Below are 55,685 nucleotides of genomic sequence, written 5' to 3' on the forward strand. Positions count from 1 at the left end.
CTCAAGAACCAAACAGCCGACTGGGAAACCCCAGTCGGCTAACAGCCATGCCAGAAAACAACACGGCCAAACAACCCCGGCTGAAAAATCAACCCAGGCTAATCCACCCCCGGAGTTGACAAACTATATAGGAACACCCCCCTCAAAAACTAAAACACCGCCCCAGCCCCGATGGTGTTTCGGGAGGGGCGGTGTTTCGCGTAAGTACGAAGCGTATTAACGCTTGGAGTACTGAGGTGCGCGACGTGCCTTGTGGAGACCAGCCTTCTTGCGCTCGACTGCACGAGCGTCACGGGTGAGGAAGCCAGCCTTCTTCAGGGCTGCGCGGTCAGCTGGGTTGTAAGCGTTCAGCGCGCGAGCGATCGCGAGGCGGAATGCGCCAGCCTGGCCGGTTGGGCCACCACCGGTGAGGTTTGCGTGGATGTCGAACTGGCCTTCGCGGTCGATCAGGACCAGTGGGGCCTTGATCAGCTGCTGGTGCAGCTTGTTCGGGAAGTAGTCTTCCAGGGAGCGGCCGTTGCACTTGAACTCGCCGGTGCCTGGCACCATGCGGACGCGGACGATGGCGCGCTTACGACGACCGACGGTCTGGATTGGGCCGTCCATCTCGATAGGAGCAGCAACAGCTGCTTCTTCGGTAGCCTCTGGGGCTACGATGTCGCCGATGGTGTTGGTGAACTCTTCGGTAGCAGCGGTTGCAGCAGCGATGTCTGCAGCGTCAGCCTGAAGATCCTGGTTCTCGGTTACGTTCTGTTCAGTCATTACTGTGCCACCTGCTTGATTTCGAAGGTCTCAGGCTTCTGAGCAGCGTATGGGTGCTCGGAACCTGCGAAGACGTGCAGCTTCTTTACGGAAGCGCGGGTCAACTTGTTGTGCGGCATCATGCCCTGGATTGCCTCGAAGACAACGCGCTCTGGGTGCAGTTCCATAGAACGGCCCAGGGAAAGGGTCGTCAGACCACCTGGGTAGCCAGAGTGGCGGTAACGGAACTCGGTGTCGCGCTTGTTCGCGGAGATGTGCACCTTGTCAGCGTTGATGACGATGACGTGGTCACCGCAGTCAACGTTTGGTGCGAAGTATGGCTTACGCTTGCCGCGGAGCAGGTCAGCAGCGGTAACTGCGAGGCGCCCCAGAACCACATCAGTAGCGTCAATGACGTACCACTTGCGGGTTACGTCACCGCTCTTTGGGTGAAAAGTAGACAAAATGACTCCTTATAAGTCTGTCTAGGAACTGCCAGCCAAGACGCGTGCGCTCAAGATCCGATTCGGCGGCCGGTGGAGACCCGAACGGCTGCTGCCCCTTGGGGCTGCACACACAGACAACCAATCCTAAAACATGAGTGCCTAAAAGTGAAAATCGCGCCGGCGCCACCCGCACTCGCCTTCCACAACGAGTAGTGTGCGGGTGGCGCCTGCGCGAACAGCAGACCCCGGTTGATGGTTGGTAGTAGGTTTAGCCCCAGCTTGCTGCGGCCATGCGGTTGATGTCGCTCATGCGGTCGTTTCCTTCGCGGACGGTCTTGGAGATCGTCGCGAGGATGGTGTTGAGCTCGTTCGCGGCGCGATCCCACTTAGCCTGAGCTTCGTTGTAGGCCGTCGCGGAGTCACCTTCCCAGGATGTCACCATGGGCTGGAGTTGGGACTTGAGGCCGTCGAGAAGCGAGTTGATGCGGCCGGAGGTGGCGTTGATGTCGGCTGCTGCGTTTTCGATTTCGCCGAATTGGTACTTGATCATGCTTTCCATGGTTTCCCCCTGTTGTTGTTAGAGCGCGAGGCCTTGGGCTTCGATGTTGTTGAATGCGCTGGCGTTTTCGGCTTCCATGCCGTCGAAGTTTTTCGCGTTGTGGCGGATGTTGTCGGCGATGGCTTGGAGTGCTTCGTGCAGTTCGCGTGCCGAGGTGTTCCAGCGCTCCATCAGGCTGTCGAAGCTGACTTGTGCGTTGCCGGCCCAGCTGCCGCGGAGACCGTCGACGACGCCGCGCAGCCTGGTCAGTTCCCCTTGTACTTCATTGTTGGTGCCATCGACGCGCCCGGCGGCGGCGACCATGACATCAGCTTCAGTCCTGAACAGTTGAGTCATTTCTGTGATTCCCCCGTATGAATGGTGTGTAGTGTGGGGCCAATTTTTTTGCCCTCATTATGTTTAGACTCCGCGAGCGCCCGAAAAGGTTCCATTCTTTTTAAAAAAGTTTTTAGCTCAGGCCCAAGCTCTCTACTGCCATGGTGCAAGCTGCTTTTTGCGCGATGGTGGGTTCTCCCTTGCTGTGGCAACCGACGCTGAATTGTTGCCCAGCGGTAACCCACACGACCCAGGCCACGGTGCTGCCGTCTCCTGGGGTTTCGAGGTATTCGACGGTGGGGTCGTTGGGGCGCAGGTTCCGCGTTACTCTTTCTTCGAGTGTCGGGTCACTGGCCACCATACTGGATATTTCGGTGCGGATGGCGCCTGCGTCGACGCCGTAGGTGTTATCGACAGCAATGAGGATTCTCATGTTGGGGTCTTCCCCTGTGGCAACAAGGATGCCGTCTTCCCGGGGCCCGATGCGAAACCCCGGCGGCAAGGTAAGCCGGACGCGTTCGTATTCCATCACCACCCCATGGGAAGGCGTGGGCGAAGCGGTAGCCACGGGGTTTTCCGCCCGCGCGGTGGTGTGTGGCTGGCTATCAATCCCCCACCAGCTCAACACTAAAACGGTAATGATCACCAGCGCGACGGCGACATGGAACAGGCTCACTGTGGGTAGCGCTGCTTTACGACGTCCCTTGGTTGGTCTCCGGATCGCCGGCGGCGCCTGGTGGTCTGTTTCGACTTCGTCAGCGTTGTAGGCTGCCACGGATTTGTTCAGGAGTGTGCGGGTGAGGACTTCGACGGCCCGGTCTGGCCCGGTGATCGCGACTTCAATGTCGGGCCAGACCCCGTCGGCCATGACTTTCAGCTGGTCAACGACGGCTGCTACCGCCCACCCCGCCAGGATCCCGGAGCAGGGCAGGTCGTATCGGTGTATTTGTTCCTCTGCTTCGAAGATGGTGGCGTTCTCCAGCACCGTCACCGTGATGAGTTTCATGGTTCTTCCTTAGGTTTGCGCTACGTGGCATGCCCCAATCGTGGTGCCGGCGACGTGCCACACACCGCGGCCTGGGATTTGCTTGGTTGGTTTGATGCCGAAGATGCGGCCTTCGTCGGGGTCGGCGTCGAGAAGCAGCACGCTGGGCGAGTTGTCTTTGACGGTTGCGAAGAACGGAGTGTACAGCGCGCGCCCAATACCGCCTGATTTCCTAGCAACGACAATGTGCAACCCAATGTCACGGGCGTGCGGGATGAGCGGAATGAGCGGCTGCAGTGCGCCTTCCGCAAGCAGGTCATGGTCGTCGACAAGCAGGTAAATCTCCGGCCCTGACCACCACGACCGGGCGCGCAGGTCGGCAGCGGTAACGTCAGCGCCCGGCAGTCGGCCCTTGAGCGTGGTGGCGGCGCTGGCGACTGCCTGGCTGATGGCGTCCGTGGTGGCGCCGTAGGCTGCGACCATGTCTGCGGGGAAGGCGTCGAGGTGGCTGCGGCGCGGGTCAATGACCACCAAGCGCGCGGCCTCCCGCCCGAGCTTGACGACGCCACTGCCCACCGTCCTCATGAACCCCGTCTTTCCGGAACCTTGCCCGCCAATGCACAGCACATGCGGCGAAGATTCCGGGTCCCACCCGAGCGCACCAAGACTGGGGCCACCCACCCCGAAGGGGATGCCCGGGCAGTGCCCCACCTCGGCCGCTGCCAAGGACACGGGCAGTTCCTTGAGACGCGGCACCGGAGGCAGGTTCTTGCTACGCGCCGCCATGATGACATGCCCGACATCCTGGTTGGTGGAATACGCCACCAGGATCGACTCGCCCTCATTGCTCAGCCCTCTGCCCGGCTTGTCCGAGAGCTTTTGTTGCGCTTTGCGGTCAATCACTGAATCCATCGGCTCGCCGAGCTTGAGCTCTATCCGGGTGCCCAGCAAGTCTCGGATCGCGGGGCGAATCAGGTTCCATCGCGGTGTACTGAGCAACAAATGGACCCGCGCCGCCAAACCATCAGATGCGATGGCGACAAACGAGTCATAGAGTTCCTCAAAATCGCTGCTCACCACGTGCCAACCGTCCACCACGAGGAACGTGTGGCCCGGCTGCGGATCATCGATGAAGCTCCGTACTTCATCCACTACACGTCGTACCTTCTCGGGATCATTTTTGTGCGCGACCCCAGCAACGTGAGGCATGGCCGCCATTGCGCCCAACTCCGTGCCCGCTAAGTCGAGGATGTAGCACCGCAGATCAGCAGTGTGATGGGTGGCAGCAAGTGACAACACGATGCTGCGCAGCGCCGTCGTCTTGCCGGAACGCGGACCACCGCACACCACGGCATGCCCGGCGCCGCCGCTTAGATCCGCCACGAAAGGGTCCTGCCGTTGGTGGAACGGCCGGTCCACCATACCGATGGCGGCCCGGCATATCCCCAGCTCATCAGCCACCCCGGCCAACGGCAGCTGGTCCGGCAGTGGAGGCAACCACATTTGGTGGGCATGCCACCGCACCTGCTGGCCCGCAGCCACGATCACCTTAATCAACGCGCCCAGCACCGTCCGAGAAGAATCCAACTGGTATTGGGCCTCCTCCGGTTCCGCGATATCAGCTGCACTGCAAAACAGTTGCACGCCCAATTGGTCAGTGCCGGTTCCCACCACGCGGACGGGAACCGGTCCGGACACATAACTCGCTTGGAACCTAGTGACATCATTGGCATCAGACTTAATGAACCCAGCGCCCGGCGTCGCCGGAAGATGGTACGCATCCACCACGCCCAACACCTGGCGGGACTCCGACGCCGAAAACGTCTTGAGCCCAATGCGGTAGGAAAGGTGCGAATCCAAGCCCCGCAGCCGACCTTCTTCCAGCCGCTGGCTGGCCAGCAACAGATGCATATGCAAAGATCTGCCCAGTCGGCCGACCGCCACAAAGAGATCCGCAAAATCCGGGTGCTGGCCCAGCAGCTCAGAGAACTCATCCAGCACGATCACCAACGCAGGAAGGGGCGGAAGATGCGGATGGGTGCTCTCCCGAGCAGCCTGGTACTCGCCTACATTGGCGAAATTCCCCGCTTGCCGCAGCACCTCTTGCCTGCGTGTCAGCTCTCCGCTGATTGCCTCATGCATGCGCTCCACCAGGCTCGATTCATCCGCCAAGTTGGTAATCACCGCGGAGGTGTGGGGCAAATCGTCTAGTCCTAAAAAAGTAGCGCCGCCCTTGAAATCGACCAGCACAAAATTGAGTTCCTCCGGCGAGTGAGTGAGCGCCAAGGACACCACGAATGTTTTCAGCGCTTCGGACTTGCCGCTGCCAGTCGCCCCGATGCACAGCCCATGAGGCCCCACCCCGCCGTGTGCGGATTCCTTAATGTCCAGGTACAGGGGCGCACCTGATTCGGTGACTCCGATCGGTACGTTCAACCGTTGCTGCGCGCTCTTGCACGGCCGCCACAGCTGTTCCGGGCGTAATTCTTCCAGGTCAGCGATGCCGTGTAGACCTAAGAAATCGAGGGAGCGGGTCGCGGTAGCTGCGGGGCGTCGATAAGCGGTGAGCGTGCGGGCGCAGTGCAGCGCCGCAGCCTCACTGAGAACGTCTGCCGCGCCGATATCCTCCAGCCCGCCTTCCGTGTGCACCGTCAGCGTGCGCACTGAATCCGCGCCAACCGTCAGCCACAGCCCCTCAGTGATGGCCCGCTCTCCCACCTCGCTGTGCTCGTGGTGACCGAGCGCAACGATGGTCGTCCACTGCGGATTATCCAGCTCAGTACTAATGTCGGCGGTGTCGTCTGCTATCAGAATCCGAAAGCGGGCGGACTGTGGCTCCCGCGCATGGGGCAACCACTTTGTCCAGGCCAGCGAGTCTCCACGTGCCTCAATCCCGACGCACTCCGGCCCGTGATGAAACGCCAACTGGATAATCAGCGCACGGGCCAGCTCGCCCGCCATCGGCCCAGCCACCCCGAGGTAACGAAACGCCTGCAGCTGCACAGCCACCGGCATGTGCGGCACTGATCCCACCGAGCGAACCGTATGCCGCAACGACACCGCACACACCGGGTCCAGGTCCTCTGGAGCGCCAGAATCCGGCACCACCACTGGGGTACATAACGCAGTGGTTCCCAGCCCCAACCGGACTTCCAGCGCATCAGGATCATCGGGATTGCGCTCCCACAACCGCCGGGTTCCCACCATTGCCCCAAGCAACGCCGGGTCCGGATGTTTGTGCACCTCCGCGGCTCGCTGCGCTGAGGCATTACGGACCGCGGAATCCCGCACCGCACTCAAATGCCGCAGGTAGGCACGGCGAGTTTCATCAATATCGTCGCCCGGTGGGGAGCCGAACATGGTGGCCATGCTCATCAGCATCATGACGGGAAACATGAGCATCATCGGGTGAGCCTGCCCGCCCGCCGTGATCATCAGTGCGAGCATTCCGCCGACGGCCACGAGCATGATCACTGGCATAAGTATGCGCACCAATGGCATGGGCTGTGGTTTTGACGCCGGAGGGATTTTCTCCGTGTGGATGGATCCGCTTGGTACGGGTGGCGCGGGTTCACGCTCCGCCATACTGATCGGCGCAATCACGTATTCTGGTTCGAATTCCAGCTGGTCATGAAGTGGTTCGAGCGACGTCGATGTCATTATTCCCCCAGGTTGAGTGTTTGATTCCACGAGCTTCCCCCGAAGCTTCGAGTGGACACGGCGCCAAGTTTAGGCCATGCTGAGCGTATCCGCAGTCACAGTTGTGGCGCTGGTGCACCAAGGGGGTTGATGCACCAAGGCTTTCGGTTTCGCAATGGGGGTTTGTTTTGACCGCACCGCATCATCTGACCACGTCACTTCGCATTACTTGCCGGTTCGAGGTGGGCGAGTTGTCCTCGGCGCCGCCGAAGTCAGTGGACGTGACCGTTCCGGCCTCGTCATCGCTGGAGGAAGCCCTCCCGGAACTTACGGAACTCGCCGGAGCACCCATGATCTCTGTTCCGTGGCTGACACGCACGGTGGCTGGCACCCCGGTAGACATGTCCGTGCCACTTCCCCACGCTGGAGTCACACACGGTGATGTCCTGGTGTTTTCCCCATGGGAGGACATCGATCCGCCGCTACGTACCGACGCCGCCGAAGCCCTTACTGACCTTGACCTGTCCTTTTCCGCCCACGGTCTCGCCGCGTCCACGGCGCTGCTAGGGCTAGTCAGCTTGGGTTTTCTCTCACTGACGGCCGCACTTCCCACTGTCACGAATTCCGCGTTGTTGCTGCTTTTGCTGGTTCTCGCTGGGTGCGTGGCGGCGTGGCTGCGAACTGCTGCGCCAGAGGAAAATCTGTCGGCTGGAATGTTTGCTCTCGCCCTCCCGTTAGCTTCTGGGACTACGGTGTGGACATTGGTAGCGGGCAGCATGGGGCCAAGCGATCCAGCACACGTGGGATGGCTTGCCATCGCTTCGGTGGTGGCGGCACTGGTCACCGCGTTGTTTCTGTGGTGGGTGACAAGACCAGGGCTGTCACTTGTGGTATTGCTGTTCACGGCTGCCGCGATCGTGGTGGTGGCTTCCGGTGTCCTCATTGTCTCGGGGAGCACGCTGTCCGCTGCGGCGGTTGCCGTGGCGGTGTGTTTCGCGGTGCTGTTGGCGTCGCCTCAGCTTGCGACCGTGGTGGCCGGGTTGAAGGTTCCAGCGCTCCCGGCTGCCGGGCAGGATTTGCGGGTGGCTGATCAGGCCGTCGATAAGCCTGTGGAGCGGGCGTGGCGTGCGACCAGGGTGCTGGACGGGGTGTGTTTAGGTGCTGGGGCGGTGGCGGCGTTGGCGCTGCTGTATCTGGGGTGGCGCACCCCCAGCCCTGGATTTGTGTGCGGTTTTGCGCTGGCAAGCAGCATTGCGGTGGCCTTGCACGCGACGAGGCACCGCAGCACGCCAGCGATGTGGGGCCTGTGGTTGTGGTTCCTCGCTGGGCTGGGAGCGGTGGTCTTTTCCGGGCCGGCGGCCGGGCCGGGTGGGGCAGTCGTGGCGGTGGTGGCGATGATGCTTGGGCTCACCGCACCACTGTGGGCGCACCGGATCCGGGGGCTGTCGCCAACGGTATTCAACTGGCTGGAGCGTGGGGAGACGCTTGCCCTGGCGGCAGTGTTTCCGCTGGCAGCCCACCTCGCCGGGCTTTTCGACGCCATTAGAGGCCTCGGCTAATGCGCACCCTAGTACTACTTTGTATTTTCGCTGTTCTGGCGGGTACCCCTGCTCCTGTTGCGTTAGCAGCCGAACCGGAATGCCCCGCCCCGATCCCGGCGCAGGCCCCTCACGGTTCCCCTCCCGCGGAACTTCTGCTCGCCCACCGGTTCGCCACCGGCGCAGGGGTGAAGGTGGCGGTGATCGATACCGGTGTGGCTACCCATCCCCGCCTCGGCCAGGTCGCGGACGGTGGGGACCTCATCGGCACTGGCGAAAGCGGCGGGGCGTTTCACGACTGCGACGGCCACGGCACCATCGTCGCCGGGATCATCGCCGCCCGCCCCGCACCGCAGCATGACGACGCCCTCCTCGGCATCGCACCCGACGCAGAGATCATCGCGATCCGCCAATCCAGCAGCGTGCTGCGCTCCCCTGCCCGACCAGAAGAGTCAACGGGGACCATCGCTACCTTGGCAGATGCGTTGCACCGCGCCATCGACATGGACGCTCACGTGATCAATGTGTCCCTCGCTTCCTGCGTCCCCGCGCACCTCGCAGGTTCCCTCGACACCCGCGTGCTCGACGAAGCCCTCCTCCGCGCCGAGCACAGTGGCGCCGTGGTCATCGCAGCTGCCGGAAACATCGGCACCGCCTGCCCAGCAGGATCCATATCCTACCCAGCGCATTCTCCCACCGTCATCGCTGTATCAGCGTCCGAAACAAGCCACGACCTGGCACAATACTCACTCCCCACCAGTGGCACACCATACTCAGCCCCCGGTAGAGTTCCGGTGGGACTAAGCCCGCACGGCGAAGGCTTCGCCACCGGCATGCACCACCAAGCCCAGCAACAACCATTCCTGGGCACCAGCTTCGCCGCCCCAGTGGTGTCTGGCGTGGCGGCACTCCTCACCCAGCGCTATCCCGAGGACACGCCCGCCCAGCTGCGCGCCAGAATCACAGCCAGCGCCTCACCTGGAACAGGACACATCTCATCCACCACCGCCCTTACTGTTATTGTGGGCGAGGCCTACCACCAGCAAGTATCACTAACGCAGCCAGCGGAACCCGACATGCGCATTCAGCAGCGCGCGCTCACGTTTCTACTCATCACCGCCATCGGGCTCGCGAGCCTCGGGATCCTACTGGCAGCGTGGCGCAAAATGATGTGAAGGGCTGGGTTTTTTGAAGTCCTATGACGATAGTGAAATGACGATGATCCCTGGATACCAGCCTTTTTCATTAAGCTGACCTCGAAGCATCGTCAATCCAACATCGTCAAAACCCCTGAAACACCCGGAACACCCCTTCACCCGCACACTTCCCCGAAAGGGCCCCTACCCTTGTGGCTTCAGGGCAGCAGTGTGAGATAGTTCCGCGCCGCGCGGAAGTAACGCGAGTATTGGCCAGGGTGCGGTTTGGGGATCAACGACGCCGAGCGCCGTAGCATCCGCCGGGGTGGCTACCGTGTGGGTTACTCCGTAATCAGTGACTAGCACGATCCCATTACCAGTATCGACACCGATGGCGCCGATGCTTGGGCCCGAAAAGCGTGTTGCAGTTGCTTGACCTGCGAGTGAGATACCGTGTGGCGCAGGTTCGCCTAGCCCGACTCGGCCGTCTGCGCGTACCCAGACGTGTGTTGGTGTTTGCCATTGCACCGTGGCAAGGGGAAGTTCGGCGACAACGCGCACGGCGTCAGGGTACTCGGGCAATGTATGAGACGGAACGGGGCGTTGCACAACCCCAAGGTCGCTGGCGATCTGGGCTTGGAGGCCGGTGAGGGGTACGAGCCCGTCGTGGCGCAGCAGCCAATATTCGGTGCCGGTTGCGATGATGTCGCCGATTACTTCTCGGTAGGGAGGTAGCTCTGTCACGGCAGACAGCAGTTGGGCTGGTGGTCGCCACATGGGTGTGTCAATGGTGATTCCGAGGCGTCTGCGGATACTGCGGCCGAGTGGGGTGTCGTCTGGCGGTAGCTCGGCTCGACCGGCCGTGGTGATGACCCAGGTTCTTCCGTCGGCGTGGGCGAGGAGGCCCTGGGCGTCGGTAAGCGGGGCGGGGGCGGTGCCTGCGACAACGGTGACGTCGCTGCCGCTGTGCACCGCTGACCAGGTGTGGGCGGGCTGCGGGTGCGGTGCGATCACGCCCGGCGCGCCGAGGATTCCGATGGGAGCGCCCCGCTGCTGCCCGTCAAGCACTGCGGCCGACGCCTTCGTCGCAGCTTCCGGCTTACCGACGACCAACCTCGCCGAAGCCTCATTCGCCACCGGGTGGAGCGCTGTTCCGCTGTCACTGGGCAGCCGGACGTACAGCGCACCACTTTCGGTGCGAATGATGGGCGCGTCCCCAGGATCCACCGCTGGAGCGAACAGTGCGAGTGCGCCGGAGCCTGCAGCGATGATGGCCACTCCGACGAGACCAAAGAGAGCGGCGCGTTTCCGGGCACCTAGTGGGTCGGAGATCATCCTGGTGTCGCCGAGAACCACGCCATGTTCTACTCGCCGGACCAGGAATTTGTGTCCGCTAATTTGTGCTTTGGTGGTGGACGAAATTACTCCGCTCACGGCCTTCCCCCCTTTTATGTGACCGATTGCTTCGTGTTCACACCTTACCGGGGGACTGTGGCACTCGCAGTGCTACTGGGATGGTGGTGCCGGCGGTTTGTCTTGTTGTTCGGCGGCTACAGAGTCCCCGGTTTTCACACCGTCGGCATCGAGTCCTTTGAGTTTGTCGCGTTCCACAAGCCATTCGAAGTGGGAGTCGCGGCCGCGGTGCGGGATGGTTGGCCTATGGATGTAGGGGTCGTTGTAGTCTGCCCAGCTTGTGTTCTTCCCGGCTTCGCCCTTGGTGCGCAGTGGTGGCAGTTTCTCAGGGGAGTTGCCCGGCTCGCGAAGTTTCAGGATCTCTTCGTCAGTAAACGCGGCGTTGACGGCGTAGATGATCACGTGGTGGTCCTTGTACACCGGGGTGACGCCTGGGGTGTTGATCAGGCCGGTTTCGAAGTCTGGGCGAGGTGCCTGGAACCACCAGAAGTTTGGTGGGGAGATGTAGATGTATTTTACGTTCAGTTCGCGAGCAGCCACATCAACACGGTTCGCTTCTTCAGGCACGTCGAAGTTGCCTTGGCCGAGTCGCATCGGGTGCCAGAACAGGCTGTTGGTGTTGGACTCGATGGTGGTGTTCGGCCACAGGTAGTGCTTGTAGAACGCCGGCAGCCGGTTGTAGGCGTACATCCAGCCGCTGCCTTCGTCGGGGTTAGAGAAGATCGTGCCGTCGTAGGCGTGTGGTTGCTTGGCCAGCCAATCGAAAGCCTTGAGGTCCAGCTCGTTGACCAGGCGGCCGTCGCGGGCGGAGTTGATGGCCCAAGCACTGCCGCGCTCCATACCGGTGCGGACGGTGTCCTGGATGACATACGCTGCACCACCGCCAACCAGGACCGCCAGAGCACTGGTGACCGCGGTGTACTTCTTTAGTGGGCCGCCGGTGAGCAGGCGAATACCCACGGCAATAGCAACCGCTGCGAATGCCACGGTGAACATCGCTACCGGCATGACCAGGCGGTGCCCGGTGTTGTAGTGCAGCGCGCCGATCATCTCAAAGTATTTGCCCCACGTGTTGCCAAATGGGCGCAGTGAGTTAACGGTAAAGCACACACTGAGGAACCAGAACACCGGGGCCCAGAGGTTACGACGCCACAGCACGAGCACCGCTGCGCCCGCGCCAGCGATCCACACCCACGGGGACACATTCAGCTCGAAGGAAACAGCGTGCCGGGTGTTCATGAAGATCGCAGTCTTCCAGGCCTCCACCAGGCTCAAGTCCTCGGTGGCGGTGAATGCCTTCACTTCCTCTGATTGCTCCGCGCCGATGAGGATCTGTGGCAGCAGCGCCACCACTCCAACCAGGCCGGTAACGCCGAGCAATGCGACGTCGCGAAGCCTCCAGCCAATATGTCCCTTCACACTGGCGGGCTTACGCGCAGGCACCCACAGCAGGTACAGCAGCCACCACAGCGCCAACCCGAGTACCACGATCGTCGCAGCGGAAGGGTGCATCTGCACCATTCCAATGAACGCGAGCGCAGCGAGGAAACTGCGGATCGGGCTGTAAGGCACCGTCATGAACAGGGCCAACACGATGCCACTTGTCGCGACCGCCGCCACATAAGGCCAGGCCCCCACGTAGAGGCCAATCCAGTGGAGGACCGGGAAGCCACCAACAATCAGTGGGGCCAACGCAGCGGCGATTTGCGCTGTGATCCCCCGGCGCCCGATCAGACGCCAGGCAATCAGCCCCACAGAGATCGGGAACGCCACAGCTGGAATGACGATGCCGGTGAGATTCGTCGCTGCGATCGGTGAGATGTTCGCCAGCTCTGCCAGCAGAGCCGCCCCTGCGTGCCATGCCGTCGGGTAGTACATCTTTGCCAGGGTCTCAGTGTTTTGCAGCTCGCCCATGCGGGTCGGCGAAACGATACCCGTTTCCACCGCGTAGCGCACCACGCTGGCATGCCAGTGCACATCCCAGCCCTGGAAAATGCTATCCATCTTCCCAGCGGCATATCCGAGTAGCTGCAGCGACCTGTGCAAAATGTACGCAATGCCACCGGCCATACCGAGGCCCGGCAGTATCCAGGTGGGATCCAGGAGGGTTCCGGTGCGCCAGTCACGCCGCGGTGCAGGCTGCGTGTCCCCACCTTCGGTGGTGAGGCGGGCGGCGCGGCGACGTCGGTAAGCAAAAAATGCGCCGTTCCACACCAACGCCAACAGCGCGAGACCAGCGGTAAACAGCGCCACCGACTTCGCGTTAAACGTAATGGTGGTGAGACCAAACGCCCAGGCCGCCAGCCCATAAATGCCGAAGGTCGCTGGGAGTGACGCCGCAACAGCCCACTGGCCACGCGCACCCGATAGCCACGCAACAATCAAGCCTGGAACGGTGAACACCGCAACTGCTATCGCTGCTGTGCTGACCATACCCATTAACCCACCTTCACATTTTGCGCCGTTTTGACCTCAGTAATCTTAGGCCATGTCGGGGGTAATTCCCGGCAAGGGCGCGCTGTCACAGGTCACGGAAGAGTCCGCAGCCCGCGTGTCGCCTCCGCCCGCGCCTGCAAATCACTATCCGCCGGGTAGTCCACCCCCACCAACGACAACCCATGCGCCGGCGCCACAGGCACTTCGGAACAACGCTTGTCCATCGTGAGCAGCCCCGCGACAAACCCAGTATCGCGGCGTCCCTCGCCCACTGTCAGGCACGTGCCCACCAGCGAACGCACCATCGACCAGCAAAACGCGTCTGCACTCACATGGGCTTCGTACAACAGTGGCTCCTCCGCAGTGGAAACATCATGCCACTGGAATACTTCCAAGTCCCGCACCGTCGTCGCATTCGGCTTCGCTCTACACAGCGCCGCAAAATCATGCAACCCCACCAGAACATCAGCCGCTGCCTGCATCTTCGCCAGATCCACCGGCTTTGGCCAATGCGCCGTGTCACGAGCCCGGGTCGGCAACGCCCCAGCGGGATCAGCGCTCACCCGATACACGTAGTGACGGCGCAGCGCCGAAAACCTGGCATCGAATTCCTCTGGGACAACACCACACCTCTGAACGCGAATGTCATCCGGCAACAGGCGGGCCAGCCGACGGATAAGTCGCGATGGATCACCATCGATCGTGCGCTGCGCCAACGCCTGCTTACCGACGCTAAAGTGCGCTACCTGTCCCCGAGCGTGCACCCCAGCATCCGTGCGCCCAGCCACAGTCAGCTGAATCGGCTCCCGCAGCACCATCGAGAGGGTATCTTCCAGCACCTGCTGCACGGTGCGCAACTCCGGTTCGCCCTCCTTCGGAACCTGTCGAGCCCACCCGTGGAAATCGGTGCCATCATAGGCAAGGTCGAGGCGAAGTTTCACTGAATCTGAGCTGTCCATGATGAAGCTATCTTACTGGTCTTGAAGCAACTGCAGGAACCGCTGCTGCCGCTCCTGAGGCGAAATCTTGCTACACCACGAACAATACTTCCCATCCTTCGCCGCATACCAATGGCAACACGACGTCCGCTCAAACTGGAGCTGGGTCTTCTCCCCCAGCGTCACGAGCCGATAGCTCCCACCCCTTTCCAACTTCGGGTGTGCAGCCGCCGCCTGCTCCGCAAGCGCCCGCACTCGAGCCAGCTCCGCAGAATTATATGCCTGCAACGAAAGTTTACGAAACGCCCCCGCAAACCCCGCTGCCATATTCCCCCACAAATTTGGCATCCCAGGGCCACTCACCTTCGAAATCACTTGTGCCAACGGCTCAAGATGCTGGCCGACCGTCATATCAACGACAGCTTTCGGATCCGCGACCGGCAGTACTTCTAGGTTCCTCAGAATCAACGTATCGGGACTCCCCTCCCGAAACCGCATCGCACAGTTAGGCATGGATACATCCAGCACGCTGTCATGCAACACCAACGCCGCCACAGCTGCACCGCAAACCCGGTGGCAATAACGCTGGAAAACCAATGAACCAGCGAAACGATTTGGCTCAAGTCCTCGCACGGCAGCATGAGCGCCCACCATTGTTGCAGCATCGGGCAATGTGGGATCACACAGCCTGCTCGCCACAAAATCCTCTTGTCGAAAAGGCTCCACCCGGACGCTAAACGCACCGCCTAGCCGATTGATGTCAGCAATCACTGTTAGATTCCTTCACTGTTCGTTGCTCGCCTCCCCTACAATCCCCGGGAAGCATTTCCCGGATCTCGGCAACTTTCCAGGCTTCACTTTTGCTAATTTGGCATTTCTAGCCCGAAACCCGAGGTTCACTTTCCGGGTTTTACGGAAAACCCCACCCACACACAACAAAAAGCCGCCCCAACGTACATGACGGGGCGGCTTTTCAGGAGCTGAGAATTACTTCTCGGACTTCTCCTCGGCTTCGGCCTCTACTGCCTCAGCTTCAGCAGCTGCGTCAGTAGCGGTGTCTGCCTCGACCTCTGGAGCGTCCTCTACAGGAGCTTCTTCAGCCTTCTTGGAAGCAGCTGCGCGGGCTGCGCGGGTAGCTTCAGCGGAAACGGTCTCTTCGAGGACCAGGGAGATCTGGGCCATAGGAGCGTTGTCGCCCTTACGGTTCTCCAGCTTGATGATGCGGGTGTAGCCACCAGCACGGTTCTCGAACTTAGGAGCCAGCTCGTTGAACAGGTAAGCAACAACTTCTTTGTTCGTGATGAGCTTAGCTACGTTGCGTCGGTCAGCAATGGTGCCGGCCTTAGCTTTGGTGATGATCTTCTCTACGTATGGACGCAGAACCTTTGCTTTGGCATCGGTGGTCTTGATTGCGCCGTGCTCGATCAGCTGAGCAGCCAGGTTAGACAGGATCTTACGCTGGTTGTTAGCCGAACCGCCGAGACGGGCGCCCTTCTTAGGGGTAGGCATTGTTGTACTCCTCGTGTACAGGTTTATGAGCGCAGGCTCCCGGGTGGCGGAAGCCTTAGGGCGTTTTACTCAGAATCTTCCGGGTCAAAGTCGATGAACTCGCCGGTTTCGGCGTCGTAGCCTTCGATCTGGGTTGGGTCGAAGTCTTCCGGAGCGTCCTTCAGGGTCAGGCCCAAGCCGGCGAGCTTGATCTTGACCTCGTTGATGGACTTCTGGCCAAAGTTGCGGATATCCAGCAGGTCTGATTCGGTGCACTCAGCGAGCTCACCGACGGTGTGGATTTCCTGACGCTTCAGGCAGTTGTAGGAGCGAACGGAGAAGTTCAGATCCTCAATAGCCATGCCGTAGGCTGCGATGTGCTCAGTCTCCTGTGGAGATGGGCCAATCTCGATACCTTCGGCTGCGGTGTTCAGCTCGCGTGCGAGGCCGAACAGTTCAACCAGGGTCTTGCCTGCGGAAGCAAGGGCATCACGTGCGGAGATGGAGTTCTTCGTCTCGACATCGATGATCAGCTTGTCAAAGTCGGTGCGCTGCTCAACACGAGTAGCTTCCACCTTGTAGCTGACCTTGAGCACTGGGGAGTAGATCTGGTCAACAGGAATGCGACCGATCTCGCCACCGCCAGCGTTGAGGGTTGCTGGGACGTAGCCGCGGCCACGCTCAACAACCAGTTCGATGTCCAGGCGTCCCTGCTCATTGAGGGTAGCGATGTGCAGATCCGGGTTGTGGATCTCCACACCCGCTGGAGGCTGAATGTCACCTGCGGTGACGACGCCTTCGCCAGACTTGCTCAGGTACATGACCACTGGCTCGTCAGAGTCAGAGGACAGCACAATGCCCTTGATGTTCAGGATGATGTCGGAAACATCTTCCTTCACGCCACCGATGGTGGTGAACTCGTGGAGCACACCGTCGATCTTGACGCTGGTCACTGCTGCACCAGGGATGGAAGACAGCAGGGTACGACGCAGCGAGTTACCGAGGGTGTAGCCGAAACCTGGCTCCAGTGGTTCGATGATGAAGCGAGAGCGTGCTTCGTCAACGTATTCCTCGGTGAGCGTTGGACGCTGTGAAATGAGCATGAACTTCTCCTTATGTGACGCCCGCTATTTGACGCCAGTAGGCAGTTATGGACTGTGGTGCTCGCCGCCACCAGGTTGGTGGCGAAAAGCGAAAGATTACTTGGAGTAGAACTCGACGATGAGCTGTTCCTGAATTGGAACGTCGATCTGAGCGCGCTCTGGCAGCTGGTGCACGAGAATGCGCAGGGTGGATGGAACGACCTGCAGCCATGCTGGGACGACTGCGTCGACGAGGTTATCCTGAGCCTCTTCGAACCAGATCATCTTGCGGGACTTCTCACGAACATCGATGATGTCGTACTGAGAAACCTGGAAAGAAGGAACGTTGACCTTTTTGCCGTTCACGGTGAAGTGACCGTGGGAGACAAGCTGGCGTGCCTGACGACGGGTGCGTGCAAGGCCTGCACGGTAAACAACGTTGTCCAGACGACCCTCGAGCAGGATCATCAGGTTGTCGCCGGTCTTGCCTGGGCGACGGTTTGCTTCAGCGTAGTAGCGACGGAACTGCTTCTCCATGACGCCGTAGGTGAAGCGAGCCTTCTGCTTCTCCTGCAGCTGGAGGAGGTACTCAGACTCCTTGATGCGAGCGCGGCCAGCCTGTCCCGGAGGGTATGGGCGACGTTCGAATGCCATGTCTCCGCCGACGAGGTCGACACGGAGGCGGCGGGATTTACGGGTTACAGGGCCGGTATAACGAGCCATAGTTTGTTACTCTTCCTTTCCCTGATTAAACGCGACGGCGCTTAGGCGGACGGCAGCCATTGTGTGGCTGTGGGGTGACGTCGGTGATGGAACCAACCTCGAGACCCGCGGTGGACAGGGAACGGATTGCAGTCTCACGACCAGAGCCTGGGCCCTTGACGTAGACGTCGACCTTCTTCATGCCGTGCTCCATTGCCTTGCGAGCAGCGTTCTCGGCAGCCAGCTGAGCAGCGAACGGAGTGGACTTACGGGAGCCCTTGAATCCGACGTGGCCAGAGGAAGCCCAGGAGATAACAGCACCGGATGGGTCCGTGATGGACACGATGGTGTTGTTGAAGGTGGACTTGATGTATGCGGCGCCCTGCGCCACATTCTTTTTTACGACGCGACGGCCAGTGCGGCGCGCGCCAGTGCGTGCTTTAGGAGGCATTTTTTACTTCTTCTTTCCGGCGATCGTCTTCTTAGGACCCTTACGCGTACGGGCGTTGGTCTTGGTGCGCTGACCACGAACTGGGAGGCCGCGACGGTGACGCAGACCCTGGTAGGAGCCGATCTCGATCTTGCGACGGATGTCGGCTGCAACCTGACGGCGGAGGTCACCCTCTACCTTCCAGGTGGCTTCGATAACGTCACGCAGAGCAGCGATCTGCTCGTCGGTGAGGTTGTCGGTGCGCAGGTCAGGAGAGATGCCAGTCTCTTCGAGCAGCTTGGCAGCACGGGCTGGGCCGATGCCGTAGATGTAGGTAAGTGCGACTTCCATGCGCTTGTTGCGTGGAAGGTCAACACCAGCTAGACGTGCCATAGTGGTACGTACCTTTCCGGTTGTTGCGGTGGTTTTCTCCACATTCATCCCTGTCTCATAGCACTTCACCCGGGCGGATGAGCCGGGAAGTGGGCTACGCAATCACAGGGCTCCAGCCACCGTAGCCGGAGGTAAAGGAAGTGTTTGTCTGCTGCGCTTATCGACGCACCAGAGCTGCAAAACACCTGGAATGTGAAGGCGAATAACTTTGTTTACTTGTAGCGGTAGACGATGCGACCGCGGGTCAGGTCGTATGGAGACAGTTCCACTACGACGCGATCCTCTGGAAGGATACGAATGTAGTGCTGACGCATCTTGCCCGAGATGTGGGCAAGTACCTTGTGACCGTTGTCTAGTTCGACACGGAACATTGCATTTGGCAAAGGCTCGATGATCTTGCCTTCAACCTCAATAGCGCCTTCTTTAGCCATATCCTCCGCTTTCCCTGGCACTTCCAAGTACAAAATGCCTGGTAGATGTCACTTTCCCTTGGGTGGGAAGGTGGGTGAACGCACGTGTACGTACACCAACGAACAAGGATACCGGCTGGTTACCATAAAAAGCAAGACCGCATCCTAAAATAGGGTGCGGTCTTAGGGCGTGTCGGAAACTGAATAGTTAGTAGACGTAAACCATGTCGCCGACCTGAAGGTCATTGAAGAACACTGCCGAGTCCTCGTAGCGTAGGTGGACGCAGCCGTGGGAGAGCCAGTCGATGCGTCCCGCATGGAATGCGACACCGTCGTTAGTGAAGTACACCGCGTTTGGCATCGGCGCATTGTCAAAGATGTAGGAAATTTCATCCTTAACTTTACGGGTGACATGGAAGTTACCTGACGGAGTCTCCCAACCTGGCGCACCGTGCGACACAGGTACCGGCCCGTATGTAACTTCCCCACCGTGCTGCAGCCAAGCCCGGTTGCCAGCCTTGTCCAGGCACACCCGTGCCTGTGGCGGGCAAGATCCGCGGTCAATGTTCGCCTCTGGTGCAGGGGCTGGCGCAGGGGCGGGTGCCGGTGCGGGTGCTGGCATCTTCGATTCCAGCAGCCCCGGGAACATCACGCGGAGGTTGTCGTCGGCAGCCTTGCGGAGTGCGTCACGCTGCGCTGGTGGCAAACCTGCGGTGGAGTTGTAGACAGCGTTACGCGCATTCCATGCGGCTTCCGCGGCGAAGTCGGTAGATCCGGTCTGCAGTTCGGAGGAACCAGGGACCGAAGAACCTGGAATGACCGGGGCTGCCATAGCCGGCTGCAGCATGACAGCAGCGGCGGCTACAACCGTCGATGCGGCGATAGCCACGCGACGCTGGAAAGCAGAAGGCTTACGGTGCTTGTTCATAGTCAAGGAGTATAAGGCAAGCTCCAAGAAAATTCCCAACTAGTAGTTATTTTCGTGGCGTAAGAATTCGTGGACCGTGCGCAGTTGCAGCAACGGTATGTTCCCAATGGGCAGCAAAGGAACCATCTAAGGTGACCACTGTCCAGTCATCTTCCAGCACAGCTGAGTCCTCCGTACCGAGGGTGAGCATTGGCTCAATTGCCAGGACAGATCCCTCTTGGATGAGGGGCCCTCGCCCTGCCTTACCCTCATTGGGAAGGAACGGATCCTCATGCATGGTACGCCCAATACCATGTCCGCCGTAGCCGTCTACAATCCCGAGCTCAACCCCGAACTTCTGCTCCGCTTTTCTGGTCGCCACCTCTAGCGCGTGGGACACATCTGTCAGGCGATTGCCAGGAACCATAGCTTTCAGGCCTTCCATAAGGACCCACTCGGTCGCCTGATTCAGCTTTTGCACGTCCTCGTCTGCCTCGCCAATGCAGAAGGACCAAGCCGAGTCCCCTACCCAACCGTCGAAAGTGGCGCCACAGTCAATGGAGACCAAGTCGCCTTCGGCGAGGACCGTGTCATTTGAGGGAATGCCATGCACGATCACGTCATTGACCGAGGCACAGATGGAACCCGGGAAACCTTCGTAACCGAGGAAGGTAGGTATGGCGCCGGCTTCCCTGATAGTTGCTTCGGCTACCTTGTCAAGGTCGAGCGTCGTAACGCCCGGGCCTGCTGCGGCTTTCACTGCCTGCAATGTACGCCCGACGATCTCTCCTGCCGCTTGCATCGCGTCTAGCTCGCCGGCAGTTTTGGCGGCAATTTTCTTGTTCTTTTTCCGAAATCCCATGGTTCCTACTTAAAAGTAAAAAGCCGACTGCACTAAAGCTGCAGCCGGCTTGAGCACTGGAAAAGTTTACTTTCCGAGGGCTTCCATCGTACGGGCGTTGATCTCCTCAACGGTGCCCTCTGCTTCGATGGCGATGATCTGGTCACCGTAGTGGTCAATCAGCGGGGCGGTCTCATCACGGTAGACACCGAGGCGAGTACGAATGGTTTCCTCATTGTCGTCTGCACGGCCACGGGCAAGCATACGCTCGACGACGACGTCCTCAGACACCTTGAAGTTCACAACACCGTCGAGTGAGACACCCTTCTTTGTCAGCAAGTCAGCAAGGATGTCAGCCTGCTCCACGGTGCGTGGAAAGCCATCGAGCAGGAAGCCGTTGGCAGCATCTTCCTGGTTCAGACGATCTTCCACCATGCGCGCGGTGACATCGGTAGGGACAAGCTTGCCGGCGTCGATGTAGGACTTAGCTTCGACACCAAGCGGGGTGCCCTCGCCGATGTTCGCCCGGAACAGGTCGCCGGTGGAGATGTGTGGCACGCCGAGCTTCTCGGAGAGAATGGCTGCCTGGGTACCTTTGCCTGCGCCCGGAGGGCCGAGGAGTACGAGTCTCATTTCAGGAATCCTTCGTAGTTGCTTTGGAGTAGTTGACTCTCGATTTGCTTGACCGTGGTCAAGGCAACGGAAACGAGAATCAGGATTGCAGTGCCACCGAATGGTGTAGCGTTTGCCGCACCGGAGTTAACACCGAGATCCATCATGATGTTTGGCAATACCGCAATAATGCCAAGGTACAGCGAACCGACAAACAGCAGGCGGTTCATGACAAATCCGAGGTACTGCGCGGTTGGGCGTCCTGGGCGGATGCCCGGGATGAAGCCACCGTACTTCTTCATGTTATCTGCTTGCTCATTCGGGTCGTATTGAACGGAGACGTAGAAGTACGAGAAGAAGATGATGAGCGCGAAGTAGCCCACGATGTACTGCCAGGACGATGGGGTCTGCAGGTATTGGATGACGTTGCGCTGCCACCAGTTGTCCGGCACCACAGCAGAGCCGGAGTTAATGATCTGGGTGATGAGCACGGGGACGTACATCAGGGAGGACGCGAAGATCACGGGGATCACACCGGCCTGGTTGACCTTCAGCGGCAGGTAGGTGGAGGTGCCACCGTATTGACGGCGACCAACCATGCGCTTGGCGTACTGCACTGGAATGCGGCGCTGGCCCTGCTCGATGAAGATCACGCCGACGACCAGGATCAAGACGGCGAGGAGCACCAGACCGAAGACGGTAGCACCCGAGTTCCGGAAGATGTTCATCCCGTCGGCAGGCAGGCGAGTGGCGATGCCAGCGAAGATCAGAAGTGACATGCCATTACCGATACCGCGGTCGGTCATGAGTTCACCGATCCACATCACGAGGACAGCACCAGCAGTCATCGTCACAACAAGGATGATGAGGTCAAAGATATTGCGGTCCGCCTTGAGCACCTCCACGCCCTGGCCTAGCAGCTGCTGACGGTCAGCGAGCGCGACGATGCCGGAGGACTGCAACAGCGCCAGGCCGACGGTGAGGTAACGCGTGTACTGCGTCATCTTCGTCTGGCCGGACTGGCCTTCCTTCTTCAGTTCTTCGAAGTGTGGAATAACTACGGTGAGCAGCTGGGTGATAATCGAGGCCGTAATGTACGGCATGATGCCGATGGCGAAGATCGACAGCTGCAGTAGTGCGCCACCGGAGAACAAGTTGATCAGTGAGTAGACACTGTTCTGTTCCTGGGTCAGCTCACGCAGACGTCCCGCGATGGATGCGTAATCAACACCTGGCGATGGTATCTGAGCACCGATGCGGTACAGAATGATCATCGCGATGGTGAACAAGATCTTCTTGCGAAGATCGACGTCCTTAAACGCTGAGATAAGGGCGGACACATATCCTCCTGGCACCCGTTTTCTCTGTTGGGAAATCGGGCTCGGTGTAAGTAATTTTTATCGGCTCGCACAGTAAAGCGCACGAGAGACATTCAACACGGCAACTTTACCAGCTGTTCGGTTCTAAGGAAATTATCGGCCTAGGAATTGGTGACCCCTTCTTAGATACCGCTCGTCTACCAGCCAAACATTTTCTACCATTTCTCTTCACAGATTACGCACCTGAAGTTTCCTTCTTTTCTTGTCGAACACAGCTCACCCTGACCGTCGTCCCCAGCACAGAAACAAGTGAACAGCAACGTGGCGGAAGGCGAGGGATACACCCGATCCCCCCATCCGCTCCGGGGAATTTACCATATTTACAAAAGTTAGGTTAGCCTTACCTCGCTAGCTGTTCTGCTACATTCTCATTTTTCGAGAGGACTTCCAATTATGACGCGATCCCTCGCCCAACGTATCGCTGTACTTACCGTCGCTACAGCGATACCACTTACCAGTGTCGCAGTTGCCAACGTTGCTGTACCGTCGCTTGCTGTTGCGCAGACCGCAGATGCAATGCCAAACAAGTACTTCAGCACACCCGCTGATGATGCTGACCAATTCTTGGGTGAAGTTAAAACATTTCAAACAATTTCCATGTTGCGACACACGTACCACGAGGCGGCCCGCAACCAGAAGTACGATTCATGGCCCGCTTCGGAAACCATCAATGAAATTCATTGGCGGTCAGAGCACGCTTGTTTTGCTGCCAAGGCTCGACTGGCGCTCGCTATTTTGAAAGCTGAAGGTGACCTAACTGCACGCCAGCTAGACTTGGCAAAAGTAGGTGTTGACCTCATAGAGTCCGAAAAAGCTGTACCGGTTTTAACTGCCGCTACGGCTGCAGCGTGGGAGTTGAGCACTAATGCTGAGGCAACGGACGAAAAACGTGAGGGAAAGCACGCTCGTCACATGATGTTTAACGAAGGTCTGGGCGAGCTCAACCGCATCGTCGAGATTTTAAAGGATGGCGGCGAGCCAACAGAGTACGATGCCTTCTCCATCATCGATTGGGGAGTGGATCAAAAATGGGTAGACAAGGCCCGCGAAACAGTGCACCCAGGAACCGATGCCGACAAACTTAAGGTCTACCGAGCAGGTGACAAACTAGCTGTCGATGGAGAAGCCCTCCATGACTCTGCAACTCACAACCGGACGGTGCTGTCCGCCCGGTTCGGTATCTTTTCTGGACTAGAAAATACTCCAGCGCCTTCTGCGTCCATCCCTACTTCGATTGCAAGCACCCCGGCCACCGCAACCGCCACGGTGACCAAACCAGCGGAAACCACCGCAACCCCCACGGTGACCAAACCAGCGGAAACCACCGCAACCCCCACGGTGACCAAACCAGCGGAAACCACCGCAACCCCCACGGTGACCAAACCAGCCGAAACCACTACACCGGCCGATAGTAAAAAGGTCAATGTCACGCCTGCCGGTGAAAGTACGGAAAAGCCATCGGGCAAGAAGGAAACTTGGTTCTCGAAGCTGTTTGGCCCAATCATGGCTTTGGCTGGATTCATTGGTGTCATTGCACTGTTCTCACCGGTAAAGGATGCGATTCGTAACGCAATCCATTCCTTCCTCCGTTAGCTCGTTTCGGGGCATAGAGCGCGTTTAGTTTGCTTTTCCCAGAAACAGCACTGAATAGCTTTTACGGGATACCAGAGCGGGCTAGTGACAAGTACAGTGTTAAACGGCCTGCTCAAGATAGGTAAACCGGTGCGTTACATTCCTTTGGGTTTTATGAACGCACGAACTTTTTCGATACCGCACCTGTGTGAGCAGGTGCGGTTGTTTGTCTTCGGCGTCAAAAGTCACACCCATACCAGAAGGTCAGCTACGCCCTATTGGTTACTACACCTCTACTGCCGTTTGAGGCCATAACCTTTTGTATTCTCTAACACGCGGGCCAAAGCTGATGGTGTGCCGATGCGCGACGATGCTCGACAGGGTGTGCTACCACAACCGACCACCAATACACCATCGGCATGGCGAAAAATTACGGTGCCGACCGGACACACTTTTTGCTACTTAACCCCCTATTTAAACCAGAAAACACATACTCTCTATCAACGAAGTCGGCCCCAACCCTAATAGCAGGGTTGGGGCCGACTGTGACGTCTTAAGTCTTATGCCTCGGTGACGGAACCGCCAGCGGCTTCAATCTTCTCCTTGGCAGACTTGGAGAACTTGGTTGCGGTGACGTTGAGCTTAACGCCCAGGTCGCCGTTGCCCAAGACCTTAACTGGCTGGTTCTTGCGGACCAGGCCAGCTGCGACGATGTCAGCGATGGTGACGTCGCCACCCTGTGGGAAGGCCTTCTCCAGATCCGCAACGTTTACCACCTGGAAAACGACGCGGTTAGGGTTCTTGAAGCCCTTCAGCTTAGGCAGACGCATCTGCAGTGGCATCTGGCCACCTTCGAATGCTGCAGAAACCTGCTTGCGAGCCTTGGTACCCTTGGTACCGCGACCTGCAGTCTTACCCTTGGATGCTTCACCGCGACCAACGCGGGTCTTAGCCTTGTTAGAGCCCGGTGCTGGGCGCAAGTCGTGGAGCTTAATTGGTTCGCTCATTGTTTACCTACTCCCCCGCTACTTCTTCGACGACGACCAGGTGACGAACCACGTTGATCAGACCGCGGACCTGAGGGTTATCAGGACGTACGACGGACTGGTGGATCTTACGAAGGCCGAGGGTCTGCAGCGAGTCCTTCTGGTTCTGCTTGGCACCAACGATGCCCTTAACCTGAGTAATCTTGAGGGCCATGATTTAAGCCTCCTGTGCTGCGCGAGCGCGCAGGATACGGGCTGGGGTGACCTCTTCGAGGGACTTGCCACGGCGGGCAGCGACCTCTTCAGGGCGAACCAGCTGCTTGAGAGCGGCCACGGTTGCGTGGACAACGTTAATAGCGTTGTCAGAGCCCAGGGACTTGGACAGCACGTCCTGAACGCCGGCACATTCCAGAACTGGACGTGCAGCGCCACCAGCGATAACACCGGTACCAGGAGCTGCTGGGCGGAGCATAACTACGCCAGCTGCTGCTTCACCCTGAACTGGGTGGGTGATGGTGCCAGCGACCATTGGGACGCGGAAGAAGTTCTTGCGAGCCTCTTCAGCACCCTTCTGGATTGCTGCTGGAACTTCCTTGGCCTTGCCGTAGCCAACACCGACCATGCCCTGGCCGTCACCAACGATGACGAGAGCGGTGAAGCTGAAGCGACGACCACCCTTCACGACTTTGGACACGCGGTTGATGGTTACAACGCGCTCGATGTACTGGGAGCGCTCGTCCTGCTGGTTGCGGCGATCGTCACGATCCCGGCCGCGACCGCGGCGCTCGTTGCGCTCGTTGTTGTTGTTTTCGTCGGCGGAGCGTCCGCCGTTACGCCGTTCACGTCCCGGCATTACGCGATCCTTCCGTTGATGTTCATGGTTGCGGTGATCATTAGAACTTCAGACCACCTTCACGTGCGGCGTCAGCCAGAGCGGCGACGCGACCGTGGTACTGGTAGCCGCCACGGTCAAAGACCACAGCTTCGATACCAGCAGCCTTAGCGCGCTCAGCGATGAGCTTGCCTACCTCGGCGCCACGTGCCTTCTTGTCACCGTCGAATGCGCGGATTGCATCTTCCATGGTGGAAGCGGCAGCCAGGGTACGACCAGCGAGGTCGTCGATGATCTGCACGTGCATGTGGCGGGAGGTGCGGTGCACGACGAGACGTGGGGTCTCGGCGGTGCCACGCAGGTTCTTGCGAATGCGGAAGTGGCGACGGGCACGAGCCTCGCGACGGCGAGTGGAGATGTCCTTGCCAATTGGCAGACGCTTGTTTGCAGTATTCTCGTTGCTCATTACTTACCCGTCTTTCCGACCTTGCGGCGGACCTGCTCACCCTCGTAGCGGATGCCCTTACCCTTGTATGGGTCATCCTTGCGCAAACGACGGATGATGGCAGCGATCTGTCCGACCTTCTGCTTGTCAATACCTTCGATCGAAAGCTTCGTGGTGCCATCAACAGCAAACTTGATGCCTTCTGGAGCTTCGATCAGAACTGGGTGAGAGTAGCCCAAGGAGAACTCGAGGTCCTTACCCTTCAGCTGAACACGGTAGCCGACACCAAAGATTTCCATCTTGATGGTGTAACCCTTGGTGACGCCCTCAACGAGGTTGTTCACCAGGGAACGAGACAGGCCGTGCAGAGCGCGGCTCTTGCGGTTATCGTCTGGGCGGGTAACGACGATCTGGCCGTCCTCAACCTTCACAGCGATAGGAGCTGGGACGTCAACAGAGAGGGTGCCCTTTGGGCCTTTAACCTCTACGTGCTGGCCGTCAATCTTGGTCTCAACGCCAGCTGGGATGGCGATAGGATTCTTACCAATACGCGACATGTGTCAATCCTCCCTTACCAGACGTAGGCGAGAACTTCTCCGCCTACACCCTTCTCGGTAGCCTGACGGTCGGTCAGGAGGCCCTGAGACGTGGAGATGATAGCCACGCCGAGGCCGCCCAGAACCTCTGGCAGGTTGTTAGCCTTGGCGTAAACGCGCAGGCCAGGCTTGGACACGCGACGAACGCCAGAGATGGAACGCTCACGAGCAGGGCCGTACTTCAGGTCCAGCTTGAGGGTCTTGCCCACCTTCTCCTCGGAGACGGTGTAGTCGGCAATGTAGCCTTCCTGCTTGAGGATTTCGGCAATGTTGGCCTTCAGCTTAGAAGAAGGCATAGACACGGAGTCGTGGTACGCATGGTTAGCGTTGCGCACGCGAGACAGCATGTCTGCAATAGGGTCAGTCATGGTCATAGGTGACCTAGAACCTTTCTCGTTGCGGTTCCCTTACCCACCCGGCGTTATCAGCTTTTCTACCGGCCACTGCCGCTCACCTGAACTAAGTAGCCAGGGAGCTCGCTGCCTTGGAATATGCTGGACGCATTGGGCGGGGGGCCTACAACAAAGTAGGGAAAACGTACAGTTTGGCACTTAAAAACTCGCTTATTTGGGCATGCCAAAGAACAACGATTTAAGTCCGGGGTGTCAGAGTACCCGATCGCACGCAGTTTTCCAAATATGATATGTGCAGCTTGTCGACGGCCATTGCCGGGCGCCTGAGCTCACCAGCGGCGACACGATTGCGGGGGCACTGGGCGTCGTTAAGCAATGCCCACCAGGGCCGCGCCGACCACCTGGAGGAACGGGTATAGCAGTGCGTACTTCACGCATGCCGGTGCGGAAGGCGGCGCTGGATGTGGCTGCCGGAAATGCAGAATGATTGCAGACAGCGCGGGCACGATCAGCATGCTGGCCCCCAACACGCCAGCAGCATAGACCATCCGATTTTCTCTGTCCCACAGCGTGTGAAACACCAGCAGGAACGCTAGACAGGCCAGCCCCAGCGGCACAACTCCGAACCGCGTACCCAGTGCGAGGGCCACTATCCAAAACGCAGCCGCAACACACACGAAAACAATCATCGCTGCGCGGGCGCCAGTGCCGATCCCCCGCGACCGCTCAACTGCGGACAGGACAATCAGGCTCACGAAGATGGCCCATACCGGGTTCTGCGAGGCCATCGACATCCACGTGCCGTGGTTCACGATGTCATAAGGAACCTCGCTGATGGCAGCCACCGCCAGCGAGGCCACCATCAGTTCCCCGTAACCGAAACCGTGACGCTGCAAGAAGACCAGCAACCAAGCCGCAAGAGGAATCGCGCACCAGGAAAGCAGTTCACACAGCACCCCGAGCGTCAAAAAAGAGAGACTGAGATTCTCGTAGCCATTGTCGGCCGGGCGGATAAGCACCATGCCCGCCACCCCGAGGGCAACGAACACCGCCACCCACAAGGCCAAACCGCGGACTGTCACTGACCGCTTGTTCACAGTCTCTCCCTGTTTTTCTCTCGGCTACCCCTTCACGGCTCCAGACATCGACTCCTGGTAGTACCGCTGCATCAGGATAAACAGAATTGCAATCGGAATCGAAACGCACACCGCGCCCGCTGCAAAGCGAGCAAACCAATCATAGATGTACTCCTTCTGAAGCATTTTCCACAGGCCCAAAGACACCGTGTAATGCTCCTGCGTCCTCGCAATAGCCTTCGCCAGCACGAAGTCCAGCCATGGAGTCAAGAAGGACACAATAGATTGATACACAATCATCGGCTTCGAAATCGGCAGAATAATCTTGGTGAACACCTGCCAGCGGGTGCAGCCATCCAAAATCGCGGCCTCATCAAGGGAAATTGGAATGGTATCCATGAATCCCTTCATCACATAAAAGCCCATACCTGAGCCGGCCGAGTACACGATAATCAGCGCGATATTAGTAGTCCACCCCTGGGTTAGGCCCATCGCTTTCAAAATGAAGTAAATGGCGACAACGGCCATGATGCCAGGGAACATACCCAAGATCAGGGCGATGTTCATGTACACCTTACGGAACCGGAACCGCAGTCTACTGAGCGAGTAAGAAACGAACAGCACGAAAACCACGCTGATCACGCATGTGAAGCACGCAATAATAAACGTATTAATGAACATGCGGGGGAAGTTCAGCACCGTTTTGTCAGTAAACAGCGCCACGTAGTTATCGAATGTGTACTCTTCCGGGAAGAATGTGCTGGCGTACGGCGCCGTATTCTTGTTGAAGCTTTCGGCGAATACCCACACGATCGGAATAACCCAGATGATCGCCAGCACTGCAAGGAAGAGGTGAACAATCACATCGGTGACTTTCCGAGCTCTCACCATGTTTCCTGAAGAATTTTTACTCATCACTGGAATCCTTCCTCATTCCGGTAAGAGCCACTCCTACGGTAAGTAATCAAAGCCACAATGGAAAGGACCAAGAAGGTCAAAATACCGATCACGGCACCGACGTTGTAATCACCCTTATCCACCGTGAGCTTGTAAAGCCACGTAATCAAAAGATCTGTCTTACCAGCAGAAGCGCCGACTGGGGTCGGGTCGCCACCCGAAAGAAGATAAATCACGTTGAAGTTATTGACGTTGGCGGTGAACGTAGTGATGAGGTACGGCGTCATCACAAAGAACATGTAAGGCAACGTGATATTGCGATATGTTTGCCACCAGCTCGCGCCGTCGATACGAGCAGCCTCGTACAGTTCACCCGGAATATTCTGCAAGATACCGGTCACCTGCATCACGGTGTACGGAATACCGATCCACAGGTTGATAATAATAACGGTGACACGGGCCCATGTTGCGTCGGTAAAGAATGGCAAACTGGAATCGATCAAACCGGCGTCGATAAGCAGGCGGTTAATGATGCCCTGCGGCTGTAGCATGCTGTGCATGACCAACAGCGTCACGAACATCGGCACGGCCACCGACATGGAGAAAATCGCGCGCCAAAATGCTTTTCCGCGTGTAGTTTTGCGCTCAATAAGCATGGCCAAGAACATGCCAAGGAAATAGTTAAGGAACGTGGCGAAGAACGCCCACACCAGCGTCCACGACAACACCGATAGGAACAATGACAGGTTGACGTCGCCACCAGTGTTGGAAAAGACCGCTTTGAAATTCTCAAAACCAACCCAGTCAAACTTCTGCACGTGCTTAGAGTCATAGCTGGTAAACGCCATGCTAATCATGAACGCGAGGGGCAGCACCGTGAAAATCACAATGCCTAGAGTTGGCAACGACATGAATAGGATAGGAGCGTCCTCGTCTTTGAGCGCCGCCAGATCCTCCCGCAGCGTGCGGGCACGCCCATTCTTTTCCACAAACGTTTGAGCTTTAAACGCACTACGGAGGGCCACCGTAGCAAACCACACAAACGCCAAAATCATAGCGATGGTCACGATGCCATCGAGCAACAGCACCACCGATGGTTCGCTATTTTGGTAAACCCAAAAGCCGTCGACTTTGGTTCGTGTTGCTTCACCAGTTCCAAGACCAGGAAGCTCTTTCAGTGCACTAACTCCCTTGGCAAAGAACAGATACAACGCCACAACTTCAATAGCAAAGAGCGCGATGCCCTTCACGTATTGCTTGCGGAGTACATTGCCCAGGCCAAAAACCACCACCGACAACTTGGTGATGAGGTCGCCTTCTCGCCATGATCGGGTCACTGTGTATTGATCAAGCTGACTGGGCACTCGCCGCTTCTTCGGAGCAGCCCCAGCTTGAGGAACTTGCAGTTGACTCGCCACAGACATGAGCCAACTTCTCCCTTCTCACATTGCAATGTGTTGGATTAGTGAGCAGCCACGCTGCCCTGAAAAGGTAGAGATATACGATGAGCCCGAAACTAAGTCCGGGCTCAACACTCTCATCAGTTAGGCAGCTACCAGCTACTTCAGTGCGCCAGCCCAGGCCTCAGTCTTCTCTGCGGCATTAGCCTCAGTGACTTCACCGTTAGTCAGTGCCTTCGCAAAGTTCTCGGTTGGGTTCCAGAACTGAGACATCTCCTTGATGGTTGGCTGCAGGATGGCAGCCTTGGAGACGGTGTCGAACAGAGCAACTGCTACTTCATCCTTAGAAACCGAGGCGTCATCCTTGAGGTTCAGGTCAGAAGGAATCACACCAGTGAGCTCGTAGTGAGACTTCTGGGATTCGGTGTTTGCCAGGAAAGCAGCGAACTGAGAAGCGACCTTAGCGTTCTTGGACTGTGGGTTGTAGCCCGTTGCCTTGGAACCGGAGAATGCCTTCAGCTGAATATCCTTACCGTTCAGCTTGTAGGTAGGAAGAGCTGCGACACCGAAGTCATCGCCCAGGGCTTCGCGAGCGTTCTTGGCATCCCAAGAACCGGAGAACACAACGTCCACGGAGCCGTTCTTCATACCGCCGATACCAGAACCATCAACGTCGTTGACAAAGTTAGGGTTCTTCACCATGTTGGACAGGTACTTAGTTACATCCGCAGCGCTGTTGCCCATATCAATGCCGGCAGCAGCGTCGTTACCGGAGGCGCCAAAGAAGGTTGCGCCTGCGCCCGCGTAGAAGGCTGGGAGGTACCAGGAGTTGGACAGTGGGAAGGAGACCTTCGCCTTTTCCAGCATGGTGTCGAGAGACTTGACGTCGTCAACGCTGAGCTTCGACTTGTTGTAGTACATGAACCAGGTGTTTGGCTCAAGCGGGACACCGTAGGACTTGCCGTCCTGCCCCTTGATCGAGTCTGCGATGGTGCCTTCAGCCTGCTTCTCCAGTTGGGCCATGCCGTCATCGGAGAGCTCGCCTACTGCGCCAGCGTCAAGCAGGGAGCCGAGCTGGTCGTTGGCGTAAATGTACACGTCAGCCGCAGCACTTGGGTCCTGGTTGACGGTGACACCTGCGTCTGCTGGTGACACTACGTTGTTTTTCCACGTGATCTTGAGATCCGGGTTTGCCTTTTCAAACTCTGCTTCAACATGCTGCAGCCAGCCGTCATTGCCGCTCTGATCTTCCTGGGAGGACCAAACGGTGAGCTGAACGTCACCGGAAGCGGATCCTGCGGAGTCACCAGAGTCAGAACCGCCAGAGCAGCCAGCCAATGCCAAGGTCGTTGCGGCAAGTACGCTGATTAGTTTCTTGCTTTTGAACATGTACGGATAGTCCCTTTCTGCACGAACAAACGAGAATGTCCGCCCATGGCCCTTGCACACATACGCATACACAAACGGACATTTTCGAAGTACTAAGTTTCACCGTAGCCTAAACAGCGACTTTGATATATAGATTTTTGATGATAGTTATTTCACACCGGTTACAACCAAAACAAACATGACTACAACCAGCAGTTATTGTTTGTTCCCCAGCTCCGCTCACTGACTCAAAGCCTTCAAAAATCCCCCAAAGTAGGTATCTTGACCGGTAAAGACAACTATCAAACCCACTTATAACCATGGTCGCCGGCCAACAAAATATGTTTTGTCCAACACAAACCCACTTTTAGTTGCGTTAGTTCCCGTAACCTGTGGCCAGATGACGTCAACCTAAGGACTACATACGATGACACAGTCGAACCAATGGGTAGAAAGCGCAGTGTTCTACCAGATTTACCCTGCTAGCTTTGCTGATTCGAACTCAGACGGCATCGGGGATCTACGCGGCATCGTAACGCACCTGGACTACCTTTCCAGTTTGGGTATCACCGGAATTTGGCTCAACCCATGTTTTGCCTCCCCATTCAAAGATGGCGGCTACGACGTGGCCGATTACTACTCGGTGGCACCGCGTTACGGCACCAACGACGATCTCATCGCCCTGTTTTCCGCTGCACACGAACGCGGAATCAAGGTGATCCTCGATCTTGTTCCCGGCCATACCAGCGAGCAGCACCCTTGGTTTACGCTTAGTTCCGAAGCGACACCCAACGCATATTCGGACCGCTACATCTGGACCTCGCATGCGTTCGATCACGGCGACGGCATGCCGTTCATCGGCGGGGAAACGCCCCGCGATGCCACCTACATCCTGAACTTCTTCAAGTCCCAGCCGGCCCTAAACTATGGCTTCGCCGAGATCACACGGCCCTGGCAGCAGCCTATCGACGCCCCGGGCCCCCTAGCGAACCGGCGAGCGATGGCTGATGTGCTCAAGTACTGGCTCGCACGCGGAGCCGACGGGTTCCGCGTGGACATGGCAGATTCACTGGTGAAAAACGACGGCACCGACAAAACCACAACCATCACCGTGTGGCAAAACATCCTCGCCGAAGTAAAAGCAGAATTTCCCGATGCCTTCTTCGTTTCAGAATGGGGCAAACCATGGCAAGCGGTCGAGGCTGGTTTTGACGCAGATTTTTACCTCGACTGGCGTGGGAATGGGTACAACCACCTCGTGCGTAACACGGACACTGCGCTCGATAGGGTCAATGACCTTAGCTTTTTCAACTCTGACTCTGAATCCACCGCGCAAGAATTCTTGGACTGCTACCTGCCGCAGCTTGCCCAGATCCAAGGTCGTGGCTTTTTCAGCCTGATTTCTGGTAACCATGATTGCCCCCGCCTGGCACCTCGCCTCAATGAAGCGGAACGAAAGCTGTTCTTCACGTTCCTGCTCACGATGCCCGGCGTCCCTTTCATCTACTACGGCGACGAAATCGGGATGACCTACCGGCAGTTGCCCACCCACGAAGGCGGTTATGCACGCACCGGTTCCCGAACCCCCATGCAGTGGGATAGCGACAAACTAAACTTTGGTTTTTCTGACGTGGCAACAGATTTGCTTTATCTGCCGGTAGGGGATGATCCTGCTGTCAGTGTTACCAGCCAAGAAGGCGCCAATGGCACGATGTTGGAAACCGTGCGCAGCTTGATTGGGCTCCGGCAGCAGCATCCTGCATTGGGAGCATCCGCGAACGTCGAGTTCTGCAGCGAGGACGGCCACGATGAGCCCCATCCGAAGCTGCTCAGCTTCCTACGAAGCACAGCAGACGAAACGCTTCTGGTGGTGATAAATCTGCACCACCACGTAGTCAAGCACCCTATTGTCTCCGGTGCCGAGCGCCCTATCTTCAGCACAGGTGAGCTTCCAGAGATCGGCGAGTTCTCAGTAGCCGTCCCTGCACTCACCGCCGTCATTTTGTCCTCTTCCCAGGGAAAGGATCGTTCCTAATGCGTAAGCACTCACCCGACCAATGGTGGCAGCATGCCGTTATTTACCAGATCTACCCCAAGTCTTTCGCTGGAACGTCCCAGCCGCACGGTGACATCGCAGGCATTAAATCGCACCTCCGCCATGTCGCTGATCTGGGCGCCGACGCGGTATGGATCTCCCCGTTCTATGTCTCCCCGCAACGTGATGGTGGCTACGACGTAGCGGACTACCGCGATATCGACCCCATGTATGGGACCCGCGCAGACGTGGAAAACCTCATCGATCACGCTCACAGCATCGGACTGCGCATCATTTTCGATTTGGTGCCCAACCACACCTCTGACCAGCACCCCTGGTTCCAGTCGGCGCTCGCCGCAGGACCAGGTTCCCCAGAGCGTGACCGATACTGGTTCCGGCCTGGCCAAGGCGACAACGGCGAGCTGCCTCCCAACGACTGGGAATCCGTTTTCGGCGGGCCGGCGTGGACCCAGGTGAAGGCGAGGCCCGATGCCCCAGGGTCTGCATGGGAATCGGATACCTCCTGGTACCTGCACATGTTCGACACCAGTCAACCAGATCTATTTTGGGATAACCCTGAGGTTCGAACAGAGTTTGAGAGCATCCTGCGCTTCTGGTTGGACAGAGGCGTGGACGGTTTTCGGGTGGACGTGGCTCACGGCCTGTGCAAGCCACTCGACCTTCCCAACTGGCAGTTCCACTTTGAGATGGTCGAGGGCACCACTGACGACGACGTCCCTCCCCCACCCATGTGGAACCAACCGGAAGTCCACGAGATTTACCGCAGCTGGCGCACCGTACTGGACGAGTACGGCGAGGACAAACTCCTCGTGGCTGAGGTCTGGGCGGACACTCCGGAAAAGCTGGCCGAATATGTTCGACCCGATGAAATGAACCAGGCCTTCAACTTTGATTTCCTCGCCAGCCTGTGGAACCGCTCAGATCTGCAGAACGTGATCGACTACTCCCTACGGACGCTGGAGCATACCGGCGCACCGGCCACGTGGGTGATGTCCAACCACGATGTAGTACGAGCCACCTCACGCCTAGGCTTGGATATTCCTGGTGCTCGGCCCAATGGCATTGGTGCCACCGACCCACAACCTAACGCTACGCTCGGGCGGCTACGTGCCCGAGCGGCACACACATTGATTAACGCCCTGCCGGGTTCCACCTACATCTACCAAGGCGAAGAACTCGGGCTCCCAGAACACACATCCTTGCCTGACGTCGCCCGTCAAGATCCCACGTTCCCCCGCACCGCAGGCAAAGAACTTGGCCGAGACGGCTGCAGAATTCCGTTGCCGTGGACAGCCACGCTTCCCAACTTTGGCTTCACCACCGCGGAATCCACATGGCTACCCCAGCCCACGGATTGGGAAGCCTTTTGCGTGGACGTGCAGACCAAAGATCCTGCTTCTGACCTGAGCTTTTTCAAGAAGCTTTTCTCGCTGCGGAAGGAATTTGAGCTTGGCCGGGGCTCACTTCAGAAATTCGACGCCGGTAGTGGCTCATTGGCATTCATCAACTCCGCTCGTGACCACGGACGGCCTGATGTCCTGATCGTAGTGACATTCAATGAACCATGCGCCGTCCCAGAAGGCTGGGGGTTACTCCTCAGTAGCCAGGATTGCGGGGACAGTGACACCGTGCCCGCCGATACCGCGGCGTTGTTTGTGCGCCGCTAGCGATAGCGATGTATGACGAGGAAAAACCCCTACGCTTTCCACGGAATTTACCTGGGAAAACACCAGTGGAAGGCGTAGGGATTTGTCGCCACTAACAAGTCCCTATCATGGTTAAAACACAGCAGTTCCCGCAAGCAGGACCGACACTGCGATGATCGGGATCACCACGGTCACCATTGCTACATCCTTGTAGGACTGTTTGTGGGTCATGCCGCACACGAGCAGCATGGTGAGCACCGCGCCGTTGTGAGGCAGCGAGTCGAAGCTCACGGACGCCATTGCCATGATTCGGTGCATCGCTTCGAGTGAGATTCCCTGCTCGGTGGCCATCTGAGCCAGGTCAGCGCCGAAGGTTTCCAGGGTCATGGAGAGGCCTCCGGCGGACGAACCGGTGATCCCAGCGATGACGCCCGTGGAGATAACGCCCACGATCAGGGCGTTATCAGCGATGGAGAACACGCCGTCGCGAAGCAGCATGAAGGCCGCCAGCGAGCCAATCACCGCACCGTAGCCGACCTCGCTGGCGGTGGTGAATACCGGGAGGATGGCAGATTTCGCACCGTCACCGAGGCCTTCGATGAAGACGCCGAACAGACCGGGGCGCATGAGGAAGATAACGATGATTGCGGTAGCCATGGCGACGGTGACCGACCAGGTTCCCAGCACCGCTTCTAGTTTCACCCCGCCGAACTTCTTTTCCGCCAGGTAACTGAAGTCCATCTGCTTGGAAAGCACGTAGATGAACAGGTAGTTCATCGCCACCACCACGGCGATGGGGATGAAACCAAGGATGCCACGGATCGCCACATTGCCCTCGACCCGATGCGCTGGAATGACGGAGTGGCCGCCTTCGGCGTCTTCCAGTTCCTTCAAGGCGGTGGCCCCGGAATCGGACCCGCCTGCCGGCTCATACAGTTCCCCGGCGCGATGCAGCGCTCGAACGCGATACTCCAGCCAGATCATGCCCATCACCAGCATCATCGCTGTGCCGATGAGGCCAATCGCAGGGGCGGCGTAGGAGGTGGTGCCGAAGTACTTGGTGGGGATCACGTTGTGTACTTGCGGGCTTCCTGGCAGCGCGGCGATGGCGAAGGTGATGGTGCCAAATGCGATGGCTGCCGGCATGAGTCGCTTCGGGATGCCAGCTTCTTTAAACAGCGCGGTGGCAATCGGGACGATGGTGAACGCCACTACCCATGCGCTCACGCCACCGTAGGTGAGTAGCGCGGTGGCCAGCACGGTGGAGGCCATGGCGCGTTTGGCTCCGAAGGCCTTGGATATGCCGTGTGCGAGGTCGTGTGCCAGACCAGAGACCGTCATCAAACGGCCGAAAATCGCTCCGGTGAGGAAGAGCGGGAAGTAGTTAGTGATGAACTTGCCCAAAGCTGGCATGAAGATTTGGGTGTAGGTGGCCAGCAGTGGGGCTCCTGAGAGCGCGGTGGCGAGAAGTGCCGCGATGGGTGCTGCGATGACGACCGAATGGCCTCGGTAGGCGAGCACGATCAGCACGATCAGCGACAGGAAGATGCCGATCATTGGAATAACCATGAAAAGCTCCGATTCATTCAAATAAGGTGGGTAGTCGAACCAAGCCAACGCAAGGGAGTCGAGTGCCATGAAATCCAATGAGCGCCGTCAGGCTGCGAACCCGCCTTCTGATACCAAGACCCGTATTTTGGAGGTCTCGCGTCAGATGTTCAGCGAGCGGACGTTCGCCCAAGTGTCCTTGAAGGAAATTGCGGAGGCTGCTGGGGTGAGCGCCCCGCTGATTATTAAGCATTTCCAGAGCAAGGAGACCTTGTTCGAGAAAACCGTGGATTTTTCGACGAGTGCGAAAGCCATGTTTAAGGGGCCTTTCGATCAGCTCGGGAAGACGTCCATCGCAGAAACATTGACCGCTCCCACCACCGCCCACTACTCCATCATTCGCACCATGACGGTGACGGATGGTTCGGAGAGGCACTTGAGCGCTATTGGGGAGCGGATCAAGCGAGACATCCTGGAAGTGTTGGAGGCGCGTATTCGGGCGGAAGCGCCATACCCAGAGCCGGATCCGCGGTTGCGGGCCCAGGCGGCTATGGCGCTTCTTACTGGATTGTCGTTGATGCGTCGCGTGGGAGATACCGACTTTGAGCAGTTCTCCCCCGCTGACATCACTGGCTATTACGCCGAGTTAGTCCAGGACATCATTAACGGTCACGAACCAACTCAATGACGTAGGAGCAGTCCTTGTCTCCGAATCCGGCGTCGACCGTCTCCTGGTAAAACGCAGCTGCTGCTTGTCCCAGCACCGCTGAGGTGCCCGTTTCCTCCAGCGCGGCCTTCGCCAGCCCCAGGTCCTTGTTCATCAATGCGTTGGCGAAGCCAGGCTTGAAGTCGTTGTTCGCCGGGGAGTTAGGCACTGGGCCGGGGACTGGGCAGTTCGTGGTGAGCGCCCAGCTCGCGCCGGTGGAGTTGGACACCACGTCGAAGAACGCTTGTGGATCCAGGCCGAGGCGCTCGCCGAGGACCATGGCTTCCGCGATGGCGATCTGGTGCACACCGAGGATCATGTTGTTACAGATTTTCACGGCTTGACCGGCACCGATGTCGCCACAGAGTGTGGCGCTGCGGCCCATGACGTCGAAAAGCGGGCGTGCCTCACCAAAGACCTCCTCGTCGCCGCCGACCATGAAGGCGAGGGTGCCTGCCTCTGCGCCGACGATGCCGCCGGAGACCGGTGCGTCGAGGAAGCGGTGGCCTGCAGCCTGCACCTTCTCCGCTGCGGCCCGTGCGTCAGCCACGGCGATGGTGGAGCTGTCAATGAACAGCGCACCCGCGCTTGCCGACGGCAGGATCTCCGTCAACACGGCGTCTACCAGTTTGCCGTTCGGCAGCATCGTGTAGATCACCTGGGCGCCTTCTGCTGCTGCAGCGGCGGATTCCTGCACGTCGACGCCGTTCTGGCGCGCCTTGGTCTTGGCTTCCTCCATGACATCGAAGCCACGGACGGTGTGTCCTGCCTTGACCAGGTTGGCAGCCATGGGGCCGCCCATGTTTCCGAGTCCGATGAATGCGATTGTGCTCATGAGTAGTCCTTCCTAGTCCATCTGTGGCATCGAGAAGTCAGCGCCGGTGGCAGCACCGGACGGCCAGCGGGAGGTGACGGTCTTGGTCTTGGTGTAGAAGCGGAAGGAGTCCGGGCCATGCTGGTTCAGGTCGCCGAAGCCGGAGGCCTTCCAACCGCCGAAGGTGTGGTACGCGATCGGCACTGGGATTGGAACGTTGATGCCCACCATGCCGACCTGCACGCGCTCAGCGAACTCGCGGGCAGCGGCCCCGTTGCGGGTGAAGATCGCTACACCGTTGCCGTAGACGTGCTCGTTAGGGAGCTTGATGGCTTCTTCGAAAGACTCGGCGCGCACAATGCTCAGGACCGGGCCGAAGATTTCCTCGGTGTAGATGCTCATGTCCGGGGTGACGTGGTCGAAAAGGGTCGGTGCGATGAAGTAGCCACCTTCCAGGGAGTCGCCCTCGAAGTCGGAGTCCGTGGCGCCTTTGCTACGGCCGTCGATCACCAGATCAGCGCCGACTTTTTCCCCTTCGTCGATGAGGGACTTAATGCGATCGAGTGCAGACTGCGCCACCACCGGGCCATAGTCGGCCTTCGGGTCCAGGGAGTGCCCCACCTTGAGGGATGGGATGCGCTCCTCGAGCTTCTTGCGCAGCGTGTTGGCGGTCTCCTCGCCCACTGGCACAGCCACGGAGATAGCCATGCAACGCTCACCAGCGGAGCCGTAGGCGGCACCGACAATGGCGTCAACGACCTGGTCCATGTCAGCATCCGGGAGGATCAGGGCGTGGTTCTTCGCACCACCGAAGCACTGGGCGCGCTTGCCGGTGGCTGCGCAGCGCTCGTAAATGTACTGCGCGATCGGGGTGGAGCCGACGAAGCCGACTGCCTTGATGACCTCGGAGTCCAGGATCGCGTCGACAGCGGTCTTGTCGCCGTGGACAACGTTGAACACGCCCGCCGGACCGCCAGCCTCGATGAACAGCTCTGCCAGACGAACAGGGACGGACGGATCGCGCTCGGAAGGCTTGAGGACGAAGGCGTTACCGCAGGCCAGCGCTGGGCCGGCTTTCCACAGCGGGATCATCGCCGGGAAGTTGAACGGGGTGATGCCCGCGACCACGCCGAGTGGCTGGCGCATGGAGTAGACGTCAATGCCAGTGCCTGCGGAGGTGGTGTATTCGCCCTTGAGCAGGTGTGGTGCGCCGAGGGAAAACTCGAGCACGTCCGTGCCGCGGATGATGTCGCCCTTGGCGTCGTCGAAGGTCTTGCCGTGCTCAAGAGAAAGAGTACGAGCGATCTCATCAATGTTCTCGTTGATCAGTGCAATCCACTTCATAATGACGCGGATGCGCTTTTGTGGGTTCGTCTTCGCCCAAGCCTGCTGCGCTTCAGCAGCATTAGCGATCACGTCATTGACTTCCTCGGTGGAAGCCAGTGGCACCTGACCCTGCACTTGGCCGGTGGATGGGTTCATCACGTCAGCGGTGTTCGCAGCATTGCCGTCTACCTTCTTGCCGCCGATGAAGTGCGGGATTGTGTACGTCATGATGATCTCCTTCGGGTTGCATGTGTCTTGCAACACACTATATGGAGACCTGGCTCACATCTAAAGCGTTAAATGGCGTTTACCCCTAAGGGGTGGTTAATGGGATTTTTCTCACTTTGCACCGGGCGGCTACTAGCAGTGGAAATTACGGGACGTCGATAAGCCCCTGCTAATGAGTTGTGTGTCTCAATCCCGAACCTTTGGTGGTGAAAATGCCTAAACTGAACAGCAGTGGTTTGCTCCACTACAACATTCTTTACTCGGATCGTTCGGCGCGTTCCCGCCGATAAAGAACGGAGATTTTCCTCATGGCTTCAGTGACCTTCGATAACGCCACCTGCATTTACCGCGGTGCGGAAAAACCATCGGTCGATAAGTTCAACCTTGAGATCGCAGATGGGGAGTTCCTCGTCCTCGTCGGCCCGTCTGGCTGCGGTAAGTCCACCACACTACGTATGCTCGCAGGCCTCGAAGAGGTCAGCGAAGGTCGCATTTTGCTCGGCGACCGCGACATCACCACCGCAGCACCTAAAGAGCGCGACATCGCGATGGTCTTCCAGAACTACGCCCTGTACCCACACATGACAGTGCGGGAAAACATGGGTTTCGCCCTCAAGATCGACAAAACCCCGAAGGAAGAGATCGACCGCCGTGTAGAAGAAGCGGCCCGCACCCTCGACCTCACCGCATTCCTGGACCGCAAACCAAAGGCACTCTCCGGCGGTCAGCGCCAGCGCGTGGCCATGGGACGCGCAATCGTGCGCAAACCACAGGTGTTCCTCATGGACGAGCCACTATCCAACCTGGACGCCAAGCTCCGCGTCCAGACCCGCACCCAGATCGCCGCGCTACAACGAGAACTGGGCGTGACCACCCTGTACGTCACCCACGACCAAACGGAAGCCCTCACCATGGGCGACCGCATTGCTGTGCTGAAGTTCGGCGTCCTGCAGCAGGTCGGCACCCCACGGGAGCTCTACGATCACCCAGCTAACGAATTCGTCGCCGGCTTCATCGGCTCCCCTGCCATGAACCTGGGCAAGTTCAAGGTCGAAGGCACCGACGCCGTTCTCGGCAACGCCCGCGTCCCACTATCCGAAGCCACCCGCGCCGCACTGACGCCTGCCGACAACGGCCACATCACCATCGGTTTCCGCCCAGAAGCCCTGGACATTGTGTCCGAGCATGAGCCAAACACCATCCCCGTCAAGCTGCACCTGGTGGAAGAGCTCGGTTCCGACGCCTACATGTACGGCAAGCTGGAAGGTGGCGGCAACCTTGGCTCCGGCACCGACGCCAACCCAGATGACGAGTCCACCGACCAGATCATCATCCGCACCGCACCGCACGCGGCGCCACCAATCGGCTCCATCGTTCACGTTCGAATCCGCGAAGGCGCACAGCACAACTTCTCCCCTGCCACCGGAGATCGCCTGCCAGACTAGGCCTGCTGTACTAGCTATGCACGGGGCGGCGCTGGATTCTATCCGGCCCGCCCCGCACGCGTTGTCAACGAGATGGAGGCTTCGATGCAACCCAACATGCAAATAACCAACAGCACGCTTGTACCCGCGTTGTTGTCATTGCCTTGGGATATCCCGCTGGAAGAATGGCCCACTGATCTGCTCGCTAGCCTGCCCCGCGGAATCTCACGCCACGTTGTTCGCTTTGTCAATGCGGATGACCGGGTGATCGCTATTAAGGAAATCGGGCAAAAGGTCGCCTACCACGAGTACCGCACGCTCCGAGAGCTTTCGCGGATGGGTGCCCCGGCAGTGCGGCCGTTAGCCGTCATCACTGGGCGTCGTGACGCTAACGGCGAAGAGCTCACCGCAGCTCTCGTCACAGAACATCTGGAGTATTCGCTGCCCTACCGGTTTGTGTTCTCCCAAAGTATGCGCCCCGAAACCGCCACGCGTCTCATCGACTCCCTCGCCGTCCTGCTCGTCAGGCTTCATTTGCTCAACTTCTATTGGGGCGACGTCAGCCTGTCCAACACGCTGTTTCGCAGGGACGCCGACGCTTTTTCCGGATACCTCGTCGACGCGGAAACCGGAGACGTGCAACCGCACCTCAGCAAGCAGCGCCGCCTGCACGACGTCGAAATAGCCCGCGTCAACATCATCGGCGAGCTGATGGACCTGCAAAGCGGCGGGCTGCTGCCTACCGACGCCGATGCGATCGAAATCGGCGAGCGCATCGTAGAGAAATACCAATTGCTGTGGGACGCCCTCACCGCGGAGGAAGCAATCCCGTCTACGGAATCCTGGCACATCCACCGGCGGATCGAAATGCTCAATGAGCTCGGTTTCGATGTGGGCGAGCTTAAGATCACCACTGGCGAGGAGGGGTCCGTCCTCAACATCAGGCCTCGCGTAGTCGACGCCGGCCACCACCACCGCGCCCTCATGCGGCTCACCGGCCTAGACGTGCAGGAAGGGCAAGCCCGCCGCATCCTCAACACGATTGAGACCTACCGCGCCGTCGGTGAGCTGCACGACATCCCGCTCGAGCAAGTCGCACACCGCTGGCTCAGGGATGTGCTCGATCCCACGCTGGCAATCATCCCACCCGAATACTCTTCCAGGCTACAACCCGCGCAACTGTTCCATGAGATCATCGACCACCAGTGGTTTTTATCCGAAGAGAAAGGAAAACCCGTGGATCTGGCCACCGCGGCGCAGTCCTACGTGGACAATGTTCTACCGAACCGGCCAGATGAGAAACGAATGCTGGATCTGGATCCGAACGACGAGCTATCAGATTAACCGGGTCCAAATCGAGCGTATGGATGGGGTTTTCCGGGCCTGAAAAATCCGATCCGTACGCTCGATTTCGCAAGCCCCCTTATGCAAAAACCCAGCACCAGAAGGTGCTGGGTTCTTCAGGCATCACTGACTAGTGATCCGCCTGGCCTGGCTTCTTGAATGGGAAGCCCAGTTCGCGCAGCAGCGCGCGGCCTTCGTCATTGTTGGTAGCCGTGGTGACCACGGTGATGTCCATACCACGTGGACGATCAACCTTGTCTACGTCGATTTCGTAGAACATGGTCTGCTCGGTCAGGCCGAAGGTGTAGTTGCCGTGACCATCGAACTGCTGGTCAGACAGGCCACGGAAGTCACGAATACGTGGGAGGGCGACGGTCAGCAGACGGTCGAGGAATTCCCACATGCGGTCGCCACGCAGGGTAACACGGGCACCGATTGGCATGCCTTCACGGAGCTTGAAGTTTGCGATGGACTTCTTCGCACGGCGAAGCTCTGGCTTCTGACCGGTGATTGCGGTGAGGTCCTCGAGAGCGCCGTTGATCAGCTTGGAGTCACGAGCAGCGTCGCCGACACCCATGTTGACCACGATCTTGGTCAGACCTGGGATCTGCATGACGTTGTCGTACTTGAACTCATCGTTGAGCTTGGTACGGATCTCTTCGCGGTAACGGGCCTTGAGACGTGGAGTGTAGTTGTCGCTCATGTTAGATGTCCTTCCCGTTCTTGCGAGAAATGCGGACACGCTTGCCGTTCTCGTCTACGCGGTAGCCAACGCGGGTTGGGTTACCGTCGGAATCCAGAACCATGACGTTGGAGACGTGGATTGGAGCTTCCTGGGTAACGATGCCGCCAGACTCAGCGCCGCGCTCTGGAGCAGAGTTCACGACGTGCTTCTTGATGCGGTTAACACCCTCGACGATGACCTTGTTGGTCTTTGGGAAAGCCTGGATGACCTTGCCCTTTGCGCCCTTGTCTGGGCCGGAGATGACGAGTACGTTATCGCCCTTGTGGATCTTCATGGGTTAGATCACCTCCGGTGCGAGAGAAACGATCTTCATGAACTTCTTGTCGCGAAGCTCACGAGCGACTGGGCCGAAGATACGGGTGCCCTTTGGCTCGTTGTCGTTCTTGATGATGACGGCAGCGTTCTCGTCGAAGCGGATGTAGGAGCCGTCTGGACGACGGGTTTCCTTCTTCGCACGAACAACAACAGCCTTGACGATGTCGCCAGCCTTGACATTGCCGCCTGGTGCGGCTTCCTTGACAGTAGCGACGATGACGTCGCCAATGCCAGCAAAGCGTCGGGTAGAGCCACCGAGAACGCGGATGCACAGGATTTCACGTGCACCAGTGTTGTCGGCAACCTTCAGACGCGATTCTTGCTGAATCACTAGGGTCTCCTGACCTGGTTGAATCTTGATGTACGCCGGATTTCCGTCCCGAGCGCACGCGGTCGGTGTTACAGTTGTCGAAAATGAGCTGAAAAGAGCTCACGAGCTTTGCAACCACGCCAGCCTAGCACGCCGCCTATAGCACAACAAAATCCCTTTTCCTACGCGACGCGGTAAACATGCGTCACTGGCTCAAAACTTCGCGTGCCAGCCCCATCGCGAAGCCTCACATCGATCACTTCACCACGCTGCCAGACTTGGCTCCAGGCAAGGGATTCCCGCGCGGTATGGCGTCGGTAAGCAGCAAAAGCACTGAGCCGACGCCCTACGCTCAGCATTCCCCCATCGCCCAACTCGACCAGGTAGTGGCGGTCCCCAATGCCGTCGCGGTGAAGCTCGGGCAGCGCCTCAAGCCGCAGCTTATCGACGTCCAAAGGCTGGATCCGCTGCACCACCCCAAATCGGCGATGCTGTCCAGACGTGTCAACAATATGCAGCGGCGCACCAACCTGAACATTGACAATGCGGTCATACTCCCAGACCACAGGCTGCGCCTGATTACCATGCACTCCACGCACCGCCACCTGCTGTGCATCCACTGAGATGGCCCACCGATCCACGTGCGCCACCGCTGGCCTGCCGTCTAACCGGCGCGGATACTCGGCACACAGCTTGGTTAACCGCACGGCAGCCGCCTCATCATCCAGCTGCTGTACCCCAGCACTGTCCAACATTCGGAGCACATCAGCGAACTCCAAATCCGGTAGCGCTTCCCACAAATCTTGCACCAGAGAAAGCAAAGGTGGGATACGGGTCGGGTCTTTCATATCCCCTAACCTACATATCCCACCCCAGTAGTTACATTCCCAGGTGTGCGCGCAGTTCCTCCGAAATTTCCGTCAGCCGCTGCTGGGCGGCCTCCCGAGGAACATCTTCGCCGGTTACCGGGAACACTACCTCTAGGTAGCACTTCAGTTTCGGCTCGGTGCCCGACGGCCGGACGATCACGCGGTCATCCCGCTCGGTGACAAAATACATGCCATCCGTTGCACCACACGGCAACGTGCCAGCGGCAAGATCAATGACCTCCGTCACCTTTGCACCGGCTAATTGCGTCGGTGGGTTTGTGCGCAGCGTATGCATGCCTTCCGCGATCAGCGAGAGGTCACTGACCCGGAACGTCAGTGGCGCGCTGAGATATAACCCATGCGTGCGAGCAAGATCATCGAGCGCATCCATGAGAGTACGGCCCTGAGCCTTCAGCTCCCCCACCAAGCTAGCGACCAACACCGAGGCGGAAATACCGTCTTTATCAGCCACCGCTGCCGGATCACAGCAGTATCCAATCGCTTCCTCGTAGCCGAACGCCAACTCCGGGGTTCGGGCGATCCATTTGAAACCAGTCAAGGTGTTCTCATGGTGGAGCCCATGAGCCTTCGCGATTTGCCCGAGCAGCCGGGACGACACAATGGAGTTAGCAAAAGCTCCGGTAGCTCCACGCGCTGCGATGTACTGTCCAAGCAGTGCGCCGGTTTCATCCCCACTGAGCTGTCGCCACTGTCCCGCAACGCGGGTAGCTACCGCGCAGCGGTCCGCATCGGGATCATAGGCGATGATGACATCAGCATCGATACTCTCGGCGTGACGTTTCGCCAGGTCAAGCGCACCTTGTTCTTCTGGATTCGGGAAAGATACCGTAGGGAAATCCGGATCTGGGTCTGCCTGCTCCGGCACTACCGACACAGTAAAGCCGAGTTCACTGAGGAGTTGGTGGCCGATCGCCCCGCCTACCCCGTGCATTGGAGTCAGCGCAATGGTGACATCCCGGTTCTCCCCAGCGAGTGTTTTGGCTCGGGCAATGTACTCCTCCCGAGGGTCAACCTGCTCGATATTATCCGTGCTCAGCGCGATCTCATCCGCCATGGGAGCCGCTTCAAAAGCCGAGGCGATTTCCTTATCTGCCGGGGATACTAACTGAACCCCCTCAGCCGCGCCCGTGGCAACCCGGCCACCGAGATACACCTTGTAGCCGTTGTCTGCCGGCGGGTTATGCGACGCCGTCACCATAATGCCGGCGTCAGCGTGATACTTCTTCACCGAAAAAGCAGTAAGCGGTGTGGGGTTCTCAGGTGGTAGCACCAAGGCTCGTCCCCCCAAAGCCGAGATCACTTCGGCTGCGACCTGCTGAAACTTCTTCGATCCGTGGCGGGCATCGCACCCCACGACGATCACTGGATCCGCACCAATCTTGCTCCGCAACCAGGCCGTGAGCCCATAGGTTACCCGGGTGATAACCGCCTGGTTGAGGCGTGATTCACCGGCCCCAACCTTGGCGCGCAGCCCTGCGGTACCAAACGCTAATGGCCCCTGGAAGCGCTGTGCCAGTTCAGCTTCGTCGCCGGCATCAACGAGTGTGAGAATCTCGGCTTTGGTCTCTGGATCTGGATCGTGCGCTGCCCAGTTCCGGGCGGTCTCGATCAGGCTCATGACAATTCACCCAGGATCGCAGCAGAAGCGGAAAGTCCTAGGCGGGTGGCGCCAGCTTCAACCATCGCGCAGGCATCCTTTGCAGTACGAATCCCACCGGAGGCTTTAACTCCAAGACGCCCACCCACGGTTTTCGCCATGAGCTCCACTGCATGGAGTGAAGCACCACCTGCCGGGTGGAACCCAGTGGAGGTCTTAACGAAGTCAGCCTTGGCACGTTCGGCTGCTTCGCAGGCTGCGACGATTTCTTCGTCCTCAAGTGCAGCTGATTCGATGATTACTTTCAGTACGCCTGGCGCTGGAACAGCTGCTCGCACTGCGGCGATCTCAGCTTCAAGTTCCTCCCATAGTCCCTGCTTGGCCAACGCCAAGTTGATGACCATGTCTACTTCTTCCGCGCCATCGGCCACGGCCCGAGCTGCCTCGGCAGCCTTGATTTCGGCTTTGACAGCTCCGGAAGGAAAACCAACTACAGTAGCAACATGCAGGCCCTCAGGGACGGTGACGGGAAGATGGCTCGGAGAGATGCACACCGAGTAGGTGCCCAGCTCCTGAGCTTCCTTGATTAAGTTGTTGACAGCGTCGACAGTTGCTTCTGGCTTCAACAGAGTGTGATCAATGAGCTGCGCAACAGCAGACTTTTCCAACATGGAACAAAACTCCTTGTCATTTGATTGTGAATCGAACTTGGCTACCAGCCGGGATTACACCGCTGCTTGCCTTTCCTTAGACAACAACGCCCGATCTGCGAAGAAATAGATGACAGTGCCGACGATCGCTATCAGCGCCAGCGTCCACAGCACGGTGGCAAACATCTGTCCTTGGCCAGTGGTGGCGCTAGACATACCACCGAACCAGCTCGCACCAATGTCTTGGAGTTTCGCGGTGTAAGCTATACCGAGCGGGATAGCGATATTGATGGTCAGATTGTAGAAACCAATGGCGATGCCTGATTTCGCTGCTGCAATGTTCTGCAGCGCAGTGTTCACTAGCGGGGCGTACATCAAAGCGAACCCAGTAGCAAACAGCACGATGGAAATGATCAGCGCGATGACGGAGACCTCAATGAGCACTGCTGAGAGCACCAGGGCCAGGATGATCATGCCCAGTGCGATAAAGATGGTGGTTCGAGAGCTGAGTACCCTACCAATAGCGCCGGAGAACACACCTGCTAGAACGGCGCAAATGTAGCCTGGGACCATGAGCAGCGCAGCCTTATCTGGAGCTAGCCCGTGTAGTTCGGAACCTGCGTATGGCAGCAGGAAGATAAAACCAAGCTGCGTCGAGTAGATGATAAGCACCAGCACCAAAGCCCATACGTAGCGTCCGTTTTTGAAGAACTCGGGAGCAACAACCGCACCTTTGTGAGTCATAACGTGCCACGCGAACAGCGCAATACCCAGTACGGTTGGGATCAGCCACAGCGGATTAAACGCCTGCATGTACATGGTGAGGCTAGCAGCGAATACTGCAATCAACATCAGGCCGAATACGTCCAGATGGCCTTCAACCGCGTCGTCTTCGGGAACCATCTTATGGATCACCGGGGCAGCCAACAGGAGGATCAACGGAACCAGGAACATCGCTGTCCATGACACATAGGTGGCGATGTAACCCGAGGTCAGTGCGCCAACAAGCAGGCCAAGCTGGAAAGCTGCGGTAGAGAAACCCAGGTAGGTCTTCTGATCCTTTTCCTCCAGGTGCTTGGTCACATAGATGACGTAGAGGGTTTCCGCTGCAGCCAAACCACACGTTTGGATTAGTCGGCCACTAAGGACCAGCGCCCAAGAACTGGACCCGAAGTATCCGAGCAAGGAGCCCACACCGATAAGAGCGATACCGACCAGCATCAACTTCCGGATTGAGATCGAGTCCGCGAGAGCGGCGTAGAACACTGCACCGATGCCGATAACCACACCGGCCAACGATGCCTGGAGAGAAGCGGTGTTATCTGAGATGCCGAGACCTTCAGCGATCGGCATCGTCATCGTCTTGAAGCCATTATCAACAATCAGGCAAAAGACGAAGGAGAAGAGCAGGATTGGCACAGCAGCCTTGGGATTAAGATCATTGGCTGCGGGCCTGGTTTCTTGAGTGGTGTTCATGATCAGCGTCGCTTAGATCTTTGCTAGTGGGAGCGCAATTTCCATCATTGCGGTGAACGCGGTTTGACGTTCTTTAGCAGTGGTTTGCTCCCCTGTGATGAGGTGGTCGGACGCAGTGAAAATTCCGAGCGCGTCCACGCCGTGGCGCGCTGCGATTGCGTAGAGCGCAGCCGATTCCATTTCCACGCCGAGCACGCCCATCTTGGCCCACCGCTCGTTCACGGACTCATCGTCGTTGTAGAAAACATCCGAGGAAAGGATGTTACCCACGTGGTATTTCGCACCCTTCTTTTCAGCTTCTTCGATAGCCACCTTCATCAGCTTCCAGGAAGCGGTAGGAGCCCAGGTTCCAGGGAGGTTGTACTGGCTCATAAAGTTAGAGTCAGTGGACGCCGACATACCGATGATGACGTCATAGAGATCTACGTTGCGCTGCATTGCCCCGCAGGAACCAACGCGAATAATCTGGGTGACATCGTAGAACTTCATCAGCTCTGAAGCGTAGATACCAATGGAAGGGATGCCCATGCCTGACCCCATGACGGACACTTCCGCGCCGTCGTAGGTGCCAGTGAAGCCGAGCATGTTACGAACTCCGTTGAACTGGACAACATTCTCGAGGTACGTATCGGCGATGAACTTGGCACGCAGTGGGTCGCCAGGCATGAGAACCGTTTTTGCGATTGGCGCGCCGTTTGGGTTGATGTGAGGGGTGGAAGTGGTAGACATGTGTCCTCCTCTTCAAAGGGAATGAATGTTCTTCTTCCCTCACAATAACCCCCTAGGGCACATTTGACAATGCCCTGATTTACAATTGTTCCACATTTAGATAAATGTCACACACTATCCAAGTTAAGGACACGCAGTGCGGTCACATGATCAATGACTACATGCGTAGCCATCCCCATCGCCAACGCTGTTTTAATGGCCTCAACTTTATTTACGCCGCCAGCCACCAATATCCGCAGCGGACGCTCCCGTAAGTCACTCAACGAGATTCCGATCGTGCGGGCATCAATACGGGGATTAGCGATATCTCCTGACGCAGTAAAAAACCTCGAACACGCGTCGCCCACCGCCGTTGCAAGTAACGATTCGGTTTCACTGTCAGACAAATACCCCAAATTCAACAGCAGGCTTTCACGATGCACGTCCCCCACCGTAAACACCACCAAATCCGACGACGCGCCAGCTGCCATCACCTTAGCCACGTGACGATCCTTTACCACAAGCTCTTTTGTCACCACATCATCCAAGATCACGGGTAATGGCAGCATTTTCATCTCAGCATTAAATGCCCGAGCAAACCGCGACAACGTAGCAATGTCTTTGGTGTTCAGGTCGGTGTGTGAATGCCCGCCCTTAAGCTGAATTACTTCGACGCCACGCAGATTTTGCTCTCGCAGATGTTCCGACACAGCAAACATGGTGTTGCCCCAGGAAACACCAACCTTCATGTCGTCATGAACAAGCTCTTCCACCAATGCAGCACCAGCAGCGCCGAGGCTTGCCAACAGCTCAGCAGCGCTATTGTTTGCCGGACGCACCACGCGGGCATCCGCTAAACCAAACTCCGCTTTAAGCTGTTCCACCAGCTCGTCCGCTCGCTCGCGCGGATCATGGAGCGAGATCACCACATACCCTTTATCCCGAGCTAACTGCAGTAATTTGGACACCGTCGGCCGAGAAATCCCCAACTCGCGTGCCACATCTGCTTGGCTCAGGCCACTGAGGTAATACAATTTGGCCGCATCGACAGCTTGTGCATCACGAAAATCTAACACGCCTTCGATTATGTCATTGCCAGCGAAATCGAGCGTACGGATGGTACGATTTACGATCGAAAAATCCCATCCGTACGCTAAATTTCCGGTGCTTATCTAACCACCCCGAGCACTTATTCACGTGTATCCGGGAGCGGGGTTGCCGTCGTAAAGGCGCCAGCGCTCACCGCCTTGGGCGACCGCGACTTGCGCGCGCGATCCACATAGCGAGCGCAACGAGAAGCGCTGTAGTTCCAACGACGAACCAGGCGAAGATCAACGCAATAGCCCATAGACCGGTCCCGTCCCCGGGGCCGGTAATCGCGTATTCCAGCCAAAACGGCAAACCACTACCGCAGATGACGGCTACAGCCAGGTGCAGCACACTTAAACCGCGGATGTTATAGAAGTGGGAGCAAAGTGCCATTACGATACCGACGAACACCGCCCATACCAGCGCATGTTTGATACCAAAATTACCGCTTAAGAAGTTCCCCACGAACATCGCCAGCGCCGTTGCCACCGCGCTGCCGACGAATCCTACTGCGCAGCCAGCTGCCACGCGCATCGGTGGCTCCTTGCCCATCGCCGACTGCGCGACGAAAGCGATGCCAGTCACCACGGCTCCGGGTAGCAACATGATGACGCCATACTCGGTAAAACCTTCGAGGATCGGCGGTATGTCGTTGGTGTACACTCGCGACCCCTGTGATCTCGTTGATAACACATTCGATTCTAATTATGACGAGCCAGTTCTGAACGAACGAATCAATAACGTTTGCCCTGCTTAGCTAACGAATCAGCATTGCGCGGCGACAGGCACGCGAAAAGCCCGCCACCTGGCGGCGGCGGGCTTTGGCGGTTAGCCACAAGGGCGAAGCTTACTTAGCCTTCTCGACGATCTCGACGAGGCGGAAGTGCTTGTCCTTGGACAGCGGGCGGGTCTCCTCGATGCGAACCAGGTCGCCGATGCCGGCGATCTCATTCTCGTCGTGGGCCTTCACCTTGGAGTTAGTACGGATGGTCTTGCCGTACAGAGCGTGCTGCTTACGGTCCTCGAGCTCAACCACGATGGTCTTCTGCATCTTGTCAGAAACCACGTAGCCGGTGCGGACCTTGCGGGCGCCCTTTTCCTTCTTTGGGGTGTTGTTCACAGTTGCCTCACTCATGATTAAGCCTCAGCTCCCGGGACAACGGACAGGCCCAGCTCGCGCTCACGGATCACCGTGTAGATGCGGGCGATGTCCTGCTTGACCACGCGCAGCCGGCGGTTGTTGGTCAGCTGGCCGGTTGCCATCTGGAAGCGCAGGTTGAACAGCTCTTCCTTGGCTTCCTTCAGACGGGTGGTCAGTTCTTCAGCGTTGAGCTCGCGGAGCTCGTGTGCAGGGATACCAGATGCCATTAGAACTGGTCCTCCTTCCGGACGATGCGGACCTTGCAAGGCAGCTTCTGGCCAGCACGACGAAGAGCTTCGAAAGCGACCTCTTCGTTAGGGTAAGACATCTCGAAGAGGATGCGACCTGGCTTGACGTTAGCGACCCACTTCTCCACGCCACCCTTACCGGAACCCATACGCACACCGAGTGCCTTCTGGGTCAGTGGGCGGTCTGGGAAGATGTTGATCCAAACCTTGCCACCACGCTTGACGTGGCGGTTGATTGCAATACGAGCGGACTCGATCTGACGGTTGGTGATGTAGGCAGGCTCGAGAGCCTGGATGCCGTACTCACCGAAGGTAACGCGGTTGCCACCCTTGGAAACACCAGTGCGGTGTGGGCGGTGCTGACGGCGGTACTTGACGCGCTTAGGGATAAGCATTCTTAGCCCTCCTGCTTCTGCTCTGCACGCTGACGACGCTGGCCACCGCGACGTGGACGCTCGCGACGGTCGCCGCGACCGCGGCGCTCAGCTGGTGCGTTGAGTTCGGACTCGCGACGGCCACCAACGACGTCACCCTTGTAGATCCACACCTTGACGCCGATGCGGCCGAAAGTGGTGTGAGCCTCGTAGGTGCCGTAGTCGATCTCGGCGCGAAGGGTGTGCAGCGGAACGCGACCCTCGTGGTAGCGCTCGGTGCGAGACATCTCGGCACCGCCGAGACGACCAGAACATACAACCTTGATGCCCTTGACCTGTGGCTGGCGCATTGCGCCCTGGATTGCCTTGCGCATTGCACGGCGGAATGCCACACGGTTGGTGAGCTGCTCGGCGATGGACTGTGCCACCAGCTGAGCGTTAGCGTCGATGTTCTTGACCTCAAGGATGTTGAGTGCAACCTGCTTGCCGGTCAGCTTCTCCAGCTGGCCGCGGATACGGTCAGCCTCGGAGCCACGACGACCGATCACGATGCCCGGACGAGCGGTGTGAATGTCGACGCGGACGCGGTCGCGGGTGCGCTCGATGACGACGTCGGCAACGCCGGCGCGGTCGAGACCCTTGGAGAGGAACTCGCGAATCTTGATGTCTTCTGCGATGTAATCGGAGTAAGACTTATCGGCGTACCAGTGGGACTTCCAATCGGAAGTAATGCCCAGGCGTAGGCCGTGAGGATGGATCTTCTGGCCCATTACTTGGCACCTTCCTTCTGGCTTTCGACAACCACGGTGATGTGGCTGGTGCGCTTACGGATGATGAATGCACGACCCTGAGCACGTGGCTGGAAACGACGCATGGTTGGGCCCTCGTCGGCGTAAGCCTCGGAGATGACCAGGGTGCGTGGATCCAGGCCGAAGTTGTTCTCAGCGTTGGCGGCTGCGGATGCAACGACCTTTGCTACTGGCTCTGCAGCGCCCTGTGGGGCGTACTTCAGGATAGCCAGTGCCTCGGACACGGACTTGCCGCGAACGAGATCGATGACACGACGTGCCTTCATCGGGGTGACCCGGACGAAGCGCGCGGTCGCGCGGGCGGTGGTGATTTGGTCACTCATCGCTTATCGACGTCCCTTCTTGTCTTCCTTGACGTGACCCTTGAAGGTCTTGGTTGGTGCGAACTCGCCGAGCTTGTGGCCAACCATGGAATCATCGATGAATACCGGCACGTGCTTGCGACCGTCGTGGACGGCGAAGGTGTGACCGATGAAATCAGGGAGAATCGTGGAACGGCGAGACCAGGTCTTGATGACCTGCTTGGTGCCCTTTTCGTTCTGAGCGTCCACCTTGTTGAGGAGGTGCTCATCGACAAACGGGCCCTTCTTAAGGCTGCGTGGCATTTTCTACCTCCTCTTAGCGCTTCTTGTTCTTGTTGGAGCGACGGCGACGAACGATCAGACGATCGGACGGACGGTTTGGCTTGCGGGTACGACCCTCTGGCTGACCCCAAGGAGAAACTGGGTGACGACCACCGGAGGTCTTACCTTCACCACCACCGTGTGGGTGGTCGACCGGGTTCATAACGACACCACGGACGGTTGGGCGAACGCCCTTCCAACGCATACGGCCAGCCTTGCCCCAACGGATGTTGATCTGGTCAGCGTTGCCGACCTCACCAACAGTTGCGCGGCAGCGGATGTCGACGCGACGGATTTCGGAAGATGGCATACGCAGGATTGCGTACTTGCCTTCCTTACCCAGCAGCTGGATGGAAGCACCTGCGGAGCGGGCCATCTTGGCACCGCCACCTGGCTTCAGCTCAACACAGTGCACGGTAGCACCGGCTGGGATGTTGCGCAGTGGCAGGTTGTTGCCAACCTTGATGTCGGCGTTAGCGCCGGACTCGAGGATAGCGCCCTGCTTCAGTCCCTTAGGAGCGATGATGTAGCGCTTCTCACCATCACGGAAGTGAAGGAGAGCAATGTTAGCGGTACGGTTTGGGTCGTACTCGATGTGAGCGACCTTTGCGGTGATGCCGTCCTTGTCAGAGCGACGGAAGTCGATGACGCGGTACTGGCGCTTGTGTCCGCCACCCTTGTGACGAGTGGTGATGTGGCCGTGAACGTTACGGCCGCCCGACTTGGACAGTGGGCGCAGCAGAGACTTCTCCGGAGTCGAGCGAGTGATCTCCTCGAACATCGAAACGGAGCTCTGGCGGCGACCCGGGGTTGTCGGCTTGTACTTACGAATAGCCATAGTGTTTTCTGGTCCTTAACTTTCCGCCCGATTAGGAAGCGGAACCGCCGAAGATGTCGATTGGATCGCTGCCCTCGCGCAGGGTGACGATGGCGCGCTTGGTTGCCTTACGCTGACCGTAACCGGTGCGGGTGCGCTTGCGCTTGCCCTCACGGTTGATGGTGTTAACGGAAGCGACCTTGACACCAAAGATCTGCTCGATAGCAATCTTGATCTCAGTCTTGTTGGAGGTAGGAGCAACCAGGAAGGTGTACTGTCCCTGCTCCATGAGGCCGTAAGACTTTTCAGAAACGACCGGTGCGAGAATGATGTCGCGTGGATCTGCGATGGTAGCCATTACTTAGCCTCCTCCTTGGCCGCACCAGTAGCGCGGTCGATGAAGGTGTTAAGAGCCTCGACAGAGAACACTACGTCGTCAGACTTGAGAACATCGTAGGTGTTCAGCTGATCTGCCGCCAGGGTGTGAACGCCTGGGAGGTTGTTAACACTCTTCCATGCGGTGATGTCTTCACGGCCGAGGACAACGAGCACGTTCTTGCGCTCGGTGAGACGCTCGATGAATGCGCGTGCAGACTTCGTGGATGGGGTCTGGCCCGGAACAAGTTCGGTAACCACGTGAATACGATCGTTGCGTGCGCGGTCGGTCAGGGAACCGAACAGAGCAGCCTTGATCATCTTCTTAGGGGTACGCTGCGCGTAGTTACGAGGCTGTGGGCCGTGAGCGATGCCACCACCGGTGAAGTGAGGAGCGCGGATCGAGCCCTGACGAGCGCGACCGGTGCCCTTCTGACGGAATGGCTTCTTACCGCCACCGGAGACCTTGCCACGAGTCTTCGTAGCGTGGGTGCCCTGGCGAGCAGCAGCA

Annotated in this window: 60 protein-coding genes (1 of these 60 running past the window's edge); 8 read left to right on the forward strand and 52 right to left on the reverse strand. The window is 58.4% G+C overall.

The genetic code is table 11. The features are described from left to right. Positions 1-216: 216 nt before the first annotated feature. The 6 genes from rpsI to eccCa all read right to left on the reverse strand — a co-directional run bounded on the left by rpsI (position 217) and on the right by eccCa (position 6,706). A complete protein-coding gene (gene rpsI, locus ACZ6ZO_RS07760; protein WP_208768703.1) occupies positions 217-762 on the reverse strand; it encodes a 30S ribosomal protein S9 in 546 nt (181 codons plus the stop codon). Continuing rightward, positions 762-1,205: a 50S ribosomal protein L13 gene (rplM, locus tag ACZ6ZO_RS07765; protein WP_182386907.1), complete on the reverse strand. Its 444-nt coding sequence runs from the start codon at positions 1,203-1,205 to the stop codon at positions 762-764. Before rplM ends, rpsI begins: the two co-directional genes overlap by 1 nt. A 250-nt stretch (positions 1,206-1,455) precedes the next feature. Then, a complete protein-coding gene (locus ACZ6ZO_RS07770) occupies positions 1,456-1,746 on the reverse strand; it encodes a WXG100 family type VII secretion target (RefSeq protein WP_182386908.1) in 291 nt (96 codons plus the stop codon). A gap of 18 nt (positions 1,747-1,764) precedes the next feature. Continuing rightward, positions 1,765-2,082 (reverse strand): WXG100 family type VII secretion target, encoded by a 318-nt coding sequence (locus ACZ6ZO_RS07775; RefSeq protein WP_208768702.1) that lies wholly within the window; start codon positions 2,080-2,082, stop codon positions 1,765-1,767. 112 nt (positions 2,083-2,194) lie between these two features. Then, on the reverse strand, positions 2,195-3,067 hold the full coding sequence (locus ACZ6ZO_RS07780; protein ID WP_343159231.1) for a type VII secretion-associated protein: 873 nt from the start codon (positions 3,065-3,067) through the stop codon (positions 2,195-2,197). Positions 3,068-3,076: 9 nt separating this feature from the next. Beyond that, positions 3,077-6,706 (reverse strand): type VII secretion protein EccCa, encoded by a 3,630-nt coding sequence (eccCa, locus tag ACZ6ZO_RS07785; protein WP_465291767.1) that lies wholly within the window; start codon positions 6,704-6,706, stop codon positions 3,077-3,079. Between the two features lie 167 nt (positions 6,707-6,873). Between eccCa and eccD the strand changes: the two genes are divergently transcribed. Both eccD and mycP read left to right on the forward strand, forming a co-directional pair. Next, positions 6,874-8,244, forward strand: a complete 1,371-nt coding sequence (gene eccD, locus ACZ6ZO_RS07790; RefSeq protein ID WP_465291769.1) for a type VII secretion integral membrane protein EccD — start codon at positions 6,874-6,876, stop codon at positions 8,242-8,244. Next, positions 8,244-9,398 (forward strand): type VII secretion-associated serine protease mycosin, encoded by a 1,155-nt coding sequence (gene mycP, locus ACZ6ZO_RS07795; protein ID WP_465291771.1) that lies wholly within the window; start codon positions 8,244-8,246, stop codon positions 9,396-9,398. Before eccD ends, mycP begins: the two co-directional genes overlap by 1 nt. Positions 9,399-9,563: 165 nt before the next feature. On the opposite strand, the gene eccB is transcribed toward mycP, so the two are convergent. From eccB to secY, 14 genes are all read right to left on the reverse strand, one after another. Next, positions 9,564-10,793 (reverse strand): type VII secretion protein EccB, encoded by a 1,230-nt coding sequence (gene eccB / locus ACZ6ZO_RS07800; RefSeq protein WP_465291773.1) that lies wholly within the window; start codon positions 10,791-10,793, stop codon positions 9,564-9,566. Positions 10,794-10,865: 72 nt separating this feature from the next. After that, positions 10,866-13,205, reverse strand: coding sequence for a DUF6541 family protein (locus ACZ6ZO_RS07805; RefSeq protein WP_465291775.1), 2,340 nt, complete (start codon positions 13,203-13,205; stop codon positions 10,866-10,868). A 95-nt stretch (positions 13,206-13,300) separates the two neighbouring features. Then, on the reverse strand, positions 13,301-14,167 hold the full coding sequence (truA, locus tag ACZ6ZO_RS07810; RefSeq protein ID WP_465291777.1) for a tRNA pseudouridine(38-40) synthase TruA: 867 nt from the start codon (positions 14,165-14,167) through the stop codon (positions 13,301-13,303). Positions 14,168-14,179: 12 nt separating this feature from the next. Continuing rightward, complete coding sequence (locus ACZ6ZO_RS07815) at positions 14,180-14,917, reverse strand: IucA/IucC family C-terminal-domain containing protein (protein ID WP_465291779.1); 738 nt, start codon at positions 14,915-14,917, stop codon at positions 14,180-14,182. Positions 14,918-15,133: 216 nt separating this feature from the next. Then, positions 15,134-15,655 (reverse strand): 50S ribosomal protein L17, encoded by a 522-nt coding sequence (gene rplQ, locus ACZ6ZO_RS07820; RefSeq protein WP_182386920.1) that lies wholly within the window; start codon positions 15,653-15,655, stop codon positions 15,134-15,136. Between the two features lie 65 nt (positions 15,656-15,720). Beyond that, complete coding sequence (locus ACZ6ZO_RS07825; protein WP_182386921.1) at positions 15,721-16,737, reverse strand: DNA-directed RNA polymerase subunit alpha; 1,017 nt, start codon at positions 16,735-16,737, stop codon at positions 15,721-15,723. A gap of 96 nt (positions 16,738-16,833) precedes the next feature. Further along, complete coding sequence (rpsD, locus tag ACZ6ZO_RS07830; RefSeq protein WP_182386922.1) at positions 16,834-17,439, reverse strand: 30S ribosomal protein S4; 606 nt, start codon at positions 17,437-17,439, stop codon at positions 16,834-16,836. Between the two features lie 25 nt (positions 17,440-17,464). Beyond that, positions 17,465-17,869 carry a 30S ribosomal protein S11 gene (rpsK, locus tag ACZ6ZO_RS07835; RefSeq protein WP_182386923.1) on the reverse strand — a complete coding sequence of 135 codons (405 nt, stop codon included), beginning with the start codon at positions 17,867-17,869 and terminating at the stop codon, positions 17,465-17,467. Positions 17,870-17,872: 3 nt separating this feature from the next. Next, on the reverse strand, positions 17,873-18,241 hold the full coding sequence (rpsM, locus tag ACZ6ZO_RS07840) for a 30S ribosomal protein S13 (protein WP_156193765.1): 369 nt from the start codon (positions 18,239-18,241) through the stop codon (positions 17,873-17,875). 212 nt (positions 18,242-18,453) lie between these two features. Further along, positions 18,454-18,672 (reverse strand): translation initiation factor IF-1, encoded by a 219-nt coding sequence (gene infA / locus ACZ6ZO_RS07845; RefSeq protein WP_025251938.1) that lies wholly within the window; start codon positions 18,670-18,672, stop codon positions 18,454-18,456. Between the two features lie 187 nt (positions 18,673-18,859). Further along, entirely contained in the window at positions 18,860-19,579 is a 720-nt protein-coding gene (locus ACZ6ZO_RS07850) for a L,D-transpeptidase (protein ID WP_182386924.1), read from the reverse strand. A gap of 46 nt (positions 19,580-19,625) precedes the next feature. Further along, positions 19,626-20,420, reverse strand: a complete 795-nt coding sequence (gene map / locus ACZ6ZO_RS07855; RefSeq protein WP_182386925.1) for a type I methionyl aminopeptidase — start codon at positions 20,418-20,420, stop codon at positions 19,626-19,628. Between the two features lie 66 nt (positions 20,421-20,486). Then, on the reverse strand, positions 20,487-21,032 hold the full coding sequence (locus ACZ6ZO_RS07860) for an adenylate kinase (protein WP_465291785.1): 546 nt from the start codon (positions 21,030-21,032) through the stop codon (positions 20,487-20,489). Further along, on the reverse strand, positions 21,029-22,351 hold the full coding sequence (gene secY / locus ACZ6ZO_RS07865) for a preprotein translocase subunit SecY (protein WP_182386927.1): 1,323 nt from the start codon (positions 22,349-22,351) through the stop codon (positions 21,029-21,031). The genes ACZ6ZO_RS07860 and secY overlap by 4 nt, the downstream gene beginning before the upstream one ends. 432 nt (positions 22,352-22,783) lie before the next feature. Here secY and ACZ6ZO_RS07870 point away from each other — a divergent pair, with 432 nt between their 5' ends. Continuing rightward, positions 22,784-23,983 (forward strand): hypothetical protein, encoded by a 1,200-nt coding sequence (locus ACZ6ZO_RS07870; RefSeq protein WP_465291787.1) that lies wholly within the window; start codon positions 22,784-22,786, stop codon positions 23,981-23,983. Between the two features lie 539 nt (positions 23,984-24,522). Here the strand turns inward: ACZ6ZO_RS07870 and rplO are convergent. From rplO to ACZ6ZO_RS07920, 10 genes are all read right to left on the reverse strand, one after another. After that, positions 24,523-24,969, reverse strand: a complete 447-nt coding sequence (gene rplO / locus ACZ6ZO_RS07875; protein ID WP_182386929.1) for a 50S ribosomal protein L15 — start codon at positions 24,967-24,969, stop codon at positions 24,523-24,525. A 7-nt stretch (positions 24,970-24,976) separates the two neighbouring features. Further along, positions 24,977-25,162 (reverse strand): 50S ribosomal protein L30, encoded by a 186-nt coding sequence (gene rpmD, locus ACZ6ZO_RS07880; RefSeq protein ID WP_182386930.1) that lies wholly within the window; start codon positions 25,160-25,162, stop codon positions 24,977-24,979. Positions 25,163-25,165: 3 nt separating this feature from the next. Next, positions 25,166-25,801, reverse strand: coding sequence for a 30S ribosomal protein S5 (gene rpsE, locus ACZ6ZO_RS07885; protein WP_182386931.1), 636 nt, complete (start codon positions 25,799-25,801; stop codon positions 25,166-25,168). Between the two features lie 40 nt (positions 25,802-25,841). After that, the gene (gene rplR / locus ACZ6ZO_RS07890) at positions 25,842-26,246 is read right to left on the reverse strand and encodes a 50S ribosomal protein L18 (RefSeq protein WP_182386932.1); all 405 of its coding nucleotides are present in this window, start codon (positions 26,244-26,246) and stop codon (positions 25,842-25,844) included. Further along, positions 26,246-26,782 carry a 50S ribosomal protein L6 gene (gene rplF / locus ACZ6ZO_RS07895; RefSeq protein ID WP_182386933.1) on the reverse strand — a complete coding sequence of 179 codons (537 nt, stop codon included), beginning with the start codon at positions 26,780-26,782 and terminating at the stop codon, positions 26,246-26,248. The genes rplR and rplF overlap by 1 nt, the downstream gene beginning before the upstream one ends. Before the next feature lie 14 nt (positions 26,783-26,796). Then, entirely contained in the window at positions 26,797-27,195 is a 399-nt protein-coding gene (gene rpsH, locus ACZ6ZO_RS07900) for a 30S ribosomal protein S8 (protein ID WP_182386934.1), read from the reverse strand. A gap of 347 nt (positions 27,196-27,542) precedes the next feature. Further along, positions 27,543-28,271: a hypothetical protein gene (locus tag ACZ6ZO_RS07905; protein WP_465291791.1), complete on the reverse strand. Its 729-nt coding sequence runs from the start codon at positions 28,269-28,271 to the stop codon at positions 27,543-27,545. A gap of 24 nt (positions 28,272-28,295) precedes the next feature. Then, on the reverse strand, positions 28,296-29,165 hold the full coding sequence (locus ACZ6ZO_RS07910; RefSeq protein WP_182386936.1) for a sugar ABC transporter permease: 870 nt from the start codon (positions 29,163-29,165) through the stop codon (positions 28,296-28,298). Further along, positions 29,165-30,571 carry a carbohydrate ABC transporter permease gene (locus tag ACZ6ZO_RS07915; protein ID WP_182386937.1) on the reverse strand — a complete coding sequence of 469 codons (1,407 nt, stop codon included), beginning with the start codon at positions 30,569-30,571 and terminating at the stop codon, positions 29,165-29,167. Before ACZ6ZO_RS07915 ends, ACZ6ZO_RS07910 begins: the two co-directional genes overlap by 1 nt. A gap of 135 nt (positions 30,572-30,706) precedes the next feature. Continuing rightward, a complete protein-coding gene (locus tag ACZ6ZO_RS07920) occupies positions 30,707-31,936 on the reverse strand; it encodes an extracellular solute-binding protein (protein ID WP_182386938.1) in 1,230 nt (409 codons plus the stop codon). 406 nt (positions 31,937-32,342) lie between these two features. Here ACZ6ZO_RS07920 and ACZ6ZO_RS07925 point away from each other — a divergent pair, with 406 nt between their 5' ends. Both ACZ6ZO_RS07925 and ACZ6ZO_RS07930 read left to right on the forward strand, forming a co-directional pair. After that, positions 32,343-33,950, forward strand: a complete 1,608-nt coding sequence (locus ACZ6ZO_RS07925; protein ID WP_465291794.1) for an alpha-amylase family glycosyl hydrolase — start codon at positions 32,343-32,345, stop codon at positions 33,948-33,950. Further along, the gene (locus ACZ6ZO_RS07930; protein WP_465291796.1) at positions 33,950-35,638 is read left to right on the forward strand and encodes a glycoside hydrolase family 13 protein; all 1,689 of its coding nucleotides are present in this window, start codon (positions 33,950-33,952) and stop codon (positions 35,636-35,638) included. The genes ACZ6ZO_RS07925 and ACZ6ZO_RS07930 overlap by 1 nt, the downstream gene beginning before the upstream one ends. 111 nt (positions 35,639-35,749) lie before the next feature. Here ACZ6ZO_RS07930 and ACZ6ZO_RS07935 read toward each other — a convergent pair whose 3' ends face one another. Then, entirely contained in the window at positions 35,750-37,255 is a 1,506-nt protein-coding gene (locus ACZ6ZO_RS07935; RefSeq protein ID WP_465291798.1) for a GntP family permease, read from the reverse strand. On the opposite strand from ACZ6ZO_RS07935, the gene ACZ6ZO_RS07940 reads away from it, so the two are divergent. Beyond that, entirely contained in the window at positions 37,254-37,853 is a 600-nt protein-coding gene (locus ACZ6ZO_RS07940; RefSeq protein ID WP_208768679.1) for a TetR/AcrR family transcriptional regulator, read from the forward strand. The two genes, ACZ6ZO_RS07935 and ACZ6ZO_RS07940, sit on opposite strands and share 2 nt — an antisense overlap. Here ACZ6ZO_RS07940 and mmsB read toward each other — a convergent pair. After that, positions 37,828-38,706 carry a 3-hydroxyisobutyrate dehydrogenase gene (gene mmsB, locus ACZ6ZO_RS07945; protein ID WP_182386942.1) on the reverse strand — a complete coding sequence of 293 codons (879 nt, stop codon included), beginning with the start codon at positions 38,704-38,706 and terminating at the stop codon, positions 37,828-37,830. The two genes, ACZ6ZO_RS07940 and mmsB, sit on opposite strands and share 26 nt — an antisense overlap. A 12-nt stretch (positions 38,707-38,718) precedes the next feature. Beyond that, positions 38,719-40,239, reverse strand: a complete 1,521-nt coding sequence (locus tag ACZ6ZO_RS07950; protein ID WP_465291801.1) for a CoA-acylating methylmalonate-semialdehyde dehydrogenase — start codon at positions 40,237-40,239, stop codon at positions 38,719-38,721. A gap of 308 nt (positions 40,240-40,547) precedes the next feature. On the opposite strand from ACZ6ZO_RS07950, the gene ACZ6ZO_RS07955 reads away from it, so the two are divergent. Beyond that, positions 40,548-41,684, forward strand: a complete 1,137-nt coding sequence (locus ACZ6ZO_RS07955; RefSeq protein ID WP_465291803.1) for an ABC transporter ATP-binding protein — start codon at positions 40,548-40,550, stop codon at positions 41,682-41,684. 84 nt (positions 41,685-41,768) lie between these two features. Beyond that, complete coding sequence (locus ACZ6ZO_RS07960) at positions 41,769-43,007, forward strand: DUF4032 domain-containing protein (protein ID WP_465291805.1); 1,239 nt, start codon at positions 41,769-41,771, stop codon at positions 43,005-43,007. A gap of 130 nt (positions 43,008-43,137) precedes the next feature. Here the strand turns inward: ACZ6ZO_RS07960 and rplE are convergent, their stop codons facing one another. From rplE to rplD, 19 genes are all read right to left on the reverse strand, one after another. Continuing rightward, complete coding sequence (gene rplE, locus ACZ6ZO_RS07965; protein WP_182386955.1) at positions 43,138-43,710, reverse strand: 50S ribosomal protein L5; 573 nt, start codon at positions 43,708-43,710, stop codon at positions 43,138-43,140. A gap of 1 nt (position 43,711) precedes the next feature. Continuing rightward, entirely contained in the window at positions 43,712-44,026 is a 315-nt protein-coding gene (gene rplX, locus ACZ6ZO_RS07970; protein WP_182386956.1) for a 50S ribosomal protein L24, read from the reverse strand. 3 nt (positions 44,027-44,029) lie between these two features. Next, positions 44,030-44,398 carry a 50S ribosomal protein L14 gene (gene rplN / locus ACZ6ZO_RS07975; RefSeq protein WP_182386957.1) on the reverse strand — a complete coding sequence of 123 codons (369 nt, stop codon included), beginning with the start codon at positions 44,396-44,398 and terminating at the stop codon, positions 44,030-44,032. Positions 44,399-44,559: 161 nt separating this feature from the next. Next, the gene (locus ACZ6ZO_RS07980) at positions 44,560-45,225 is read right to left on the reverse strand and encodes a hypothetical protein (RefSeq protein WP_465291808.1); all 666 of its coding nucleotides are present in this window, start codon (positions 45,223-45,225) and stop codon (positions 44,560-44,562) included. Positions 45,226-45,256: 31 nt separating this feature from the next. Next, positions 45,257-46,885: a phospho-sugar mutase gene (locus ACZ6ZO_RS07985; protein WP_465291810.1), complete on the reverse strand. Its 1,629-nt coding sequence runs from the start codon at positions 46,883-46,885 to the stop codon at positions 45,257-45,259. Then, the gene (gene deoC, locus ACZ6ZO_RS07990; protein ID WP_208768674.1) at positions 46,882-47,535 is read right to left on the reverse strand and encodes a deoxyribose-phosphate aldolase; all 654 of its coding nucleotides are present in this window, start codon (positions 47,533-47,535) and stop codon (positions 46,882-46,884) included. Before deoC ends, ACZ6ZO_RS07985 begins: the two co-directional genes overlap by 4 nt. Positions 47,536-47,589: 54 nt before the next feature. Beyond that, positions 47,590-48,990, reverse strand: coding sequence for an MFS transporter (locus ACZ6ZO_RS07995; protein ID WP_465291812.1), 1,401 nt, complete (start codon positions 48,988-48,990; stop codon positions 47,590-47,592). A 12-nt stretch (positions 48,991-49,002) separates the two neighbouring features. Further along, a complete protein-coding gene (gene deoD / locus ACZ6ZO_RS08000) occupies positions 49,003-49,719 on the reverse strand; it encodes a purine-nucleoside phosphorylase (protein WP_465291814.1) in 717 nt (238 codons plus the stop codon). Between the two features lie 107 nt (positions 49,720-49,826). Beyond that, entirely contained in the window at positions 49,827-50,774 is a 948-nt protein-coding gene (locus tag ACZ6ZO_RS08005; protein WP_465291816.1) for a sugar-binding transcriptional regulator, read from the reverse strand. Positions 50,775-50,937: 163 nt separating this feature from the next. Further along, positions 50,938-51,450, reverse strand: coding sequence for a hypothetical protein (locus ACZ6ZO_RS08010; RefSeq protein WP_182386964.1), 513 nt, complete (start codon positions 51,448-51,450; stop codon positions 50,938-50,940). 184 nt (positions 51,451-51,634) lie between these two features. Next, positions 51,635-51,922 (reverse strand): 30S ribosomal protein S17, encoded by a 288-nt coding sequence (gene rpsQ / locus ACZ6ZO_RS08015; RefSeq protein WP_182386965.1) that lies wholly within the window; start codon positions 51,920-51,922, stop codon positions 51,635-51,637. A gap of 2 nt (positions 51,923-51,924) precedes the next feature. Continuing rightward, a complete protein-coding gene (rpmC, locus tag ACZ6ZO_RS08020; protein WP_182386966.1) occupies positions 51,925-52,155 on the reverse strand; it encodes a 50S ribosomal protein L29 in 231 nt (76 codons plus the stop codon). Then, entirely contained in the window at positions 52,155-52,571 is a 417-nt protein-coding gene (rplP, locus tag ACZ6ZO_RS08025; RefSeq protein ID WP_182386967.1) for a 50S ribosomal protein L16, read from the reverse strand. Before rplP ends, rpmC begins: the two co-directional genes overlap by 1 nt. Positions 52,572-52,573: 2 nt before the next feature. Continuing rightward, entirely contained in the window at positions 52,574-53,320 is a 747-nt protein-coding gene (gene rpsC, locus ACZ6ZO_RS08030; protein ID WP_182386968.1) for a 30S ribosomal protein S3, read from the reverse strand. Beyond that, entirely contained in the window at positions 53,320-53,682 is a 363-nt protein-coding gene (gene rplV / locus ACZ6ZO_RS08035) for a 50S ribosomal protein L22 (protein ID WP_182386969.1), read from the reverse strand. Before rplV ends, rpsC begins: the two co-directional genes overlap by 1 nt. Before the next feature lie 3 nt (positions 53,683-53,685). Beyond that, entirely contained in the window at positions 53,686-53,964 is a 279-nt protein-coding gene (rpsS, locus tag ACZ6ZO_RS08040) for a 30S ribosomal protein S19 (protein ID WP_018023292.1), read from the reverse strand. A 13-nt stretch (positions 53,965-53,977) separates the two neighbouring features. Then, positions 53,978-54,820, reverse strand: a complete 843-nt coding sequence (rplB, locus tag ACZ6ZO_RS08045) for a 50S ribosomal protein L2 (RefSeq protein WP_182386970.1) — start codon at positions 54,818-54,820, stop codon at positions 53,978-53,980. 31 nt (positions 54,821-54,851) lie between these two features. Continuing rightward, positions 54,852-55,157, reverse strand: coding sequence for a 50S ribosomal protein L23 (gene rplW / locus ACZ6ZO_RS08050; RefSeq protein ID WP_182386971.1), 306 nt, complete (start codon positions 55,155-55,157; stop codon positions 54,852-54,854). After that, a protein-coding gene (rplD, locus tag ACZ6ZO_RS08055; protein ID WP_182386972.1) for a 50S ribosomal protein L4 crosses the window boundary here: on the reverse strand, positions 55,157-55,685 show its 3' portion. The gene runs 128 nt beyond the window's last position; only the last 529 of its 657 coding nucleotides appear in the window; its start codon lies beyond the right edge, outside the window; the stop codon is at positions 55,157-55,159. The genes rplW and rplD overlap by 1 nt, the downstream gene beginning before the upstream one ends.

This window comes from Corynebacterium sp. NPDC104732 (assembly GCF_055583565.1).

Excerpts from the sequence above, each read along its gene's own strand:
- rpsI (WP_208768703.1), bottom strand. The coding sequence starts at position 762 with ATGACTGAACAGAACGTAACCGAGAACCAGGATCTTCAGGCTGACGCT.
- ACZ6ZO_RS07770 (WP_182386908.1), bottom strand. The coding sequence starts at position 1,746 with ATGGAAAGCATGATCAAGTACCAATTCGGCGAAATCGAAAACGCAGCA.
- ACZ6ZO_RS07775 (WP_208768702.1), bottom strand. The coding sequence starts at position 2,082 with ATGACTCAACTGTTCAGGACTGAAGCTGATGTCATGGTCGCCGCCGCC.
- ACZ6ZO_RS07780 (WP_343159231.1), bottom strand. The coding sequence starts at position 3,067 with ATGAAACTCATCACGGTGACGGTGCTGGAGAACGCCACCATCTTCGAA.
- eccCa (WP_465291767.1), bottom strand. The coding sequence starts at position 6,706 with ATGACATCGACGTCGCTCGAACCACTTCATGACCAGCTGGAATTCGAA.
- mycP (WP_465291771.1), top strand. The coding sequence starts at position 8,244 with ATGCGCACCCTAGTACTACTTTGTATTTTCGCTGTTCTGGCGGGTACC.
- ACZ6ZO_RS07805 (WP_465291775.1), bottom strand. The coding sequence starts at position 13,205 with ATGGTCAGCACAGCAGCGATAGCAGTTGCGGTGTTCACCGTTCCAGGC.
- truA (WP_465291777.1), bottom strand. The coding sequence starts at position 14,167 with ATGGACAGCTCAGATTCAGTGAAACTTCGCCTCGACCTTGCCTATGAT.
- rplQ (WP_182386920.1), bottom strand. The coding sequence starts at position 15,655 with ATGCCTACCCCTAAGAAGGGCGCCCGTCTCGGCGGTTCGGCTAACAAC.
- ACZ6ZO_RS07825 (WP_182386921.1), bottom strand. The coding sequence starts at position 16,737 with ATGCTCATTTCACAGCGTCCAACGCTCACCGAGGAATACGTTGACGAA.
- rpsD (WP_182386922.1), bottom strand. The coding sequence starts at position 17,439 with ATGGCTCGTTATACCGGCCCTGTAACCCGTAAATCCCGCCGCCTCCGT.
- rpsK (WP_182386923.1), bottom strand. The coding sequence starts at position 17,869 with ATGCCTCCTAAAGCACGCACTGGCGCGCGCCGCACTGGCCGTCGCGTC.
- rpsM (WP_156193765.1), bottom strand. The coding sequence starts at position 18,241 with ATGGCACGTCTAGCTGGTGTTGACCTTCCACGCAACAAGCGCATGGAA.
- infA (WP_025251938.1), bottom strand. The coding sequence starts at position 18,672 with ATGGCTAAAGAAGGCGCTATTGAGGTTGAAGGCAAGATCATCGAGCCT.
- ACZ6ZO_RS07850 (WP_182386924.1), bottom strand. The coding sequence starts at position 19,579 with ATGAACAAGCACCGTAAGCCTTCTGCTTTCCAGCGTCGCGTGGCTATC.
- map (WP_182386925.1), bottom strand. The coding sequence starts at position 20,420 with ATGGGATTTCGGAAAAAGAACAAGAAAATTGCCGCCAAAACTGCCGGC.
- ACZ6ZO_RS07860 (WP_465291785.1), bottom strand. The coding sequence starts at position 21,032 with ATGAGACTCGTACTCCTCGGCCCTCCGGGCGCAGGCAAAGGTACCCAG.
- ACZ6ZO_RS07870 (WP_465291787.1), top strand. The coding sequence starts at position 22,784 with ATGACGCGATCCCTCGCCCAACGTATCGCTGTACTTACCGTCGCTACA.
- rplO (WP_182386929.1), bottom strand. The coding sequence starts at position 24,969 with ATGAGCGAACCAATTAAGCTCCACGACTTGCGCCCAGCACCGGGCTCT.
- rpmD (WP_182386930.1), bottom strand. The coding sequence starts at position 25,162 with ATGGCCCTCAAGATTACTCAGGTTAAGGGCATCGTTGGTGCCAAGCAG.
- rpsE (WP_182386931.1), bottom strand. The coding sequence starts at position 25,801 with ATGCCGGGACGTGAACGGCGTAACGGCGGACGCTCCGCCGACGAAAAC.
- rplR (WP_182386932.1), bottom strand. The coding sequence starts at position 26,246 with ATGAGCAACGAGAATACTGCAAACAAGCGTCTGCCAATTGGCAAGGAC.
- rplF (WP_182386933.1), bottom strand. The coding sequence starts at position 26,782 with ATGTCGCGTATTGGTAAGAATCCTATCGCCATCCCAGCTGGCGTTGAG.
- rpsH (WP_182386934.1), bottom strand. The coding sequence starts at position 27,195 with ATGACCATGACTGACCCTATTGCAGACATGCTGTCTCGCGTGCGCAAC.
- ACZ6ZO_RS07910 (WP_182386936.1), bottom strand. The coding sequence starts at position 29,165 with ATGAGTAAAAATTCTTCAGGAAACATGGTGAGAGCTCGGAAAGTCACC.
- ACZ6ZO_RS07915 (WP_182386937.1), bottom strand. The coding sequence starts at position 30,571 with ATGTCTGTGGCGAGTCAACTGCAAGTTCCTCAAGCTGGGGCTGCTCCG.
- ACZ6ZO_RS07920 (WP_182386938.1), bottom strand. The coding sequence starts at position 31,936 with ATGTTCAAAAGCAAGAAACTAATCAGCGTACTTGCCGCAACGACCTTG.
- ACZ6ZO_RS07925 (WP_465291794.1), top strand. The coding sequence starts at position 32,343 with ATGACACAGTCGAACCAATGGGTAGAAAGCGCAGTGTTCTACCAGATT.
- ACZ6ZO_RS07930 (WP_465291796.1), top strand. The coding sequence starts at position 33,950 with ATGCGTAAGCACTCACCCGACCAATGGTGGCAGCATGCCGTTATTTAC.
- ACZ6ZO_RS07940 (WP_208768679.1), top strand. The coding sequence starts at position 37,254 with ATGAAATCCAATGAGCGCCGTCAGGCTGCGAACCCGCCTTCTGATACC.
- ACZ6ZO_RS07935 (WP_465291798.1), bottom strand. The coding sequence starts at position 37,255 with ATGGCACTCGACTCCCTTGCGTTGGCTTGGTTCGACTACCCACCTTAT.
- mmsB (WP_182386942.1), bottom strand. The coding sequence starts at position 38,706 with ATGAGCACAATCGCATTCATCGGACTCGGAAACATGGGCGGCCCCATG.
- ACZ6ZO_RS07950 (WP_465291801.1), bottom strand. The coding sequence starts at position 40,239 with ATGACGTACACAATCCCGCACTTCATCGGCGGCAAGAAGGTAGACGGC.
- ACZ6ZO_RS07955 (WP_465291803.1), top strand. The coding sequence starts at position 40,548 with ATGGCTTCAGTGACCTTCGATAACGCCACCTGCATTTACCGCGGTGCG.
- ACZ6ZO_RS07960 (WP_465291805.1), top strand. The coding sequence starts at position 41,769 with ATGCAACCCAACATGCAAATAACCAACAGCACGCTTGTACCCGCGTTG.
- rplE (WP_182386955.1), bottom strand. The coding sequence starts at position 43,710 with ATGAGCGACAACTACACTCCACGTCTCAAGGCCCGTTACCGCGAAGAG.
- rplX (WP_182386956.1), bottom strand. The coding sequence starts at position 44,026 with ATGAAGATCCACAAGGGCGATAACGTACTCGTCATCTCCGGCCCAGAC.
- ACZ6ZO_RS07980 (WP_465291808.1), bottom strand. The coding sequence starts at position 45,225 with ATGAAAGACCCGACCCGTATCCCACCTTTGCTTTCTCTGGTGCAAGAT.
- ACZ6ZO_RS07985 (WP_465291810.1), bottom strand. The coding sequence starts at position 46,885 with ATGAGCCTGATCGAGACCGCCCGGAACTGGGCAGCGCACGATCCAGAT.
- deoC (WP_208768674.1), bottom strand. The coding sequence starts at position 47,535 with ATGTTGGAAAAGTCTGCTGTTGCGCAGCTCATTGATCACACTCTGTTG.
- ACZ6ZO_RS07995 (WP_465291812.1), bottom strand. The coding sequence starts at position 48,990 with ATGAACACCACTCAAGAAACCAGGCCCGCAGCCAATGATCTTAATCCC.
- deoD (WP_465291814.1), bottom strand. The coding sequence starts at position 49,719 with ATGTCTACCACTTCCACCCCTCACATCAACCCAAACGGCGCGCCAATC.
- rpsQ (WP_182386965.1), bottom strand. The coding sequence starts at position 51,922 with ATGAGTGAGGCAACTGTGAACAACACCCCAAAGAAGGAAAAGGGCGCC.
- rpmC (WP_182386966.1), bottom strand. The coding sequence starts at position 52,155 with ATGGCATCTGGTATCCCTGCACACGAGCTCCGCGAGCTCAACGCTGAA.
- rplP (WP_182386967.1), bottom strand. The coding sequence starts at position 52,571 with ATGCTTATCCCTAAGCGCGTCAAGTACCGCCGTCAGCACCGCCCACAC.
- rpsC (WP_182386968.1), bottom strand. The coding sequence starts at position 53,320 with ATGGGCCAGAAGATCCATCCTCACGGCCTACGCCTGGGCATTACTTCC.
- rplV (WP_182386969.1), bottom strand. The coding sequence starts at position 53,682 with ATGAGTGACCAAATCACCACCGCCCGCGCGACCGCGCGCTTCGTCCGG.
- rpsS (WP_018023292.1), bottom strand. The coding sequence starts at position 53,964 with ATGCCACGCAGCCTTAAGAAGGGCCCGTTTGTCGATGAGCACCTCCTC.
- rplB (WP_182386970.1), bottom strand. The coding sequence starts at position 54,820 with ATGGCTATTCGTAAGTACAAGCCGACAACCCCGGGTCGCCGCCAGAGC.
- rplW (WP_182386971.1), bottom strand. The coding sequence starts at position 55,157 with ATGGCTACCATCGCAGATCCACGCGACATCATTCTCGCACCGGTCGTT.